Raw genomic sequence first — 56,915 nt, 5'->3', positions numbered from 1 at the left:
ATGAAGATGACGACGGCGTGCGTCACTAAAGCTGCATAGTATGACGGTACGGCAGCGTCTGCTGTCGTATTTTTTTTACAGGTTACGTATGAATTACCCGCAAATACTCTCTCCGGTGCTTAATTTCCTGCATTGCCCGACGCCGCAGGCGTGGATTGTCCAGGCCCGCGATCCGCAAAATCTTCCTCTTCTGCTTACCGATCACTTGATCTGCGAACTGAAGGCTGCGCAAACCGCGTTGCTGTTGGTGCGTAAATATGTCGCCGATAAATCGGGCGCCGACGCGCTGCTCGCCTGGCTGCAACCTTACGAGGCGTTCGCGTTTTGTCAGGGGCCGGAGCCGGATTTTGTTGCCCTGCATAGACAGATTAGCAAAAGCGCCATGCCGCAAACTGATGACCCCTGGGGCCGTCAGCTTATCGACCGTATGGTGTTATTGATTAAAGAGGAGTTGCACCATTTTTGGCAGGTACGTGAGGTCATGCAGGCCAGAAACATTCCTTATGTGAAAATCACCGCCAGCCGCTACGCGAAAGGAATGTTGAAAGCGGTACGCACGCACGAACCGCTCACCTTAATTGATAAGCTGATTTGCGGGGCGTATATCGAAGCCCGCTCCTGCGAACGTTTTGCCGCTCTGGCGCCCTGGCTGGATGAGGATTTACAGACGTTTTATCTCTCGCTTCTGCGCTCCGAAGCGCGGCATTATCAGGATTACCTGGCGCTGGCGCAGCAGATTTCCGCCGAGGACATTTCTGCGCGCGTGCGCTATTTTGGTGAGGTGGAAGCTGACCTTATCTTGTCGCCAGACCGCGAGTTTCGTTTTCATAGCGGCGTGCCAGCCGCCGGATAAAGGGTAAAATTAAAGATTAGCGTTTTTATCTTTTACGCTGTCGCCACCTGCGTGGTCATCCGCCCGACATCAAACTGCTGGCGAGCAGAAAAAGTCATTTTCATGATATTCTGTCCTGAGTAAAGCCTGCCCTGCGGCAGGCAAAAAGAACTCACTCAGTGTTATATTCCCGAAAGGTGACCTTGAACAATGCCATTTTTGCATCATCACTACGGGTTCTTGTGTTGAAATACTTACTGTTTCACGCCTTTTGACGCTTCAGAGCAGGTCTTGCCAACAAAGGTTTGTTTAATTTTGTTGATGGAGGTTGTTTTATTACCTCCTGCATCGACATCCGATTTCATGGTCATCGCAAATTCTGTATCGCTTATTTTCGTCGTTTCTACAATAGAGTGCGATTTGGCATCAGGATTATTACAGACAGTCTCATTGATCAGTTTGGTATCCGTACTTTCTACAAATGTTGTCGTGCAACCGCCTGCACTGGTAGAAAAACCCTTCACCATTTTTTTAGAATCTTCAGACATTTTAGGGGTATAACACATAAGCGTCGCTATGCCCGAATTTTTTTCATCCATTAATACTTCTTTTGTATCTGGATTGATGGTGCGCATTTCTATATTTTCCATTTTCCATTCGCCGGGCTGTATATCTAATGCATATACATTAGAGATACTAATAAACATAGCGGGGAAAACAATTGCTGATAATAGGCGTTTCATTTATAACTTCCTTGAATAATAAGTGATTCCCGGATAACAGGATGTTTCCGGGATTACTTATATCAGCAAAAATAATACCTGGCGAGGATAAATAAACGCCTGATTTTCAGAGATCCTTTAACATCCTCACTTCGCAATCGACATGTCCGGTGCAGCCGAGCGGTTCGCTAATATGTTCAAATCCTAAACGTTCGTATAGCGCAATCGCCTCGCGTAAAAAAGCCGTTGTTTCCAGATAGCAGCGTTTAAAACCCTGTTCACGTGCATGATCCAGCGCCATCAGCGCCAGCTTTTTCGCCAGCCCCTGACCACGAATCACCGGTAAAAAATACATTTTTTGCAGTTCACAAATGTCTGGTTCGCTACAGGATAACGGCGCCACGCCGCCGCCGCCCACCACACAACCGTTTTGCTCTACCACCCAGTAGGCCGCGCCCGGTTGGCTATAAACCTGATACAGTTCATCCAGATTGGGGTCGGCAACGGTATAACCTTTATCGGCGGTAAGTCCGTATTCCGCTGAAACCTGACGGATGACACGGGCAATAGCGGCATTGTCGGCGGTAGTGATTCGGCGCACCGTGAGCGTTGGCGAGGCGACATTATTCATAATATGGCTCAATTTTTAAAATTTATTTATAGATTACTTTAATACCACCGTCTTGAGTTACGCGCAAGGAGATCCTGAATCAGACAAAATAAAAGGCGGAAAAATTAAACAAAAATAGTATCGTAGTCAAATCAGTAACAATTTACTGGTTTTTATTATTAATTCTAATAGATTGTAATTCAGGGATATGATTCATGAATAACGTTATCAGTAGTAAAGATAACCATAATCACACGTTGGTGTTTACAGGCAAGGGCGGAAAGTATTTTGTTATTTGCCTTGTGAATTTCTTGTTGACGTGTATCACGTTGGGAATCTATGCGCCGTGGGCGATGGTGAAATGTCGACGTTATATTTATACTAATATGACGCTAAACAATCAGCCTTTTGCTTACAAAGCCACGGGCGGCGCATTATTTATTAGTGTGTTGTTAGTTTTTATTATTTATATTGTTAGCCTCTCTCTTATTGAACACGGTCATCCCGGTCTCGGTTTTACGCTATTCGGCTTATTAATTGCGATTATTCCTTTTATGGCGGTGAAAGGATTACAGTATCAGGCGATGATGACTTCACTGAATGGCGTACATTTTGGATTCCAGTGTTCCATGCGGCGCGCCTGGTGGTACATGTTCGCTCTTCCGGTACTCCTGATGGTGGCGCTTTATATTGTTCTTTATATTATCTCACTGGTAACCATCGCCGTCGGCGGTTTAGTGTTCAATATCGTTTTTCTCGGTTTGCTGGCTATTATTGGGATAGGGGTCATTAACGGTATTACCTACAGCAAATGGATGACCTTGTTTGGCAATGGCGCAAACTTTGGCATTCATCGTTTCTCGATTCAGGTTAATGTTAAAACGTGCATCAGAGGGTGCGTGTTGGCAATGTTGACCCTTTTCCCTTTTGCTGTCGTGATTGGTTATCTAATCGCGCCGGTGTTCACCGACATGATTCTTTTGAGTATGATGGGGAATGCGCAGGCAGGAGGGGCGCTTATTCTGCAATATTATGGCCAGATAATGGCATGTTATTTCCTCTATTTTCTCGCGATTATTGTGGTAACCAGTTACTTATATGTGGCGTTACGCAACCTGTTTTTAAACAATTTGTCACTGGCGAACGATTCGATTCGTTTTCATTCCTCTGTCACTGCACACGGTATGCTGTGGCGGTTACTGGTGGTGTTTGTGATTTCCGGCGTGACCTTAGGGCTGGCTTATCCGTGGTTGAAAATTTGGCTGGTGAGCTGGCTGGCGCAGAATACACAGGTCCAGGGCGATCTGGATTCGCTTGAGTTAACCAATGATGAGAAGCCGCTGGAAAACAGCCTGCTAATGTGGATTTCTCGTGGCATCATGCCTTACTTCCCGTTTATCTGATGTAAAAAGGCCGACGTTTACGTCGGCCCATAATTCATGTTGTCGGATGGCGGCGTGAATGCCTTATCCGGCCTACCGATCGCGCCATGTCAATAAGCGAACGTGTAGGCCTGGTAAGCGAAGCGCCATCAGGCTTTCAGATTACAGCGCGCTAATAACCGCCTGCTGCTCAATCAGCTTCGCTTTGGCTTCTGCGTAACCGTCCAGCTTCTCACGCTCTTTGGCAATCACCGCTTCCGGCGCACGGGCGACGAAACCTTCGTTGGACAGTTTGCCTTCGATACGGGCAATCTCGCCTTCGATTTTCGCCACTTCTTTCGCCAGACGCGCCAGCTCATCGTCTTTGTTGATGAGGCCTGCCATCGGGATCAGCAGTTCGGCGCCGTCGATGATTTTGGTCACGGAAACCGGACCTTTGTCATCGGCTGGCAGCACGGTGATGCTTTCCAGACGCGCCAGGGTTTGCAGGAAGCTACGGTTGTCGTTAACACGACGAACGGCTTCTTCACTACAGCCGCGCAGCAGCAGTTCCAGCGGTTTGCCCGGGGCGATGTTCATTTCCGCACGAATGTTACGTACGGCGACGATCGCCTGCTTCAGCCACTCGGTATCGGCCAACGCGGCTTCATCCACCTGTGCGGCGTTATATTCCGGGAACGGCTGTAGCATGATGGTGTCGGCGGTAATGCCACAGATAACCTTCACGCGCTGCCAGATGGTTTCGGTGATGAACGGGATGATCGGGTGCGCCAGGCGCAGCAGACCTTCCAGTACGGTGACCAGCGTATGGCGGGTGCCGCGCAGTTCGGCTTCGGTGCCACCGTTCATTACCGGCTTGGTCAGCTCCAGATACCAGTCACAGAACTGGTTCCAGGTGAACTCGTACAGAATGCCCGCGGCGATATCGAAGCGGAAGCTGTCCAGCGCGTCGCGGTACGCTTTAACGGTCTGGTTGAATTCCGCCAGGATCCAGCGGTCCGCCAGCGACAGCGTCATTTCACCGCCGTTGAAGCCGCAATCCTGCTCTTCGGTGTTCATCAGCACAAAGCGGCTGGCGTTCCACAGCTTGTTACAGAAGTTACGGTAACCTTCCAGACGCTTCATATCCCAGTTGATGTCGCGGCCGGTCGAGGCCAGCGCCGCCAGGGTAAAGCGCAGGGCGTCGGTGCCGTGCGGCTCGATGCCGTTCGGGAACTGCTTCTCGGTACGCTTGCGGATTTTCTCCGCCATCTGCGGCTGCATCATGTTGCCGGTGCGTTTTTCCAGCAGTTCCGGCAGGGAGATGCCGTCCACCATATCCAGCGGGTCGATAACGTTACCCTTGGATTTAGACATCTTCTGGCCTTCGTCGTCGCGAATCAGACCGGTCATGTAGACAGTATGGAACGGCACCTGCGGCTTGCCGTTTTCATCTTTGATGAAGTGCATGGTCATCATGATCATGCGGGCAATCCAGAAGAAGATGATATCGAAGCCGGACACCATCACGCTGGTGGGGTGGAACTGACGCAGCGCGTCGGTGTTTTCCGGCCAGCCCAGCGTAGAAAAGGTCCACAGCGCGGAGGAGAACCAGGTATCGAGAACGTCTTCGTCCTGACGAAGCTGAACGTCGGCACCGAGGTTATTTTCCTGACGCACTTCGTCTTCGGTACGGCCAACGTAGACGTTGCCGTCGTTGTCATACCATGCCGGGATACGGTGACCCCACCACAGTTGACGAGAGATACACCAGTCCTGGATATCGCGCATCCAGGAGAAATACATGTTTTCGTACTGCTTCGGTACGAACTGAATGTCGCCGTTTTCAACCGCTTCCACCGCCGGTTTCGCCAGCACGTCGGCACGGACGTACCACTGGTCGGTCAGCATCGGTTCGATAACCACGCCGCCACGGTCGCCGTAAGGGACGGTCAGATCGTGCGGTTTAATTTCTTCCAGCAGGCCGAGCGCGTCAACGGCAGCAACGATGGCCTTACGGGCAGCAAAGCGTTCCAGCTTCTGGAACTCAGCCGGAATCTCGCTGGAATAAACGTCAGACTCTTCACCTTTGGTATCGAACACTTCCGCGCTTTCGCGAATGTCGCCGTCAAAGGTCAGGATGTTGATCATCGGCAGGGCGTGACGTTTCCCGACTTCATAGTCGTTAAAGTCGTGCGCCGGGGTGATTTTTACGCAGCCGGTGCCTTTTTCCATATCGGCGTGTTCGTCGCCCACAATCGGAATGCGGCGGTTAACCAGCGGCAGAATAACGAATTTGCCAATCAGATCTTTATAACGCGGATCTTCCGGGTTCACGGCCACGCCGGTATCGCCCAGTACGGTTTCCGGACGGGTGGTGGCGACAACCAGGTAATCTTTACCGTCTGCGGTTTTCGCGCCATCGGCAAGCGGATAGCGGATGTGCCACATCGAGCCTTTGGACTCGCGGTTTTCCACTTCCAGGTCAGAGATGGCGGTGCGCAGTTTCGGGTCCCAGTTCACCAGGCGTTTGCCACGGTAAATCAGGTCTTCTTTGTACAGGCGAACAAAGACTTCTTTCACGGCATTGGAAAGGCCTTCGTCCATGGTGAAGCGCTCGCGTTCCCAGTCAACGGAGTTGCCGAGACGGCGCATCTGACGGGTAATGGTGCCGCCGGATTCCGCTTTCCACTGCCAGATTTTGTCGATAAACGCATCGCGGCCGTAGTCGTGACGGGTTTTACCTTCTTCAGCGGCAATCTTGCGCTCAACCACCATCTGGGTCGCGATCCCGGCGTGGTCGGTGCCGACCTGCCACAGAGTGTTTTTACCCTGCATACGCTGGTAACGGATCATGGTATCCATGATGGTTTGCTGGAAAGCATGTCCCATATGCAAACTGCCGGTGACGTTCGGCGGCGGGATCATGATGCAGAAGGACTCTTTGCTTTCGTCGCCGTTAGGCTTGAAATAGCCCTGCTTTTCCCAGTGCTCGTAAAGCGGCTGTTCGATATCTTGGGGGTTATATGTCTTTTCCATTATTTCCAGGTTGCCGTATTCAGGTTAAAACCAGCCACGCGGTAGGCTTTGTAGCGTTCGCGCGCCAGTTGTTTCAAAGTTTCTTCGTAAGGGACGAAGTCTACCACTTCTGTGAAAGCGGTGGCAAAATCTGCAAAGCTTGTACGCAGGCTGATTAAAATATCGCGCGGGCTGCTGTTGCGTTTTTGCGGCCAGGCAATTTCAACCGGCGCGCCGCCGCGTGGGCCTTCGCCTGCCAGATTGTGCGGGACAAAACTTTCCGCCGGTCTTGCCCACAGCGCTTCATCCAACCGAATGGCCTGCTTCTCATCTTCGCAGGCGATCAGCACGCGCTTGCCGGCGCGCCAACGTTCTGCGGCAATTTCACACACCAGTTGTTCAACGGCGCTTAAACCATTGACGGTAGTGTCATTATCCAGAAGATAGAACGTCGCATTCTTCATATATGGGGCTTCTTGTGGTGGATTTAAATGCGTTGCCATGATGCATCCCGTAGGCCGGATAAGCGCAGCGCCATCCGGCAAAACGCCTGATGGCGGCGCTAATGCGCCTTATCAGGCCTACGGGGTAATCTCAAACTTACTCTTCGCCGTTAAAGCCCGCGCGATTGAGCAGGAACTGCGACAACAGCGCTACCGGACGCCCCGTCGCGCCTTTCGCTTTGCCGGAGCGCCAGGCGGTGCCGGCGATATCCAGGTGCGCCCAGTTATACTTACGGGTAAAGCGCGACAGGAAGCAGCCCGCGGTGATGGCGCCGCCAGGACGACCACCAATGTTTGCCATATCCGCAAAGTTGGACTCCAGTTGTTCCTGGAACTCATCGCCCAGCGGCAGACGCCACGCGCGATCGCCCGCTTGCTCGGACGCGCCGATCAGCTCATGCGCCAACGGGTTATGGTTCGACATCAGACCGGTAATGTGATGGCCCAGCGCAATCACGCAGGCCCCGGTTAGCGTCGCCACGTCGATAACCGCTTCCGGTTCGAAGCGCTCAACGTAGGTCAGCACGTCGCACAAAACCAGACGGCCTTCGGCGTCGGTGTTCAGGACTTCAACGGTTTGACCAGACATGGTGGTCAGCACGTCGCCCGGACGATACGCGCGTCCGCCCGGCATGTTTTCACAGCCCGCCAGCACGCCGATAACGTTAATCGGTAGCTGAAGCTCGGCAACCATACGCATCACGCCGTAAACCGCCGCTGCGCCGCACATGTCGTACTTCATCTCGTCCATCCCTTCAGATGGCTTGATGGAGATGCCGCCGGAGTCGAAGGTCAGGCCTTTACCCACCAGCACGATCGGGCGCGCGTCTTCGGATGGATTGCCCTTGTACTCAATCACCGACATCAGCGATTCATTCTGCGAACCGTGGCCGACCGCCAGATAAGCGTTCATACCCAGTTCGCGCATTTGCTGTTCGCCGATGACGCGGGTGATGACATTTTTGCTGTAGCTGTCGGCCAACTGGCGCGCCTGTGACGCCAGGTAGGCGGCGTTACAGATATTGGGCGGCATGTTGCCGAGATCTTTCGCAGCCTTAATCCCGGCGGCAATGGCCAGACCGTGCTGAATGGCGCGTTCGCCGCTGGTGAGCTCACGGCGGGTCGGCACATTAAAGACCATCTTACGTAGCGGGCGGCGCGGCTCGCTCTTGTTGGTCTTGAGTTGATCAAAGCTATAAAGCGTCTCTTTGGCCGTTTCGACGGCCTGACGCACTTTCCAGTAGTTGTTGCGGCCTTTGACGTGCAGTTCGGTCAGGAAACAGACGGCTTCCATCGAACCGGTATCATTCAGAGTATTTATCGTTTTCTGAATAACCTGCTTATACTGACGTTCATCAAGCTCGCGCTCTTTGCCGCAACCAATGAGGAGGATTCGCTCGGAAAGAACGTTAGGAACATGGTGCAGCAACAGAGTCTGCCCCGGTTTTCCTTCCAGTTCGCCGCGACGCAGCAATGCGCTGATGTATCCGTCGCTAATTTTGTCGAGCTGTTCTGCAATCGGAGAAAGGCGACGCGGTTCAAAGACGCCCACGACAATGCAGGCACTCCGCTGTTTCTCCGGGCTACCGCTTTTTACACTGAACTCCATGCACTATGCTCCTGAATCTTAAAGACAACAGTGGTGGCTACAGCTATACTCGTCGTCTTTCAAGTTGCAGATGCGTTGGCTGCGCCTGCTCACCCCTGTCGCTTACCTGATGTAAGCTCCGGGGCTCCACAGTCTTGCCGCCTGCCTGCAACTCGAAATCCATTAGAGTATAGAAATTGAAAGCTTTCGTAACTCATATCCGCTGTTGCGGTGACTTCGTGTTAATCTTAACGTTATTACGGCATTGGCACGTCAGAACAAGTTCTGAGAGGTGAATCCGCTGAGTATAATGATCTTAGCGATGATTTCGACGACTCAAGAGAATAAATGACGTTTAAGCCATGAAACAAGCTAAATTCCAGCAAAAAAATGGGTTTTTACGGGCGTATTTAAAGTGATAATCATAAGATATCTGGTGCGGGAGACGCTCAAAAGCCAGCTGGCGATACTCTTCATCTTACTTTTGATCTTCTTTTGTCAAAAGTTAGTGAGGATTCTCGGCGCGGCGGTTGACGGCGATATTCCCGCAAATCTGGTGCTCTCGCTTCTGGGGCTGGGCGTACCGGAAATGGCGCAGCTCATCCTACCTTTAAGCCTGTTCCTGGGGCTGCTGATGACGCTGGGCAAACTGTATACCGAAAGTGAAATTACGGTCATGCACGCCTGTGGGTTGAGCAAAGCCGTGCTGGTAAAGGCCGCCATGGTACTGGCGTTATTTACCGGTATCCTTGCGGCGGTTAACGTGATGTGGGCCGGTCCCTGGTCGTCAAAACACCAGGATGAAGTGCTGGCGGAGGCGAAAGCGAACCCCGGTATGGCGGCGCTGGCGCAGGGGCAATTCCAGCAGGCGACCAACGGCAGCTCGGTGCTGTTTATCGAAAGCGTTGATGGCAGCGACTTCCACGATGTTTTCCTGGCGCAGATTCGCCCTAAGGGCAATGCTCGTCCTTCTGTGGTAGTGGCTGATTCCGGACACCTTACTCAGTTGCGCGATGGTTCCCAGGTTGTCACCTTAAACAAAGGGACACGTTTTGAAGGAACGGCGTTGCTACGCGATTTTCGCATCACCGACTTCCAGAACTATCAGGCGATTATTGGCCATCAGGCCGTGGCGCTGGACCCGAACGATACCGACCAGATGGACATGCGCACGCTGTGGAATACCGACAACGATCGCGCTCGCGCCGAGCTGCACTGGCGTATCACGTTAGTCTTTACCGTATTTATGATGGCGCTGATGGTCGTGCCGCTCAGCGTGGTGAATCCACGTCAGGGGCGCGTCTTGTCTATGTTGCCCGCCATGCTGCTTTATCTGCTGTTCTTCCTGATCCAGACCTCCATTAAATCGAATGGCGGTAAAGGCAAACTGGACCCGGTTATCTGGATGTGGGCGGTCAACCTGATCTATCTGGCGTTGGCGATTGGTTTAAACCTGTGGGATACGGTGCCGGTCCGCCGCCTGCGTGCCCGTTTTCTGCGTAAAGGAGCGGTATAATGCAGCCATTTGGTGTACTTGACCGCTATATCGGTAAAACCATTTTTACCACCATCATGATGACGTTGTTCATGCTGGTGTCGCTCTCCGGGATCATCAAGTTTGTCGATCAGCTGAAAAAAGCGGGACAGGGTAACTACGACGCGCTGGGCGCGGGTATGTACACCCTGCTCAGCGTACCTAAGGATATCCAGATCTTCTTTCCTATGGCGGCGCTGCTTGGCGCGCTGCTGGGACTGGGGATGCTGGCGCAGCGTAGCGAACTGGTGGTGATGCAGGCATCGGGTTTCACCCGTATGCAGGTGGCGCTGTCGGTGATGAAAACGGCTATCCCCCTGGTGCTGTTAACCATGGCGATCGGCGAATGGGTCGCCCCGCAGGGCGAGCAGATGGCGCGTAACTATCGTGCGCAGGCGATGTATGGCGGTTCGCTGCTTTCCACCCAGCAAGGTCTGTGGGCGAAAGACGGGAATAACTTTGTCTATATTGAACGGGTGAAGGGCGACGAGGAGCTGGCCGGCATTAGTATTTACGCTTTCAACGATCAGCGTCGTTTGCAGTCGGTGCGTTACGCCGCTTCGGCAAAATTCGATCCGGAGCATAAGGTTTGGCGTTTGTCGCAGGTGGATGAGTCCGATCTGCAAAACCCGAAACAGATCACCGGTTCGCAGACGGTGAGCGGTACCTGGAAAACGAATCTGACGCCGGATAAGTTAGGCGTGGTGGCGCTGGATCCGGATGCGCTTTCCATCAGCGGTCTGCATAACTACGTTAAATATCTGAAGTCGAGCGGACAGGACGCCGGACGTTATCAGCTCAATATGTGGAGTAAAATCTTCCAGCCGCTCTCCGTGGCGGTGATGATGCTGATGGCGCTGTCGTTTATCTTTGGACCGCTGCGTAGTGTGCCGATGGGCGTGCGCGTGGTGACGGGGATTAGCTTCGGCTTCGTCTTTTACGTTCTCGACCAGATTTTTGGCCCGCTGACGCTGGTATACGGCATTCCGCCGATTGTCGGCGCGCTGCTGCCGAGCGCGTCTTTCTTCCTGATTAGCCTGTGGCTAATGCTGCGTAAGTCGTAATCACAGTAATCGTAGGCTTGATGGCGCTGCGCTTTTCAGGCCTACTCCGGACCCGTAGGCCGGATAAGGCGTTAGCGCCGCCATCCGGCAGACCGCCTGGTATTCCTCGAATGATGTAGCGCGTAGCCTGATGCGTGGCGCTTTTGGCTACGCGTTAAGCACAGACAAGCTGTGGGAAAGAGAATAATCGCAGTAGTTCAAAAATTTATAATGTGTTGCCGTGATAAATCTGATAACCCAAATCAATCGTATTATGGTTGAGATCGTTATTTTTAATTTTATTGAGCAACATCTGCGCGGCCCTGCGCCCGATCTCAAAACGAGGGGTAATTACGCTGGCGAGGCTCGGTATCATTTGCCTGCCCATCTCCAGACCGTGGAAGCCGGCGATGGAGATCTGCTCCGGTACGGCCAGTTGACGCTCGCGGCACCACAGTAGAGCGCCCATTGCGATATCGTCGTTAGTACAAAAGACGCCATCCACGTCCGGGTGCGCAGCAAGCGCATCACGCATTAGCTGTATCCCCAGATGGATAGAGGAGATAGCGCGGGGATTGATGCGCAACGGTGCCAGCCCCCGGCGCGTCATCGCGTCGCAGTAGCCATGATAACGCTGCTCATCACGGATATCGTCTTTTGAACCCAGATAGAGGATTTTACGCCGCTGGCGTTTATCCAGCATGGTGCTGACCATATCAAAGGCGGCCTGACGGTTATCAAACCCCACCTCCATATCTAAGCGATCGCCTTGGATATCCATGAGTTCTACAATCGGAAGGGTAGCTGAGCGCAGGAATTTGACGGTTCTGAGGGTATGATATTTTTCTGAAAGAATAATGCCGTCGATATTGTAAGACAGTAAATTGATAACGGACTCTTCTTCCGAATCGCGATTGTAATTGTAATTCGCAATGAGAGTTTGGTAGTTATGACCCGACGTTACGGATTCAATCCCGGCAAGAATGTCGGCAAACAACTGGTTCTGAAAAGAGGGGATCAGCACGCCCAGAGTGTAACTTTGCGCGTTTAACAGCATAGCAGGCGCGCGATTTGGTATGTAGTTAATTTCCTCCATGATCTGCGCAATACGCTCGCCGGTTTCCCTGGCGACTTTTTTCGGTGAGCGGATGTAACGGCTCACCGTCATTTTTGTCACGCCAGCAAGCGTAGCGATATCCTGCAAAGAAATTCTGTGATTCCTCATGTTTTCTCCAGTACCGGGGGCGGGAACGTCGCCCCCATGGTTAATTGGGCTGCGGATGATGAATTAATGCAGAACCGCATTCAGCGCCAGTACGCCCAGCAACCCCATGACAGAAATCAATGTTTCCATAACGGTCCAGGTGCGTAGGGTTTCCCCGACGCTAAGATTAAAATACCCTTTAAACAGCCAAAAACCGGGATCGTTAACATGTGATGCAATAACGCTTCCCGCGCCTGTCGCCAGTACCATTAACGCCGGATCGGCGTGGGTTACGTTAATAATCGGCAATACGACGCCCGCTGTGGTTATCGCGGCCACGGTCGCGGAACCTAACGCAATACGCAGCACGGCGGCTACCGTCCAGCACATTAATAACGGAGATAGCGAGGTGCCGGTCATTAATTGCGAGATATATTGGCCCACGCCACTATCCACCAGCACTTGTTTAAACGCGCCGCCGCCCGCGATGATAAAAACAATCATCGCAATAGCGCCAATGGACTCGCCGACGATATCCATCACCTGCTCAACCGTACGTCCATTGCGTCGACCCAGCGTAAAAATGGCGATGATAATGGCAATAAACAACGCCACTGCTGGATTACCGATAAATTCGAAGAAAACCCGCACGGCATTCGTTTTTGGTAGTGTGATTTCACATACCGCTGCGATGGCCATCAGAATGACCGGGATCACGGCGGCAAAAATACTGTTCCAGAATGACGGCATCTCCTCTTCACTGAATAGGTGAGGATTAAATAATCCTTCAGGCGGCGCTTTCTCAAAGCGCGCCAGCAATTTTGAAAACAGAGGGCCGGCAACAATCACGGTCGGTATGGTAATGATTAACCCATACAGCAGGGTCGTACCGAGATTTGCCTCAAAAATTGTCGCAATAGCGGTAGGGCCGGGATGCGGCGGCAGGAAGCAGTGCGTAACGGATAAGGCGGCGACCATTGGAACCCCGACATACAGCAAGGGCAGTCCCGATGAGGCCACAATCGTAAAAACGAGCGGCAACAACAGTACGAATCCGACTTCAAAAAACATTGCCAGGCCGACGATAAGCCCGGTGATCACCAGCGCCCATTGCACGCGTTTTTTGCCGAACGTATTAATGAGCGTCGTCGCAATGCGCTGCGCGGCGCCGGTATCGGAAATTAATCTTCCCAGCATCGCGCCAAAACCGAGGATCATGGCGAGTCCGCCCAGAGTACCGCCAATTCCGTTTTGTATGGAGTGCAGGACGTCTTGCGCGCCCATCCCTTCGGCAAATCCCACCACGGCGGCAACCAGAACAAGGGCGATAAAGCCGTTAACTTTAAAGCCAATCATTAAGACCAACAGCAGCGCAACGCCTGCCGCAATAATTATTAATGGCATATTCGTCTCTCTTATTAGCGCCAAAATAGCAGCGCTTACGCGCTGCATCGTATTTCCCTGGTCAGACGGCAACCAGCATACCGCCATCGACAAACAGCAGATGTCCGTTAACAAAGTCGGAGGCTTTTGACGAGAGAAACACCGCTGCGCCAATAAGCTCCTGGGGATCGCCCCAGCGTGCGGCAGGCGTACGTTTGCATAGCCAGGAGGTGAAGGCTTCATCTTCAACCAGCGCTTTGGTCATCTCCGTTTTGAAGTATCCCGGCGCAATACCGTTGACCTGGATATTATGACGCGCCAGCTCCACGCACATGCCGCGAGTCAGCATCTTCACGGCACCCTTCGACGCGGCGTATGGCGTAATCGTGTCGCGGCCCAGCTCGCTTTGCATCGAACAGATGTTGATCACTTTTCCTGCCTGCCGCGCCACCATACGGCGCGTAACGGCCTGAGAGACGAGAAAAACCGCGGTCTGATTTACGGCGATGACGTCATTCCACTCCTGCTCGGGAAACTCAGTAAACGGATGACGGCGCTGGATACCGGCGTTATTTATCAGGACGTCAATGACGCCGATATCTTTTTCGATATGTTCAACCGCAGCTTCAATATCCTGTTTATGGGTGACATTAAAGGGAGCGGCAATAGCCTTTATCCCTTCCTGCTGAAGTTTCGTCACGGCTGTTTCGGCGCGTTCCGGGGTAATATCGTTAACAATAATGCGCGCGCCATAGCGACCAAGACCGGTTGCCAGCAAATAACCAATTCCCTGAGCGGCTCCGGTGATAAGGATATTTTTACCTGCCAGTGAAAAAAGATCGTTCATGATAGTGTCCCTTATTTTACTTTCTCAGAAAACGAGCTGAACTTTTGCCGCCTGTGTTTTGTCTCCGGCAAAGATCAGCGCCGCTTCCAGGTCGGTAAATGGATATTCCGCGCTCAGTAACGGCAGCGGATTGATAACGCGGTTGGCAAGCCAGGAAACCGCAGTATTAAATTCGGTAGTAAAACGGAAAGAGCCTTTCAGCGAGATCTCTTTGCTTATTAGCATCATCATCGGGAAGTTGGGGACTGCGCCGCCCATGCCAACCTGCACCATCACGCCTTTGGCCCGTGTGACTTCCAGACACGTTGAGATAGAGGAAGGATGCCCAGAGACTTCAAAACTGATATCGAAATACCCTTTTTCTGCTTTCCAGCCATCAAGAGAGTCATGCTGTGGGTTTACCAGCGTATCCGCGCCCATCTGCCGGGCCAGCGAGAGAGAACGGGTACTGATATCAGCACATACCACTTCCGCTGCGCCCAGCGTTTTTACCGCGCTAACAATCAGGCAGCCGATAGGGCCAACGCCGGAGATAAAGACGCGTTTGCCTTGCAGATCGCCCGCCTCATGAGCCGCATGAATGGCAACCGCCAGCGGTTCGGCAAAGGCCATGGCTTTTTCGTCTGCCTGTTCCGGCCAGGGAATGCACTGAACGGTATCGACAGCTTTAAATCGGGTAAAACCGCCATCGACATGCGGAAAATACATGGCGCTGCCAAAGAAACGCATTTCAGTACAGTGGTTTTCTTCATGCTGCAGACAGTATTTGCAATGACCGCAAGGCTTCGATGGATTAATCGCTACCGGTTGTCCTTCACGTAATAAATCTGAGTCGCTATGAACGATTTTGCCAATCACTTCATGACCTAAAATCATTGGCGCTTTTACTGTAAAATTGCCGACTTTGCCTTCCTGATAATAATGTAAGTCAGACCCACAAATGCCGCCTCGGGTAATTTGTACGAGTGTTCCTTTATTATTCCATTCAATATTTTGTTCCGTAACGGCAACAGCACGCTTACCCGCAACAACGCAGGATTGAGTTTTTACTTCCATAAATTCCTCACTGGTCAGGTAGTTACCCTGAACGCATTTAAGCGGTTTTATTTGTCATTATTTGTGACTTATGTCACGCTGGAAAATTGTTACACTACAATGTTACGCATAACGTGATGTGCCTTAGAGTTCTTCTCTATGGAAATTAAAAAACGTGAAATTGTCGAACGTAGAGGCGTAATATTGTGGTGTGGAATATGACTCAGAGGTATTTAAATGGCCGGGGAAAGCTATATTTTAATGGGTGTTTCAGGTAGTGGTAAATCTTTAATAGGCAGCAAAATTGCAACATTATTTTCTGCGAAGTTTATTGACGGCGATGATCTCCATCCGGCGAAAAACATTGATAAAATGTCTCAGGGAATACCGTTAACTGATGAAGACCGTTTACCCTGGCTGGAACGATTAAATGACGCTTCATACAGTCTTTATAAAAAAAATGAGACGGGATTTATTGTCTGCTCGTCATTAAAAAAACAGTACCGCGATATTTTACGTAAGAGTAGCCCTAACGTACATTTCCTGTGGCTGGACGGCGATTACGCCACCATTCTGCAGCGAATGCAGCGTCGTGCCGGGCATTTTATGCCGCCAGACCTGCTGCAAAGTCAGTTTGACGCGCTGGAGCGACCCTGTGCCGATGAACATGATATTGCGCGTATCGATGTTAATCATGACATCGAGCACGTGGCGGAGCAGTGCCGACTGGCTGTACAGGCTTTTCGTCAGGCACTCAACGCTTCCTGATCATTGTCAAAGCGCTGAGTCAGGCGGTCAGAAGTCAGCTTTTAGCACTACACGATAGCGGGCTTTGCCGTCGCGAACGTGCTGAATAGCCTCGTTGATTTGTGACATTGCGAACAGTTCCGTGGTGGGCGCGACTTTGCTGCGTCCGGCGAATTTCATCAGTTTGCGAAGTTCATATGGCGTTCCGGTTGCCGAGCCTGAGATACTGCGATCGCCGGCAATCAATGTAAACGCCGGTACGGGCAGCGGCTTCAATACGGCCCCAACGGTATGGAAGTTGCCGCCATACGTCAGCGCTTCGAAGTAGGGTTGCCAGTCGAGATCGACGTTAACCGTGTTAATAATGAGATCGAACTGGCCCGCCAGTGCTTTTAACGCTTCCGGATCGCGGCTGTTCACCACGTTATTGGCCCCCATCGCCAGCACTTCCTGCTCTTTCGATGGATTTGAGCTGAACGCGGTGACTTCGCAGCCCATTGCATGTAACAGCTTTATGGCGATATGCCCAAGCCCGCCAATACCGATGACGCCAACGCGGCTGGTAGCAGTAATATGGTGCATCAGTAGCGGTTTAAAGACCGTAATGCCGCCACATAACAGCGGGCCTGCGGACGCCATATCTATATTCTCCGGAAGAGGAATTACCCACTGCCAGCCCGCGCGAAGCTTCTCGGCAAAACCGCCACGATTGAGGATAGTGGGCACTGCGCCTTCCTGGCAGTTAATTTGATTGCCGCTGATACAGGCATCGCAGTGTCCGCAGCTGCGCGCCGTCCAGCCGATTCCAACGCGCTGGCCGACTTTTAGCCCCTTATCCTGTGCCGCGCTGCCGAGCGCGGCTACCCGACCGATGACCTCATGTCCGGCAACCAGAGGGTATTGAGAGAACCCCCATTCATTGTCGATCATCGACAGATCGGAATGGCAGATCCCGCAGTAGTCGACCCGTACCTCGACATCTTCCGGTTGGAGTTCTCCCGCGTCATATTCATAGAGTTCGAGTTCGCCGCCCGCCTCTTTGGCGGCATAGCTTTTTATTATCGTCATTGTGTTTCCCTTAATGTGGTGTTGAACTGAAAAGTGTAGAGCATGGAGGCAAGGGACGCCCGGCGTTAATCTGCTGGAGAAGGCGGGAAGTAGCCTAATTATTCTATTTAATACTCAACGCTGCTGAAATTTTCAGCACTTAGCGATACAGGTGTATGCTCGTGCTTGCATGGCGGCGTATGACAGGTATAATCCACAACGTTTTCCGCATACCTCTTCAGTGCCGAAGTGGCGAAATCGGTAGACGCAGTTGATTCAAAATCAACCGTAGAAATACGTGCCGGTTCGAGTCCGGCCTTCGGCACCAAAAGCATGTAAATGGACCTCAACTGAGGTCTTTTTTTATGTCTAAAATCCGCGCCACACAAGGCTTTTCACGATTTTCCCCTTAATTGAAGTCAACTCGGGTCAACCCACATCAAGTCGCTTGTGAGTATATAACTGAGTATATATGCTGATTCGATAATGTTTGTATACTCACGGCGGTACATGGAAGGAGAACCATCATGGCTCTGACTGATACTAAAGTCCGTTCGGCAAAACCTGAAGATAATGCAAACCCGCTATCTGATGGTGATGGCCTGTTTTTACTGGTACATGCTAATGGCTCCAAATATTGGCGATTTCGTTTTCGCTTTGGTGGCAAGCAGCATGTGATGGCGTTTGGCGTTTATCCCGAAGTTTCACTGGCGGATGCCAGGAAGAAAAGGGAGGAGGCCAGGAAGCTGGTTGCTGCTGGTATCGATCCTCGAGCACATAAACGTGCTGTGAAAGAAGAACAGGCGAAAGAGATTATTACTTTCGAGAAGGTCGCCCGAGATTGGCTCGCGACCAACCAGAAATGGTCGGAAGCTCACGCTGAGCGAGTGAAAAAGAGTCTGGAGGATAATGTTTTTCCGGCGATTGGGACGCGCAATATTGCTGAATTGAGCACCCGCGATTTGTTACTTCCCATTAAGGCCGTAGAGACGTCTGGACGTCTTGAAGTGGCTTCCCGTCTCCAACAACGTACTACGGCCATCATGCGTTATGCAGTACAAAGCGGTTTAATTGATTACAATCCGGCTCAGGAGATGGCAGGAGCGATTGCTTCTGGCAATCGAAAGCATCGTCCTGCGCTGGCCTTAAAGCGTATTCCAGAACTGCTTCAGAAAATAGATGGCTATACCGGAAGACCATTAACCCGTTGGGCAACCGAACTCACCCTGCTTATCTTTATTCGTTCCAGTGAACTGCGTTTTGCACGCTGGTCGGAGATAGATTTTGAAACCTCGATGTGGACGATCCCTCCTGAGAGAGAACCCATACCTGGCGTTAAGCATTCTCATCGCGGCTCAAAGATGCATACACCGCATCTGGTGCCTTTGTCTAAGCAGGCGCAGGAGATCCTGAAACAGATAAAGCAGTTCTGTGGCAAGCATGAACTGATTTTTATTGGCGATCACGATCCGCGTAAACCGATGAGTGAAAACACGGTGAACAGTGCGCTACGGGTGATGGGGTATGACACTAAAGTTGAGGTTTGTGGTCATGGCTTCCGCACGATGGCTTGTAGCTCATTGATTGAGTCAGGGTTATGGTCAAAGGATGCGGTAGAACGACAGATGAGTCATATGGAACGTAACTCAGTGCGGGCAGCGTATATCCATAAGGCGGAGTTTATCGACGAACGCAAACTGATGCTGCAATGGTGGGCGGATTTCTTGGATGCGAATCGGGAGAAAGGGATCACGCCGTTTGACTATGCGAAGATCAACCAGGGGCATGGTGAGTGAGACGAGTGCTTTTATTTCTTGATTGATGTTTAAATTAAAATGACCAACCAGCCCGATTAGGGCTGGTTGGTCGCTGTATTTTTTATATGCCTCGGAAAGAAAGGTCGGTATTCCGAAAAAAGAAAGAGGCTTAAATACAATGAAATTCATATTTATTGAAAATTCGTAAATTGCTACGCAGTGGCAGGCTCGATTTTTGATTTCATGAAAGTTACGTAAATGTAATGACATGTGTGTTTTGAGGGCAGGACATCATACAGATTACATACATAGACAAGAAGAAATGGTTTTTAATGTGAATATGAACATAACTATGCCATAAGGTGGCGAAAGGCCTATAGAGATCAAGGGGTAGCTTGTATAAAATAGGTGCATTCTTACTTTAGAGAACATGAAGTTATGAGCGCAATCACATTACGTAAAGCGTTGGGTGTACTTGCGAAGTCATCTTCGTTTTCCGTCACCACCGTGACACACCGTCAGAAGGATGAGTTCGATCAGTTAAAGGAACAACTCTTTGTTAAACAAGAGATTGAAACTGAATTGCAACGCTATCTGGATGTTGCTAAACCCGGTGAAATCATTTTTTTGTGCGGTAGTAGCGGGGATGGAAAGTCCGAAATTTTAACCCGCTGTCAGTCAGATCCGCGTTATCAGCGGCGATTTAGTTTCCACCTGGATGCCACGCATAGCTTTGCCCCTCGACAATCAGCTATTGATGCTTTGAATGATTTATTTGCTAATCATCACCAACAATCATCTCCGTTGCTCATTGGCATCAACACAGGGATGCTAGCCAATTTTGCCAGAGAAGGTGCTGAATGCCACCAGGCGATCCGGTCTGCAATTGACTCATTTTTATCAGCGCAGCAGGATGCAAGCCGTCCTTATCGTAAGGAGAATTGTTCTTTTTTTGATTTTGAACACTACCCTAAATTCCAATTTAACGAAAATAAAAACTATTCATCATTTATTAAAGCCTTATTAGATAACTTAACTCGTGATGATGATAATAATTTATTTCAGTTTATCTTTCGGCGCGATGAGTCAGTTAATCCGGATCTAAAAGAGGTCGCAAACTTTAAATTGCTTTGTATACCTGGTGTGCAGAATGTATTAATTACGCAGCTTTTTAAAGCGCGATTAATTAAAGACCAGTTTGTAACAACCCGAACGCTGCTGGACTTTCTGCATCATCTGTTGATGGGGCCTGGCTATTTGTTTGATAACCTCTTCACCGGTGCAGAAAATGATCTGATTAAAAAAGTTTCCGATTTTGATCCCGCCAGATTGCACACTTATGAACTTGATCAGTTTGTTTTGCGCTATGAATTGGGATTGGTTGATGCTGAGCTCGATGATTTTTTAGCCGCACTTGAGCCGTTACACATTAAGTTTGATCGCCAGTGCGTTAAGCCCGGTGACGCAACCTCCTTGATCCGGCTTTTCTGGCTATTGCAGCACGAGTCGTTGGGTAATGATTATCATCGGAGATTTTCCGCGTTCTTTAACGAATCGTTGTTTGAACGTTACTCAGAAATCTGGCATTTGCATAGAAATTACACAGCAGATCCGGAGCAAAAAAGATCACTGAATCGCTTTTATGCTTTTGAGCTTATCGCGGGTATCCAGCGCTATGCTAACCGCAAAGCACCTGAATTAAGTATGCAAAAAGAAGAGTTCTTTTTGGGTGAGTTTGGTGGGGTTAAAATAACCGCGCCGGTGGAGGTAAAGCCTGATTGGGATGCTATCCGTAATAAACATACGGCTCATCCAACTGGCTTCGATGTCTATTTAAAGGTGGGGCAAAATCCACTACCGCATATCCATATCGGGCTTAATTTGTTCGAATTATTGGACAAGTTGAATAATGGCTATCGTCCGAATAAATACGATAAAAATGCCATCGTGTTACTGGATGAAATTGTTGAGTTGATCGCGGAGCAGGCTAAATCCAGCAGCGAAATCAAATTTTATGATGGCAGACAACGGGTTTATCGTGCAAAGGCGGATGACGATATGATCACTATTAGCGGTATGGAGGGTTAGCAGAATGTATCCTATCGCAACCGAGTTAAAAGTGGGTAACAATCAACTGGATAGTTACCTGCCTGTACGCAATAAAAACAACGATATTAGCTGGCAATTCGTCACCGGACTGGCCCTTAGCTACGCGCTGAAACGTAAAATTGAAGCCTACGATCCTGACCAATTCCGTGAAGATTGTAAAACACATATGCAGGAGCTGCTGGATGAGCCTGCATTCTGGTCGGTGCTGGAACGGATGTATTTTTCCAGTCAGGATATTTTCCGTGTATCCCCTCTTTTTTTACTGTTTCACGCTCAGTTTGTGGGCGAAAAAATAAGTGCGGGATCTACGGCAGATAAACGTCTTGGTACGCTGTTTGCCAATTTGATGGGCGATTTCAGCCTTCGTTACCCCATACAGGACAGACTGAACTTCATTGAGCAGCAAATGCTGAATAAGCTCAATGAAAAAATAAAATTGCTGGGGAAAGGACCTTTTGCCGAAGAGCAACCCTATCTTCCATATATGGTCACGTGTTTTCAGTCCGATCTGGCGTTTTTGGCGGAGCACCCACAATACCTTTTACAAGAATTGACCAACACCCTACGTTTGTACGCCTTTAGCTGGTGCGCTCAACTGGCGCTCAATCTGGACAACTGGCAGGACGGCGAACCACAAAGCAAATCACTGTTTTTTATTCTTGATAGCGAAAAAGCCAGCTCCGAACGGGAAAAGGTGAAACGTTATGGCTATAAGCTGTTCGCCAGCCAGAGCGAAAAACTGTTCCCGATACTTTCCGCGCTGGAGGTGTTGCAGGTAAAAGGGGAGAAAAAACGCCCTCTCTGGCAGGTATATCAGGATTGTTTGAATTATTCGGGTCCCCCAAATCAAGTGTTAGATGAGATTAATGATTACATACAGAAATTTATTAGTAAGGAAGAACGAGATCTTCCTGCTCGTGACCGCGCAACAAACTTGGAAAGTGCTTTCAAACAGCTATTATCCGTTGCCGTAGAGCAATTCCAGGATAAAAAAACTAACCGCGCGGATATAAATAAGAACTACATTAAGGAGCTGGAAAACCAGATTTGCACTGACTTCATTCAGGTGCGCGGTCGGGCAGGGAAAGTGCTGGTGCTGAATCAGGATCGTCTTCTGTTGCTGACCAACCTCACCGTGGGCAAAAATGACAAACTCCGCCTGCACGAACTGTTGCGTGGTTTTGAACAGCGCGGTTTTTATCTGGATAATCAGTCGGCGCAAACGCTGGTGGCGTTTTATGAACGCATGGGAAATGTAGAGCGAATGAGTGATAGTGGAGACGCCGTGTATGTCCGTAAAACAGTATGAAACCTATCTGGCAGAAACCTTTATTGAATGGGTAGGTGGCATCATTCAGCCCGGCGAGCGCTACCAGTTCAAATCTCCCGATCCCGATAATGCCCTAAAACTCTGGGAAGCATTCGTCTCTCTGGCGAACGGCAATCGGTTGGAAATTGCGCCAGGGCAATATATTGATTGCCTCCTCTGCAATGGTGTTCAGCTTATTCCTGTACTGCACGGTGCCGAGGCTCCAGCATTCACAGAAAACTACATTTCTCATTTGCGCGATGAAGTTGCAGGGCGCAGCGGCGTTTTTGCCCAAACAGCACTGCTGATTATTCACAACAGTATGCTCGATACCCTGATTAACAGCACGAAAGACGTGGCAGCGCCGGATGCTATCTGGTACCCACAAACTTTCAGTCATCAACTGGAAAAGCTCATTACCACTGATAGTAACCGTTCGGAATTGTCCCGCTGTTTGCTGGAGGATCAACTGGCGACGGTACTGGATGAAGGCGCTACTGTCTTTGGTTTCTCGTCGCTGTATCGCTTGCTGGATGATGGCAATCTGGATTTCTCCGAGCTTCATCTGTTTAAAGATGATGAACTATTGAACTATAGCCAGAAGCAGCTACGCACCCGACTGAATGAAAACCGGAAATTATATCGCCAGATAGAAGATAGTGTTGAACGCTACAGTGGACAACTGGAGAATGTGCTGCCTGAGTTTAGTACAAAATTCATTCAGGAGCATTTTTACGATAAAGATGACTGGCGTGAGCTCGATTTCTCCGACTATAGGAAAGAGAAAGAGCAGAACAGTGAACAAAAACTGGTGCTGGAGAACGTCTCCGTCGAAAACGGCGAGGTTTGGCAACGGGCGAAAAGCGCCAGTAAGGCAGGCAAACGTGACATCAGCTTGCTGGTGCAGGTGCAGCCAGGGCAATCAAAGGCTGAGCTGGAGTTTTGTTTTCAGGGTAATGATCTTCAGGATAGCCAGATAAAGATTGCTCATAATCGCCAGTTAAAGACTGAACCCTTCTGGCGTACCAGCCGGGCGGGCGGCAAGACTTCCCGCATTATGGCGTCGGTGCCTTTTGACGGGCATCCCTGCTTCTTTAGTCTTGAGCTGACCAACCGCAATAATTCAGCCGAAGAGTATAAATTTCGCCTGTTGTTGGTCGAGCAGGGACAATTCTGGCTAAACGATATTCAGCACTGCTACCGTGTTGAGCCCGGTAAAGATCAAATAACCCTGCAACTGGAAGATAACACGCTGCGTATTGCCGAGTCTGGCAACCTGACCTGTACGTTGGATGATGAGAGCGAAGACATCGACTGCCAGCATTATGCTCAGGTGAATTTTGAGACGCTGGCAAATCAAAGTGACCTGGTTCAGTTTGCGCTCGTTTCCGGTGATTCCCGTCTGTCGTTTAACATCGAGGGACCGGGAGCAGAAGAAGGGCTAACGCTACCGTTGCTTTTTGACCAAAGTCGTTTCAATAAGTTGTTCAAAGAAGAGGGCAATGCAACCTGGAACCGACTAAAAGGGCGCATCATACTCGATAATACTGAACACAAGGTTGTCGGTGTACGCCAGCAGTTGTTGATACTGGAAGCCTCATTAATTGAGCAACGTCTGCTGGGTACGGGAAGTGACGATAGCGAGTTTGCGTTGGATGAACTTCTTGCCAGCTACCCCGATCTCCATAACGCCTATGAACAGTTATTTGCCTACTATCATCGTCGTAACACCCTACCGAGTCTGGTGTCGTGGTCAGCAGAATATCGCACACTGGTCAGCTACATTGTTACTACGTTTGAACAGGCACTCCAGCAAATCGGCCTGAGCAGAGCGCTGACAGCGCAGGAGAAACGTCTTCTGCATTTGGGGATCTGCCGCAATGATAGCCATGAGCGTCTCTCACCACTGCACCCATTAGTGCTGGCCTACCATCTACAACTGGCAGAAACTATCGTTGCGGAGTCGGAACAGAACGATTCGGCTTCATTTGCCACACTACCGCCGATCACTCTTGATCGCTTGATGGTTTCCGGGTTAATGCCGTTTGTTTACCACAGTGAGCATGAATACGCGCAACTACAGCCGGTGGAAGAAAACCGCTTTTGGATTGACGCGGTTCCCCAGCGGAAGGTCAGCCATGACTACGTTAAACGTCTGGTAAAAGACAAACTCAATGAGTTCACGGACGCTTACGCTCGATTGTTCCAGAGCGCTGAAAACAGTGCGTTGATTATCAATGCCATTAATCAAGGGAACGCCAAAGAACTGTTTCTGGGATTAGTAGAATATTTTAAACAAGAAAAAGAGCACGCTATTTCGGTGCATGTGAACTGCTACGATGAACGTTTGCTACCCAATATGTTCGATCACTTTGCCGAAAGTGGTAGCTATGAGCAGCTTAAAAACGATCTCGATCTGAACAGCGGCGTATGGCGGGCGGAAGCCGATATGCTGATTGACCTGCTGCGTAGCCGGTTAACGTTCAGCAAGTTTGTACTGCCGTCAGAAAGCGACAAGCTGGCCTATGCGCATCTGGCATTTTTCATCAATACAGCACCTGTGGATTGCCGCCAGATCCGCATTGAAGATGCGTCTAGCGGGGTATTGTGTCATGGGTTGATCGCTGGGGAAGGTGCCGAAACGCAGGGAGATGCTTACTTTACCGCGTTTGGACTGCGAGATGTGGATACTGAGTCCTACTGCGCCCTGCGTCTTGCCCGACTAATCGGCTGCCTGTGGCAACCCGCACGTCAAAGCAACAGCCAGTATCATGGACAAGGGATCGGCCTGGCCGTGAGTGGCAATTTTAAACAGCTGCTCAATTACTCTTACAATAGCGCGCTCTGGACCACCATCATTGATCCTAAAGTCACCCTCGACTTTTTTACCAGCCAGAAAGATGTGGTGCTTATCCACTATTCTGACCAGTACACCAGTTGCGCAGGCTACGATGCCGTCACCGTCACGAAACAGGTTGATTTGTTCCTGCGGTTGCTCCAGACCGGAAATCAGTCAGGGCAGCCTGCTGTTGATAGTCAGCATTTGCTGGCTGAATTTAACGCCTTTAACGGTGAATGGCTGCTGAAAATGCTGCGTTCCAGTGAAAGAGAGCGTAAAGAGAAGCACGGCATTATAGGTGCGTACAAATTTGTGCAATCTATGTTGCACCAGTCCGATATTTGCTGGATTCCGTTATCGGTGGCCGAAATGATCCGCGTGTCCGGCAATGTCGGGCTGAAAATGAAAGAGAGCGATTTATCGAGAAATTTACAGGGTTATCGTAAAGGTGCGATCTCTGATGATGTGCTCTTTGTTGGTTTCAAAGAAAACCGTCTCTATCTGTTGCCGCTGGAAGTTAAAACCGGGGCGCGGCCTGACTACAGCTATGCAGGCCAACAGGCTCGTGAGCTCAAACGTTATTTACAGCAGGATATTCTGGAGCCACAAACGCTGGCATCGCAATTGTACCGGGCGCTCTTTATTCGTCAGGTGCTGATGCAGGTGGAGAAACTGCGTCTGTATGGTGTGCTGGACAGCGACAAACTGGCTCCCTTGCTGGATCGACGTGAATGGTGGTTAACGGGAGACTATCAGTTAGGTGAATTGGCCGACTATGTGGACGGCATCGTCGTGGCGCATGTGGACAGCGCAACCTGCTTTGCTCCCTCTTATAAAGAGACGGTGGAGAATATCTTACAGATCGAAATCCCTTATTCACTGCTACCGTCGCTGATCGCTGCGCAGGGGGATGAACCACCGCTGGCGGAACGTCATCGGGTGCCGGAAAAATATCGGCTTCAGCCAGTGTGTGATGCCACTCCGTCACAACCCGAAGCCGTGGTAGGAGTCACAACGCCGACTACTGCACAGTCCATTTCGGAACCGGGGTCGTTACAGCCCGCTGTATCAGTGGTGACTCCTGATATTAGCGATACACCATTACAGATCCTGTTTGGTCATGACGTTGCGCGCCAGATCCCATTGTATTGGGAGCCAACCAACACCGCGAAGTTCATGAATACCAATACCGGTATTATTGGAACAATGGGCACCGGGAAAACCCAGTTTACTAAATCGCTGGTCACACAGTTGATGCGTAATCAGTCCTGTAACGTTGATGGCAAACCTATTGGTTTGCTGATCTTCGACTACAAATCAGACTATGTGGATGAGGCTTTCCTGGATGCTACAGGGGCTAAAAAGTATCAGCTATCTTTGTTGCCTTACAACCCCTTATCGTTATTTGGTGATATGCCGATGTTACCCAGGCATACGGCTATGGCATTTGCTGAAACGATGGGTAAAGCCTACAACCTTGGCGTAAAACAACGCATGAAGCTGGTTACACTAATAATGGAGTGCTATGACTTAGCAGGAATAGTGCCTCATGATCGAGCAACATGGAATCGTGTGGCACCGACCATTGAAGATGTGTGGCAACAGTATCTGGCTCAAGATAAAGTAGACGAAGATTCATTGTACGCTGCACTTTATAACCTGGCAGGTTTCCAGATATTTGAAACAAATCCCGAGAAAATGACCAGTTTGTATGATCTGGTTGATGGCGTCACTGTTATTGAGTTAGCTGGTTATTCACAAGAAATTCAAAATCTGGTGGTAGCCCTGACACTGGATCTGTTTTACGCGCAGATGCAAAAGCGCGGTAAACCGGTGGTGCGGGGGGATTATCGTCAGCTCACTAAAATGATTCTGGTGGACGAAGCCGATAACTTTATGCGTCAGGATTTTTCCAGTCTACGTAAGATCCTTAAAGAAGGCCGTGAGTATGGCGTTGGTGCGATCCTGTCAACGCAAGAGATCACTCACTTTAAGACCGGGGAAAATAATTATGCCTCCTATATTTTAACTTGGGTGATCCATCGTGTTTCTGAGATTAGGAATGCAGATATCAAGGCGGTGTTTAACGTTGATGATAAAGGTGATCAGGAGTCTTTGATGGGGCAGATTCGGCAGCTTGAGAAGCATTTTAGTCTGTATGTTGATGGGGACAAGCAGGTTAAGAAGATGCGTGACCGGGCGTTTTGGGAACTAGTGAAATGACAATTATTGAAGCTATCGTGAATGTATTAAAAGAGCATGGAAAGCCTTTAGCGCATAAAGATATCTATGATTGTATTATAAATAAAAATTATTATTCATTTGGCGCAAAAGATCCCGTAGCAGTAGTCAGAGGTGAAATTAGGAAGCATTGTTACGGTATCGACTTCCCAAGTGCATCACCACGAAAAATATTTATTGAAGTAAAATCCATAGGACAATCAAAACCCTTATATGATTTATGGCAAGGGCAATTATCTAATGCCAGTTCTCTAAAGATTGAAAAAACAACAAAAGACCAATTACCAGAAGAGATCATTCATAGTAAATATATCGAGCATATAGATAATATAAAAAGTCAATTACTTGATGCTATTAACTCTTCTGATCCAGCGTTCTTTGAGCGGCTAGTAGTAACTCTTTTATTGAAGATGGGATACGGATGGAATGAATCTGAGGCGGGTAAAGTTGTTGGTGGCGCAGGAGATGAAGGGATTGATGGCGTTATAAATGAAGATAAATTGGGGTTGGAGAAAATATATATCCAAGCAAAAAGATATAATAGCAAAAAAGTTCCACCCAGTGAAATTCGTGAATTTATTGGTTCCGTGAATCAAAAAGGTGCACATAAAGGTGTATTTTTCTCATCATCCTGTTTTACAGAACAAGCAAAAGATAGTGCAAAAAAAGCACAAGGCATGACTATCACATTGATTAATGGTGAACAGCTATGCGAATATCTTGTCCAAAATGGCATGGGGGTCGCAAAGGTTGGCACTTATGAGCTTTATGAAATAGATAGAAACTTTTTTGATTTCTAATACACATAGGAGGCCATTTATTTTGGCCTCCAATCTAAGAAACTAATCGATCATTGCAGCAAGTCCCGGCCTGCCAATTAATCTTAAGCCAGTTTTAAAATTGCTAAGGAATGTCGTTTTTGAGAATAAATGGATAAACTTATCATGTTTTATTCTTTCCTTTTCTTCATTATCGATACCATTGACTCTTTCTAAGTTGGTCTGTAATTTTTCGTCAAACAATTCACTGTACTCTCCTTTTAATGCCATATAGCAAATTGTTTCCATTTTAATAATATCATCAATGGTTATACTATCTTTTATTGTTTCGAAAAAATCATGTTCAGGAAATTCATTGCTTATCATTATATCTGATATTTTTACAATGCCACCTTCCGATTTATTAGCAACTTTAAATTTTCTAGAACTATGATTATTAATTATTAATGTGATTATTTTATCATTTAAAATAGATATATCTGACTCTATTCCTATGTTTCCAGCAAACTCTCTATGGCCTTCAATTAATTTAATTGCACGTTCGAAAGCTTTGTTACTTAAATCGTATTTATCTATAAACTCCGATTTTTTTATTAAAAAATCACTATCATCATTCCCCCATGTGTCACGATTTGGCAATAAATCTGATAGTTCAGATAATTGTTCTCGACTTAACTCTTTTGTACGAGTTTCAGTTTTATGCTCTTCTACATAACACTCAGATGCATTCAAAAAACATTTTAACTGCGATGTTAGCTCCGTAATACTTGACTGGAGTGCAAGGTAGTTTATAACTTTTCTATCTGGTATTATTTGATTGTTGTCTTTTCTTACGGGATAGCGAAATTCCTGAGCTGTTGGATCTAATTGAGCAATTTCAGTAATAAGGTGATCAATAGATGATATTATCTCTATGAATATAGGAGCCCTCGGTGTCTTCTCTTTTAAACAACTCCATAATGTATCTATATCATGTCCATGGATATCTCCATCAGTTATGTTAATACCACAATCACGAAGATTTGATAAATGAGATTTTAATGCCAGTTCTATACCATGGCGTACTGAATACAGTATAGGAAATATTACAATATCCAGATCCCCGGTGAGTCTCTCTGATATGACTTTATCACATAAATAATTTGCCGCATTGAAATACCCTTCGGCATAGGAATAGAAATCATGGATATTATCACCACCAACACATGCGTTTAGTCCATCACTATCTTCGGGTGAAAAAATGCTATTAAAGTTCATTTTTTAAATACCTGTATTTTGCTCGGAGAAGTATCATACTCCTCCGAATGGTATTTAATATTTTATCTATAAACGGAATTGTTACAATGATTGAACAAAATCCTTTAAACTCCGATGATTCCTCAATGCAGCAATCCCATCCTCTACATGTGCCGCCCATGCCTTAATAATATCTTTCTGTGCCATGTGCGGATAAAGCATCTTTAACACCAACTCCGTAGCTTGCAATGTTTCCCCCAGCCACGTAATTTTATCCAGCACCAACGAACCATCCAGCTTCTTACTATCCCGCTCAGGCGAATAGCGAAACTCACTCTCCACCGAGCGGAAAAATGCCAGTCGAGCCGCGACATTCGGCGTAATCCCAGTATATCCTTTTAACTTTTTAAGCTGGTCCTCAGTCTGACGACTAAGCGCCATTCGATTCGGGAGCATCAGACAGCCTCCTTAGTTAGTTCCCAGAAATAACCGGGTTTCAGCGCAGATGATTTGGTATGTGCATTAAACACAATCTCATAAGCATGAGAAATATCATCACGCAGTCGATCGACGAAATAACGCTCGTCAACTTCAGTATCGGTGGATAGCAGCACAACCTGATGGCTGGCTTCCGGGAAATAATGATTAATCAACTTATCCCGGTGCTGAGAATCCAGACGCCCTAACGGCGTATCAATAATCACCGGGAAATCACGCCCAGAGGTTTTTGCCAGCGCCTCAAGAATGGCAATCGCATAAATCTGCTTTTCACCCGCAGAAAGCAGCTTACGATTAATCACCGACCCCTTTTCATCCACCAGTTCAACATCAAATGTCTGTGGATTTATGTGCGCATTAAGCTGTAAATCCTCTTTACGGGCCAGCTTGTGGTAGGCAATTTCAAAGTTAGCAGATAACTTTTTCACTCGCGCCTGCGTTAGTACATTGCTGTAGTAATCGAGCAGGTTAATGGTCTCTTGTGCATTTTTAAATGCGCTGCTCAAACCATGCTGGCTACGGGTGATGTCATGTGCTTTCTGTACCTGACGAACACAATCCAGTTGCTGCTGTTTCGTCCGTTTAGCCTCTTCCAGCAGAGAGCGGTATTTTTGCCGCTGTTTTTCACGCTTATGATCGAGATCGCGTAATGCTGCAAAGAGATCCATTAACTGCTCGTCTTCCGGGGCGCGAGCAATATTGGCAGCGGCCTGCTCCAGTTGTTGTTCAATATCCGCTAATTGATGGCGGTACATATCAAAACGCTGCCATGCTTTTTTGCTGTCCTGCTCAATGGATTGCTGGAGCATACCGGCTTCACGTTCAGAAATATCAAACAGCAAATCACCTTTTGGTTTGGTTGCCATATATGCGTCCAAATTATTGGTAATCGCTTCGGTAGCAATGGCTCTGGTACTACTCTCACTGCTGGAACGGAACGCGATATCATTTTTGAGTTGAGTTAAAAATTGATTTAACTCTGTCTCAAAAATTTTCGCCTGCTTGATCTGCGCTTCATTGGCAATTTTTTCCAGCAACCGCGACAACGTATTAGGCGCTAATGCATAGGGCAACGATCCATCGCATTCCTGTCGTAACGCTTTTTCCAGACGCTCTTTTTCTTTTAACAGCGTTTCAACTTTCTGTTTTTCCTGTGCTTTGGTCTGGGCAAATGCGCCGCCCTGCGCATTTAACAATCCCTCATGGCGAATAATGTCCTGGGATAAAAATTCGATCCGCGAGTTGACGAAATCGGCTTCTTCCAACAATTTCTCCGCCTGACCGGCAAGTGTTTTAATCTTTGCCTCAAGCGCTTCAACCTGCTGTTGCTGGGAGCCACCCAACTGGGCAGTTTGCTGGCGTTTGACAAAAATCATCAGATCATTTTGCAGTCTGGCGATCAGATCCAGTCCCAACAAACGACGCACCGCTGTACGCAGAATATTGCCGGATTCATCTTCCGCCAGCTCTGCAATCTTCTCTCCATCAAAAAAGAAAAGATCGGCGACACCGTGAGGAATTAATTCATTCAAAAATCCCTGACACTGGTCATAACTGAGTTCACTACGCGGTTGCCCGTCCTGCTGCAAAGAGAGACGATCTTTCTTTCCTTTTTTCCAGCTACGCGTGACGGTAAATTCAGTCTCATGGCCGTTTTGGTTGTAGGTAAACGTTAGTTCTACTGCGGCCTCATCCGGACGCTCTGCCGTATACGTCCCGTTATGCACCAGCGCCCCGAGCTGCTCAATATACTCCTGCTGCTGCATTGCCGGGCCAAACGCTAAACGTCCATACAGTGCCAGCCGAATTGCTGACAAAATAGATGTTTTCCCTGCACCATTTAAACCACCAAATAGCACTATTGGGCGAGGGTTTACTTCATGCGGGCGCTTTCTGGGAGCCAGATCGATGGTGTGTGTGCCGCAAAATACGCGAAAATTATGTAATACCAGTTGCTTAATGAGCACGTTCATTTTCCTCATCGATAAGCACAGACGATTCGCCCGCATCGATAATTCTGCGCTGTAAAGTCTGAAGTTCAGCTTCCAGCTTTTCAACTTCGTCCTGATGAATATCCCGATCGTTGCGTTTTTGCAATGTTACCTGTTGCTGCTGGATCTCTTCCAGGCTGCCCCAGTCCTGCTTCAAAATTGTGCCGAGCTTGTCAAAAATCCCCTGACGACGACTTAATCCTTCCATCGAGGTTTCCAGCTCAATCAGTTTCATCACCATTTCAGGTACTACGTCGAACCCTTGCGTTATCTGCGCCAGCAAATCAGCATCGCTGGCATCAAAGCGCGACTGATCGTCAACCACCCAATTCAGATCCTGCTGATATACCTCACGGTAAATCTCCGGCAATGTGTCGTGCCAGTCTGGCTCGTTAGGATCTTTCAACCACTCCTGACGGATAGCGTGCAGCTCCGGCTGGGTAATTAACGTAATCGTGTGGCCCTGAGCGTTTAAATCACGCTCAATTTCCAGTAAGTTTTTTAACCACTGCTGGCGGTATTTGAGCCAGTAGGGGCCAGGAACATGCTTACGCTCTGCACTGCGATCTTCGCCGTCTTTAGCGTACTGATAGCTCACCTTACCGGTGCGGCGTTTATAGTTGCGATAGGTGTCTTTATTCGCCGGATCGGTGGTAAACGCCAGCAGATCACGATATTTCAGCAATGGCGACATCCACTCTTCGCCATTTTTGATCAGACTTTCCATCGCTTTATCTTTGGTGACTACGGTACAGGTCCAGCAGCCAAAGCGAGAGTTCCCGCAAGAGGGGGTACTTTCGTCGATCACTAGGGGACACTCACCCTGTGCGGAAGAGTCCATATACAGCGTCCACAGCGGACGGTTGTTTCCACCCCACGGGCTTTCCCATTCGTCGATATCTTCAGGAGCATAGCGGAACGCGCCGCGCAGCAGTTTCCAGACGTCCTCTACATCCCAGGTATCAATAGGGGTATAGATAAACGCATTTGCCAGTGTGGTATGCCGGGCCAGGCGTGAGCCATCAATTTTGTGCTTTGCGATGACCTGCGCACGGGAGGCACTTTCGCTACTACGTGAGCCGAGGACAACAATCACTTCATCAAACTGGCTGACCTTATCTTTAATAAAGTCGCTCACCGGATTGATTTTCATACGCTCGGTACACCAGCGAAAACTACGGGTTGGGGCCGGATAACCTTTCCCCAGTAAATTGACCCAGAAGGTTTCGTTAGTTTTAGGCGTTACCGCATGTTGAGTGATCGGCAGATCATTACGCTTTGCGCCTGCTTCAATCTGCAACATTGTTTTTTTAATTAAATCTACTACCACTGGCGTTTCCACCAGCGTATCGGATGACACCACAAAAACATCTTTGCTGCGCATTTCCGGGGGCAGGCCGAGCAGGGCCAGATACACCAGCGTGATCACGGCGGAAGAATCTTTCCCGCCGCTATAGCCAATTACCCACGGACGCTTATCCGCACAATAAATTCTTTGAACTTCAGCAACATATTCGGCCAGAGGGCGTCCAGCGAACTGCTCTTGATTAATAAAATCTTCGTATTCGGCTAAATCGTAGGCCTGAACTAATTTACTCATGAGACAACCATTTGAGCTTCAAGCTCCTGTTCTTCAGGAGTGAGGGGGATTGAGAGAGCGGTTTTTAGTGCATTGCAGGTGAGCTGGATCGCCGTATTGGTTTTACTCAGTTTGCCGTGCTGCATCGCACGTTTGATGAGATCCGGGTTGTTTCTGCGCCAGTTAAAAGTTTTAAGTGCAGCTATTTTCTCCGGCCATTGCTCAGGATAATCCGTTAGCAGGGTATATCCCAGTTGCCCAAGTGCCTGCAATCCAATGCCATGAGCGTGAACATAATCTTGTCGTAACTGAACCGGTGAAACCTCTTTTTTAGCCGCTAGCTGCCAATCCGGCATCACGTTAAAAATAGCTTGCCAATATTGGGTAGCTATTTGGGTGCATTCCTCAAAGTTGTTCTCTTTGGGATCTTTACCCAACAATGCGCGGGTAGCCTGCTTGATGCTGCTCAACGTAAATAACTTATTCGACCGCTGACTGATGCCTGATTTTTCCAGTTCTGTCATCCCAACAAACGGCTCTATGGACATCGCCAGATAACGTGCCAGATTTGAACTGGCATCGCGATGATCGTATAGAGACGCCAGCGACGGGCTGGGGCGAATGGCGTATTTATTCAGATCGGCGAACATCTGCTGGCTACGTTTTAAGCCTTCATCAACAAAGAACAACACCGGAATATTATCCTGGCCCAGCTCCGGGCGAGCATCCAAAGCGTCTTCAATCGCTTTACGGCGGTGCTGACCGTCGTTGATCAGAATTTGTGCATCCATTGGCACGCATAACGTCCCCAAGTTGTTGGAGTTGGGAAACTCATCAAACTGAACGTCAACGGCAATGGACGCTGTCAGAGCTGAAAACACATAATCTTTTGGATTTTCCAGCAGATAACGCACCATTTCGGGGATGCGTGATTTATTCAGTGTGCGCTGTGCGCGTAACTCGGGCGGAACGTCATTTTCATCAAAGCTGAATATTTTGGGGATGATACGCATCGGGCATGTGGCAATATAGAAAGGACGACCTGCCTGTATGCCACGTATAGCCGGAAACGAGTAGCAGTAGTCTGCATCAACACTAGCCATGCTGTAATCCGTGTAAAAATCGAATGAATTGAGTTACGTGATATTTTACGTAATGCTTGATAAAATTTATAGTTTTTTTATGTTTTACGTAATTTTTTGCGTACAGGATTCCATATCTAAGAGTGCTCGTGGCTGTTGTGCTATTATTTTAACCTCCGGGGGAGATGACGCTGATACCTCCTGTCGTTAACGGTAGAGGGATGTTCGATACGGTGATTATCTCAACATTGCCCGAGCGTGTAAGAAACTGAATCTAAATTAACTCCAGGCATCTGATCCGTTTGGTGGGGGCATGAATGAGAAACTGAATACGTAACCCCACCACGTCCACTGGTTCTGCGGCTTGTTGCGCTGGACAGATTGGTGAGACCAGGCAGTTGTTTGAAGGTTTTGGTTCTATGTCTCTATTGACTAAATGGTATTGCAGGTGCTTTTCGGTCTGAAGAAAAAGCATAAACCTATTATGTTCGAATTGGCGTTGCTGCGTGGTTACCCTGTTATGGATAGCATTGATGCGGTTATGTGCATATTGATGAAGAGGCCAAGGATGAAATTGCGCTATACAGATTGGTCGGAACTCATAAGCAGGGGCATTGTGCCCCCGTTATTGATGGAGTTTCGAGAATGGCACGTACACGCGCCCAGCGCCGCCACCATGAGCGGCGTTTGAAAGCAATCCGCAGGCATTATAATAATGCTGGAAGTTGTTCGTCGACGCATGTTGGCATGGTTTACCACACTCCCTGTTCGTGTAGTTGTTGGATGTGTGGAAATCAGCGTAAAAATCATGGGATGAACCGGCAGGAGGTTAGAGCCCGACTGCGTTACACCGATTGAGAGGGCATATGCGTTATATACAGGAGCATTGGTAACAACCTTTAACGGGAGTTACCTATGTCCAATTTTAATACCAGAAAAGATCGCGATCGGAATGGAAATCCGCTACCACATTATCGAATCAACTATCCCAGCAGTGAAGGGATTACGTATATCCATCACCGTGATCGTTGTGCCCCGCGTCAACCTCGCTGGGATGCAACAAAATCGCCAGGCTGGTGGAGGCGGCTAATGACTACACGTCCACGTCGTGCGGCAAACCGTATTAACGTGGTTCGCGTGTTGCGTGGAGCTGACCCTGATGGCCTGTCATGGCGCACAGGGAACCGGCCGCAGATCTATTTTTATTGAAAACCAACCCGCCGTCCTGGCGGGTTTATTCATATCAGAAGTCTGTATGCCGCGTGGAACGGAGTCAATTTATCCGATGCACTATCGGTATGAATGGGCGTCACGTACTGGATGTGACGCCTTGCCCCTACTCGCTAACAGCTCAAAGCGACGTAGTCTTCTATCTGCGGCTGCAACCCCCAGAGTGTCTGTAGCTTCTGATCTGTCCACGATATCAGCGATTCCGTGGATAACCGGTGTAACTCCTTCCATTCGTTGTGATCGATACCAGTTGCCAGTTCAGACCAGCACAACAGCGTTAACCGCTCTTTGATCCCTGGCCCCCTGAATTGTTGAAACAATGACTGTAATTTGTTGCTGAGGCGACGCATCCCCAGTCGCTCGCATTCGCTGAGCAGCACACCCGGCAGCATTAACGACATCAGGCCTGTGTTGATGTCCTGCGCCGTTATCATTGGTGCTGTTGTTGGAATATTGAGAATGCGCTGGAGGCGTTCAGGGATAACCAGTTCGGCAAGATCGCCTCCGGGAAGTGTACAGGACACTATTGCCAGCGTGTGCCATCGGATTATCTCGGGCTGGCACTGACCATGAATAATGGCCGGACGAGTATAATCGTTCAGGCAGGTCTGGTAGTGGTTGAGTAATGTATTCATTGTTTTTCCTTACGTTAGTTAGCAGGCAGGCAGCGGCGGCCGCCGCAGAGTGCCGGAGCACCGATGTGCCAGGGATGGATTGAAATCAGATAGTGCAGAGAATTATTTGCGGGATGGTTCAGATGCTCACGAGAGGAATGGCGTTGATGAGCCGCTGGATTCAGTAGTGCATAAACACAACGTACTCATCCATCAGATTCGTCAGTACCGTATTCTCCTCCTGCCGGTGTATCAGCCAGGTGGTAATTTGTTCGTCGTCCGCCAGTGCCAGTATATCCAGCCAGTCGTCTGCCGGAGTCCCCATCATCAAATCGTACCAGCACAGCCAGATAAGCTTCTGGCGAAGCTCACGCGACCTGACCCGCGTCAGAAGATGGCGCAGTTTGCTGGCAAGGTGGTTTTGCTTCAGCCTGACACATTCACTCAATAAAACCCCTTCCAGCCCGGCGTGGGTGAACAACAGTTCCGTGTTGATGTCGAGGCTGATTAGAAAATCACGCTGAATGCTCAGTGGGTCGGGGCGCGTTTTGCCATAAATCATTCGGTACAGGCTTTGTGGCACCACCGCAGTGACGGCTCCAGCCTCCGGGAAATACAGCGCTGAGAGTGTAAGACCGTGGCTGGACTGGACGTTCGGGTGGCACATGCCATTTTTGATGGCGATACTGGTCAGATCGCTCAACCAACGCTGATAGGAGTTGAGCAGTACATCATGACGAGCTGTGGTTTCTTTCATCGATCGATACCTTGTAAAGCAGACAGCCGCAGCAGGTAGCTTGTCCGGCGAGGTTCAGGGAACAAGGGTGCAGGAAATGGAAAACGCTACTGACGTGATTCATCAATGCGCTTCTGGAACCAGGTTTCCACCTCACTGCGTAACCAGCGGGAACTGCGACCCAGCTTTATAGGTTTTGGAAACTCGCCATCTTTAATCAGCTTGTAAAACCATTTGTCCGTTAGTTTTGAATATTTAGTAATAAATTTCATATCGACTAATTCATCGTTTACTTCGGAAGGTAATGTTGTCATGGTTAAATTCCCGGTTGAGAATGATAATCCGGAAAGGCGTTTTCATCGTTGCCTTGCTCCGTCCATAACAACCGGTGCTTACGTAAAAAAATAATAATGCTGTTATCAGCGCTGGCTGCATCCAAAAGAACGATTATCACGACTGTAGATTTTCGAGCGTTCTTTAGCAAAATAGCTCAGGCGAAACGTTAGGCTATTGTAGATGTCAACAAAGTCAGTTGAATGAGCATGCAGGTAATACAATGGATTATCAGGAAAGTGGACCAGTGTTCGATATTCAGGGAATGCAGAAAGAGATAACGCACTCAACCAGGCATCCGCAATAAGCGTCCCCAGATTGTCAGATTCATTTCGATAGTGTCCCAGCGTATTGAATGTGTCGTGATTGAATAATAAAACGATATGATAGTGTGGCTTTTTACCTGACTCATATTCCCTGACCCAGGCATAGCGTAACTCACTATAATGAACTCGAATATTCTGTTTGGCTTTACGTTTTTGATAGGCGGTTATCTTTTCTCTCAGTGATTCAACAAATCTGGACATAATATTTCCATTGTGGTCTGGGATGCTACTGATACTGTCGCCAATATCCCGATACTCAGGTAATCTGAGTATGGCTATTACAGCCAGAGTTCTTGAATGTTGGTTGATAGCATTATTCAACACCATCCACATTCTTTCCAGATAACGTTTGTTGAAAGGAGCATGTCTGTTATCAAGGTTATAACGTTGGTTCATTTCAATATCCTCACGGGTATGTTGGTAGTACATACCAGAGAGGTGTATTTGTATTTTTTTAGCATAACCCTGTCATAGTAATCGAATCTCTTCAGGTATCCATGATGAGGTGATCATCCGTCAGTTATAACGGAGTAGATATATCAGATAGGGACAGAAGACATATATTACTAAACAGACAATATTCATAAGCCAGAAAACCTTTCCCGCTCTGGCTTTGCCCGCCATTTTATCGTCAATTTTTACTCCTAAGTTATGTTTCCTGATTCAGGAGAAAATCATTCATTTTTTTCCTTTCCAAAGATAACCTGATGTTCCTTGTTTTGTGAAATGACAAGTGATAAGGAGACTGTTGAGCCCCATGTCGCAATGTAAAAAACAAGAAAAAGACACAAAATAACCTACGTATTTTTCTACGTAAAATGCGACGTAAATCTCTACGTAGAATCAATTAAAAATGTACTATCTGAATAGATAAAATTGATTGTTTTTGGAGATGATATGAATAAGTCCGGAGATGGAAAAAAGCCAAACATCAGATTAGATAACGCGCTATTCAATGTGATTAAACATAATAAAGGCGAATCTGTGTTTAGTGATGTTACAGGTAACCAAATATTTGGGTGTGAGTGGGAAGATATAAAAAATAAAATAAGCGTTTATTTTTATGGGGGAATGAGTTTAAAGATTCGTTTTCCAGTGTAATGAAATGCAAATGCGATGGTGAAAACATTGAAAAATATGTAACTGGGCTTAGGGAAATAGCATTAAAATATCTGATAAATGAAAATTTATTGTCCTGGTGTAAAGGGCAGAGAGAAATGATGTTGGTATTACATACGGTAATGCAGAGATACAAACTAATGTATTCTACACCAACAATTTCATCGTTTTGTTTTTCTACTGATGTATTTGACTGTGAAAAAGGTTGCGTAGACAAAACGGCCTTTCTACTTGCGCTGGATGAAATGAGTTTTTATATAGATCGTGAATGTGTTCAAAGCGAAATTATGGAGGCGAAAAGATCGTGGGAAGTAATCCAGGATATGGCCGAAAACCCTCTCCCATTCCCAGAGAAGACTTACTCTGCAAAATATAAAGATGATTATTTTTGGGCTATTAAGTACATAGATAAAGTTTACGGAGAAGATATCGTCCTGCATATCGATAAAATTAATAACGCCTGCATATCGGATCAGTTGAGGGTATATCACAAGTACGATATTTATTTTTCAACCAGAAAGATGAATGAGTCAGAACTAAAGCTTTTTGTTGTGCGAATGAAAAAGACCAGAAGTCAGAATAAATATCGTGAATCCGTGAAGGATAAAAAAGTGCTAAATACATATATTAGCTCCGGAGCCAAAGCGAGGCTTACGGCTATGGCTAAATATCATGGAATGAATATCAATGAGGAACTGGAACAACTCATTAATCATGCCTATACAAAATATCGGTAGCCTTACAGCTATTTTCAGACAGATATTATCCCCATGACAACACTCAACAACCCGCCACGAATCACTTCCCAGCGGGTTTTCTTTTAGCTGTCCAAGGAGATAAAAATGATTTGTCCACATTGTGGTTCAGTCAATACGCAGAAGCGAAATATTGGCCGAAAAGTCGGTGGCGGGATTGGTGCTATCGCAGGCGGCGTTGCTGGTGCGGAGGGGGCCACTCGGCGCAGCGGCAGGCTCCATTATTCCCGGCATTGGAACGATCGCCGGAGGCGTGATCGGTTTTCTGGTCGGGATGGGAAGTAGCGCTGCGCTGGGCGCAATGACTGGCGGGAACCTGGATGGTGAGGTGCTTGATGAGTATCTCTGCCATGACTGTCTGCTGACATTCAATGATTAAATATTTTCTGGCTCTGGCCCCATGCATCATTCCGCGTTGTACGGTTTAACCTCGCTTTTCCTGCTGTAGCCCTGTCGCTTCCCGCGACAGGGCCGGGCTTTATTTTCATGCTTTCACTCTGGTTCATCACGGATTGCCGGAGTGCTGCCCCATCGCTCTCCGGCGTCATGTGGACATACCCTGTCCGCCTGGCTCGCCAGAAAATGATGTAAAAACCATCAGTTTTGTCCACCAGCACCCGTAGTGACAGGGATCGGGCCACCGGGAAAAATATTTTTCGCCGTGTCCATACCCTGTCCGCGCCCCTCTTTATCATAACCACATATTTTTCATGGCATTAAAACGGAGCCTTCTATGCCTCAGACTGAACGCCGTCATGAACGGCTTGCCGACAGGCTGACGCAAATCATTCGCCGTCTGTTTGCCGGGGAGAATCTCAATATGCGCCACCTTGCAGAAGAGTTTGGTGTTTCCGTTCGTACCCTGCGCCGGGATCTCCGCGAACGCCTGACCGGATTGGATCTGGAATATAACGACGGTCATTGCCGCCTGGTGACTGCCGACAGTGCAGGTCAACGCGAAAGAAGCGGACTAACACTTGCCCGGCAAAGCGATATGGAAGCGCTGTTTCCGGGGCTGGATCTTCGTCTGGCAGGTGCGCTGCTGGATGAAACTGAACATAGCCCCTGCTGCATCTGGCCCCCGGTGGCACTGACTGCGGGTTCATTTACCGGGATTTTCAGCCATCTCGTCACCGCGATTAACCGACGCAACCGTATCTCCCTGCTGGCGAAAGGGCAGCGCTGCGAGTGCCTCGCGCCTTACCGTCTTATCTGTCTGGAACGTAACTGGTATCTGACGGGCGAGTTATGGAATGACATTGCCGTGTTCCCACTGGCCGAGATCCAGAATGTGGCGGTGCTGGCGGACACCTATACACGTAATGAAACCATCAGCCGTCTTACCCGTCATCCCAACTTTATTAATGCCTTACCGCATTACCGGTTTATCCGGGATCTGCTCGCCACCTTTAAATCCGGCCCGTTCCCGAACGGTGCCGACGAATAAATGCTGATGATTCAGCACAACACCACCGGATGGAGTTCACTGCCGGTTTATCTGAACGAAAAGGAGTACATCATGAAAATCCAGAAAATTACGCTTCGCCTCTGTCATGCCGGGCGTCGCTGCCCGGACTGCGGTTCATCGGACGATATCATTCCGTGGGGAGACGGCTGGATGTGCCGCGACTGCGGCTGTGAGTGGGGAAAAAATAACGGTTACTGATTCAGGGAGCGATGTCATGGGATTCTGGGATACAGCGGGTCGGCTTGCGCTCAGCGCGGCAAAAGAGGGGCTGAACACCGTCAGGGATATGAAAGAAACGCACGATCAACTGGAAGGGAAAAGCAGCTCGCAACTGGAGCAGATCGCCGATAGCCGAAAGGTGGGAGAGATGGAAAGGCGGCTTGCCCGCAAGATCCTGCGCGATCGCGGTGAGAGATAACTGTCTGCATTGTCCGGGGCCTTTTACGGCCCCGTTTTTATTGAAGGAAATAAACAAAGTGAAGATGAAAAACAGAATCACACAAGGGTTATTGGTCGCATCGCTGATGACGGCAAGCGCCGGGGCATGGGCTGCGGGTGCGGGTGCGGCAAAAACCGCCGTAGATGCACTGAACTGCACGGACGACAGTTGCCCATATCCAACCGACCTTTATAAATCCGATCCGGTTTATGCCCACGATATTGAAAGCAATTTAAGCGCGGCGGGAATGGCAAATCTGATTGGCCCTTCTGGCAAGCTGGCCGGGCCGGAAGATCCGTTGTCACCCGTACAGATTGGGGGCAAGACCTGGCTGAAGAGTATGGTGTGCGAGGCGGGTAATTGTGGTTATCACTATTTCAACTTTCTGTATCAACCTGATAGTCATCGGTTACTGGGGTACTATTTCGATGGTAAAGGGGTCTGGGTGGGTAAGCCTGATAACGAAGAGGCCAGTATCCTGACGGACGGTGAGATAAAAACCGGCCCCGGTGAAACAGGTACTGCGCCGGTTGCCACTGCACCCGCTTCCGCGCCTGCATCACCGGATGCGCCGCCAGCCAACACCATCTGGACGTTCAGCAATAAAGGCACGACGCTCTGGCAGGCCTGTGGCGGACAGAACAGCGCCTGTGCGATTGTGGGAAATTCAAAATGGTACGTTGCGGTGCTGAACCGTCGTTCGGCTACCGGCTGCGCTTTTGGTGACTTTTATGTCGCTGACCGGAGTTCAGCGTCGTGGCACCGGTACGACACCGGCACCTGTAGCGCCGATGCCTACATCCAGGAGGGCAGTATCAGCCACGGTCAGTATTCATCGGTCGATATTCTTATCAACGGGTCGCTGGTGAAGCAGTTCCCTATTGGTTACTGGTCAGCACAGAAATCGTTCTCCGGTGGCAACCGACCTTCCTGGTCGAAAGCGAAACAAAAAAATCAGCACTAACCCCTTCTGTTATCACGCTTCCCCGGCCCCTGTCGCTACTAGCACAGGGGCTTTTTTATCTTTATACCTTCAGGAGTATTTATCATGACCCGATTATCCACGCTTTACGGTGCGGCAACCTCCATCCGCCGCGATCGCCCACTTACCCTCGACGAACTGATGCGCGTCGCGCCGGGCAAATCACGCAAAAGGAGGTGCAGGAAATCGTGCTGCTTAACAGTCACGATGGCACCAGCAGCTACCGCATGATGCCGGGAATGTACCTTCAGGTATGCAGCAATGGTCTGGTGTGCAGTCAGTCTTTTGGCGACATCCGCGTTCCGCATAAAGGCGATATCGTCGGGCAGGTGATTGAGGGGGCATATGAAGTGCTCGGCGTGTTCGACCACATTGAACAGGGCAAAGAGGCGATGCAGGCTGTCACGCTTTCATCGGAGAACCAGAACGCTTACGCCCGCGCCGCGCTGGCGTACCGCTATGGAGAAGAGCATCCCCCCGTCACCGAAGCGCAGGTGCTGAGCGCCCGCCGCTGGGAGGATAAGAAAGATGATCTGTGGACCACTTTTCAGCGGGTGCAAGAGAACCTGATGAAAGGTGGGCTGAATGGCCTATCGGCACAGGGTAAACGCAGTCACACCCGCGCCATTAAAGGTATCGACGGCGATATCAAACTTAATCGCGCCCTGTGGGTGCTGGCTGAACAAATGCAGCAGGCGCTGAGCTGAAGAGGAGGACAAATGAATACTGCAATACCACTGATACCGGCATCCGCGCCCGATGCGCCACCTGCCTTAACGCCGTATGCACAGCGCACTATCAGAAGGGCCGTGAATCTGCTGGATAAATACCTGCGCCAGCCCGGCGTGGCCTTTACTTCCGCAGCCTCCGTTCGCGACTGGCTGCGTCTGCAACTCTCGCCTCTGGAGCGGGAGGTATTTATGGTGCTGTTTCTGAATAATCAACACCAGTTACTGGCGCATGAGACGCTGTTCACCGGCGGTATCCGCCATACGGAAGTTCATCCACGGGAAGTCCTGCGCGCCGCCATGCACCATAATGCTGCGGCAGTGGTGCTGGCTCATAATCACCCGTCCGGGGATGCCGAACCCAGTCAGGCCGATCGGCTGATCACCACACGGCTGGTAAACACACTGGAACTGGTCGATATCCGCGTTCTTGACCATTTCGTTGTCGGCCACCGGGATGTCCTGTCCTTTGCCGCACGGGGCTGGCTGTGAAAATCATCAGAAAATGCCAGACGATGGCGCTTTGTTCATCCCCATTCTGAAGGAAAACCACAATGACCCGGAATCAACCCTCCGTGCCTGTCCAGGGCCTGCGGAGCGATATCGTGCCCTCGTTTGGTGCGCGGTTAGTGCAGGAAGGGTGTCGCCTGCACTTTCTGGCCGATCGCGCCAGTCTCTGTGGTGATTTCACTGCGGAACAACTACACACGCTGGATATCACCTTTCCGCAGTTTGTGAAGCAACTGGAATCGGCGCTAAAAAACGGGGCGCTCGATCCGCGCCAGCCGCACCGCCACAGCATCACCCTCAATGGCCTGACCTGCGAAGCCGACACCGACGGTAGCCACGGCTACGTTTACCTCACTATCTACCCGACCGAATAAACGAGGATATTCCAATGCAAAACGTTTTATCACTGCCTTTACCGGCAGCGGCCCCGTCACGCCTGTCGCCCGTCGAAGTCTGGCAAAAACTGCTGTCGTACCTGCTGCAACGCCACTACGGCCTTGAACTTAACGACACACCATTCTGCGACGATATTGTTATTCAGGAACATATCAACGCAGGCGTTACGCTTGCTGATGCCGTGAACTTTCTGGTGGAAAAGTACGAACTGGTTCGTATCGATCGCCGAGGATTTAGCGGGCAGGAACCATCACCTTATCTCCGGGCTATAGACATTTTGCGGGCGCGACAGGCAACGGGCCTGTTGCGATGTCGCCGTAATCTCTCGGCACACTTAATCTTGCGAACAGCCTTCCCGTATTCCATTCCCGATCTTTCTTCCCTGCTAACTCCCGGCATAATGCGCCTGCCATCCCCGGCGGGCGTGTTTGCTTTTATACGGACGAAAATTATGCAAACAAAAGCTGAATTATTAACTGACCATAACGAGCTGATTTGCTCGACAAATATAGAGCGGATCGTCACAGGCCGTAATGCTGCACTGAAGCAGATTGAAGCCGTGATCCACCAGCTTGAGGAGATTTCCTGCCTGACATCCAGTATTGGCGGCAACACGGCGGAGCACTGGGCGATGCGGCAAGGGCGGGCTTTTGACTGCTGGTTGATGCAGTCGATGGATAAATCCTTGCCGGTAATCGCCCGCAATATCGATCGCAGCATCTGGCGTGACCTGATGCTGAAATCGGGGATGTTGTCGTTGATGGATGCTGAGGCTCGCAACCAGTGGGCAAAGGATCTGGATGAAGGCGATCTTCCGGCCATCAGTAAAGCCAATATCCTGAGTACCTTTGAGCAGTTACACCACAATAAGCAGGAGGTTTTTGAACGCGGCATTATCAATGTGTTCAAAGGACTAAGCTGGGACTATAAAACCAATAATCCCTGCTACTTCGGTAAGAGGATTATCGTTAATAGCCTGGTGAAGTACGACAAATGGGGTTTCAGCCTGAACTGGGGCTGGCGGCGTGACCAGCTCGCCGATCTGGAGCGGATGCTGTACCTGCTTGACGGGAAGACTATTCCCGATAACCGGCATGATGTCTCCATCCGGTTTATGGACTTCGTGCGTGACAATCCGCATCAGCAAGTTTTCGAAGACGAACTTTTCACTATTCGTTACTTTCAGAAGGGGAGCGGGCACATTACGTTCAAACGGTTGGATCTGGTAGAGAAGATGAATGATATCGTGGCAAAGCACTTTCCGGGGATGTTGCCTGCGAAATAAGATGTGATGTTTTTATAGGCACCTCTATGCTAATCTTAATAGGAGTTATTAAGTATTATTAAACGAGGTAATCCCTATGGCTTCTTCCGCTAAACAGACCATCAGCGCCCAGATTCCAGTTGAGTTGGCTGCTGCTGTTGAAAATCTGGCAATTGAGTTAGATCGTTCTAAGAGCTGGATTATTAAGGAAGCATTGACCAGTATGCTGGCCGAAAGAGAACGGCGTCATCAGAGTATCCAGGCCGGTTTTGCCGATGTGGATGCTGGTCGTGTGGTGAGTCATTCGGATATGGTAGATTTTGCCAACCGTTTAAAGGAAACCTGACAGGCAAAGATGTTGCTATCCGAGATAGTCGCCTCTCATTGCCATTTGCTTAAATATTCCCCATACTAGATGCATGTGTTTATTACACGTGTAATTTTAGGAGGCTCTATGCCGGGTATGAGTGTACGACATAAAAAAACAGTCAGTGTCACGCTGGAACCTGCATTGCTTCAGCAAGCCCGTGATGCAGGTATTAATCTGTCAGCGGTGCTTACCGCCGCGCTGAAAGAGGAAATCAGTGCCACAGGCGTTGAACGCTGGAAAGCAGAAAATAGAGCGGGTTTGCAGGAGCTCAATCGTATTACTGATGAGCACGGCCTTTTATCGGACGATTACAGGACGTTTTAATCATGCAATACATGGTTTATCGCAATAAAGGAAACAGCAAGGCTTATCCTTATTTACTTGATGTGCAAAGCGATATTATTGATGAACTGCATACTCGCATGGTTATCCCATTGTTTCCTGTGAGCAGATTGATAAATAACCCAGTTAAGCGCCTCACGCCCACTCTGAATGTGGAAGGTAATGACTATCTGGTGATGACTCACGAAATGGCGAGTATCAGGCTTTCGCAGATTGGTGATGAGGTGATGGACGTTCGTTCCCACAGGCAAACCATCAAAAATGCTCTCGATTTTATCTTTGACGGGTTCTGAATGGCTTGCAGGTCAAATGGAGAGTTGTTCACCGTTCTGGTAATACTCCTCAACCGCTACATCAAGTGTCACCCGCCAGGCATCCCGGCTTAAGGTCTCGACGCGGGGGATGGGGCGTTTATCGCCGTCATGCACCAGACTGCTGTAGCCGTGGCCGGGAAGCTCATACACGCCGCGTGTGCGTTCGCGCAGTTCACCGCCATTGCGTCGTACCTGAAAATCGTGCTCCAGCCGGGTGTAACAGGCGGGCGTCAGGTAGGCGCGCAGCGAGCGGAGGTTGCGGGAATAGTCCTCCTCGCCGTTGTCCGGCCAGCGGTTTAGCTGCTGGAAAATATAAAAGGTGAAGGCGTAGACGCTGGCGGGAGGCACTTCCCACCACGGGCGGGTGCTGCCGCTGCGCAGGTCCGGCGGGAACCAGAGGGTGAGCTTTTGCGGTGCGCGGTACCAGCCGTATCCGACGCCCGCCAGACAGAGGCACAGCAGAATAATCACCGCCCGCGGCGTCAGGATATGGTTATCTCGCTCGGCCAGCGCATGGCGAAAGCGGCTCATCGCGGACTCCTGCGCACTACCCATAAGGTGCTGTGCTGAACCAGTTGCGCATCGCGAATATGATGGTGCTCCAGCCAGGCAAGGATCGCCTGCGGCAGCCAGCTATCGGGCTTACCGCGTTTGGCGCGCGCCAGAACTCGCCCGCCACCCTGAATGAACAACGCCGCACCTGCCAGCGCTGAACCGGGGGATCAACGGCCAGTAGTGGGTTATCAGGGCCAGCACAATGCCGAACGCGCAGCCGACGCCAAGACCGAGAGCCAGCACCAGAAACAGTTCGCTGGTGGTCAGACCGCGCCAGACCACCGGCTCGCGGTTGAGGCGGTCGGGGAGAAAGGGGATGGTCGTCATATTACAGGACGTCCGAAGCCTGGTTGAGCAGCCAGATGATGACCACCAGAAGAATACTGCCGACGCCCGCCATCGAGCCCAAATCTTTCCACTGCTTGCGCCCGCTCTGGATCTCGGAGTAGGTGGCAATGCAGTTGTTCGCCACCACCAGAAAACCGACGGCGCAGATGGCCAGCGCCAGCAGCACCACGATGTCAAAACCGTAGTTTTGCAGCGTCTCCATAATGCCCTGACCTTGGCCGCGTGATGGATCCTCCATCGTTGGCAGGTCGGCGAAGGCGTTGAATGCAGCGAATAATAGTAACAACAGCCAGCGCATGAAAACTCCTTAGCTCAGTACCAGCCAGAAACTGACCAGCACCAGTAACAGTGAACGGGCCGCCACCGCGCCAAAACTCTGCCAGCTCAGGCGCTGGCGGTAGACTCCCTGCCAGGCGACCATTAGTGTCCAGGCACACCACAGCAGCATGACGCTGGTAAACAGGCCGAGTATGAGCAGGCTGACGGTCTCCGGTTTGCTCAGGCTGGCGGCCTGAAAGGCGGCGAGTTGCGAGTCAGTCATCGGGGTTCTCTCGCTGGTAGCTGGCGCTGAGTGGCTGGACGGAGCGTGGCTGCGCTCTTGCCGGGGCAAGGTAGCGGCGAATGCCCTGCTGAATGGTTGAGATATCCTGCTGCGCCTGTAAGTAGTCGAAGAAGTGGCGTGACTGTGGATCGGTGCTGGCGTTGCTCCGGGCTAGTTCCAGCGAGGTTTTTACGCCTTCGAGTTGTTTCAGCGCGAGAGCGAGTTGGGTGGATTCAGGGGTAGCAAAGGCCTGAGATCCTATGAGCAAAGTCAGTAACAGAAATGATGAGCGGCTGAACATGACTACTCTCCCCAGAAGTTTGTTCAGGGCAGGGTAGAAGAGAGGTTGACTATGGGTCAGCGAAGAACTGGTTACGTTTAGTAAAAAATTTAGCAGTGACTTGGTATATAACGTCATTGCTGAGAATGGGAAATATGTACCATGATGTTCGTTAATAGGGCAAAGCGTTCAGGCCTTGGAATAGTGGGCTCCCCTATGAGCGAGGGCACAAAACTTTTCTCATCTATTAAAAAATATCGCTAATAACATTATTTATTAATAATGGACGAATTATTGCTCATGAATAAGTAGGGCATTAATTAGAACTGGTAATGTAAATGCCCTTACTTTTTTTTGTGAGCAACCCTTTCTGAAAGCAGGTGCTAAAAGCGCTGGAAACGATTGATTTCCATTGAGACAATGAAAGCGACAGCTGAATATCATTGTATTTATTAAATAACTCAGTAGCCAATTCAACAGTGATAATTTCCGTACCTTTGGGATGGTAGATTATTCTTGATTGTACGAATGCCAGCGCCGCACGATATAAAATTCTCCCATGAGGTAATTCAAGGCTATCTTTAGCTACCCCTCTCTTTTTTTCAGCATATCGTCGAGCCCCAAAGGCAGCTAAGGAAATTGGAAGTTGGTTAATCGGAATTGAATTGTTTTTCATTAAAATAGTTGTGTCATATTTTATTATGCCCTCAATCGTATCTGGATTGAGTTTTTCGTAAAATGTATTGGTATCTCCGTGGCAGAATATGCATTCAGATTTGAGACCAATTGTATATGGAACAAATGTATCACAGTTATCGCAGTGTTCTAATTTTAGAGGCGTTGTTTCACTAGAGTCACCTGGAAAATTGCCATTCAGGTTGTAAGAGTAAAAAACAAACTGAGATTTTTTATCCCAGTAAAAAATTGGAGACTTAAAGTTAGAAGCAAGATAATCAAGCCATAATGATTCGTATCCATTTAAATCATTCAATTCAACAAGCCATACTCCCCATGCTTTGTGCCAGCTCAAATTAATACTTTCTATATCGAATTGTTTGAAACCAAGATGGGTACGCATGATATTACACACTAGGGAAGTGAGATGATATTCGTTAAGCTTGTCCCTATTTTCTTCTATGGCCAGTACTTGCTCTTGAAATTTACCCGCAGACTTACCACCCATTGCTCTTGGATTATAAATTGCAATAACTAATGTTGTGGCACGAGAATATGCACAAAAAAGCTCAGCATCCACCATGCTGTCGGCATCCAGAATTATAATAATTGGGGATTCCAGCCCGCGATAGCGAGATACTGATTCTGTTCTAATGTCATATTCTATAAGAATTGTTTCAAATAATAGAGGTAAATTATATTTATATAAAGCGACAATATCTTTTTTCATTACTCCTTCATGCATGAGCTTTTCTAGTAGCTCTGTTAAAGACCAATCAGTGCTGAAAACAACTTCCTTTAACGTTTCTGGTTCTTTCTCTCTCATAGAATATAACTGATAAGAAGTTGGCCTAACTGATAACAACCTTTCAGTTATCATTTTGGGAGTTCGAAGAGCTATAGTTAGTAAAAACGGAGATTCAATTTTCAGTAAATCACAAAGTTGAAGTAAATCAATACCAGACTCAAATGGAAAGAGCTGTGTTTCATCACAAAAGGCGATAATTTTTTTCCCTGCAAACCACTCAACAAGATATCTACACCATTCAGGACGTAGAGCTTGGCACTCATCTATAATAAGCACATCATAATTATCAATCATACCTCTCGCGATAGCCATTCTTATATCATCTAAACATCCTGTTTTAAACCAATCATCATTCAGTTGTTCAGTGGTGATGCCTAGTTGGTGACGTGCAATTACGCATAAACGATGCCATGTTGAAACAGTACATTTAGCTTGATCAGAATCCAACTGCCTTGTTAGGTACTCAGCCAGTAAACTGTTAAAAGTTAATACAAGAACGCGCATTCCACGACTTACCATTTCTCGGGCAATCGCAATACCAATCAAAGTCTTTCCCGTACCCGGCCATCCGGTGACAAGCATTCGTGTGCGGTCGCATGCTGTAATTACCACTTCACTCTGCTCATTTGTTAAAGGTAGCCAAATTTTATTATCAAAAAATACTCTAGTCCCCCATTTTGGGGTTCCATCATACTGTGGGCAAAGCATACTTATTAATTTCTGTGTTTTTGCATCAGACATTACTGGTACATTAAGAGAATCTTTCCAGTAATTCATGATATCAATAACTCTCTGTCCCAACGACGGAATTTGCCCCTTATCAATTGCTATCGACTTATTTGGCGTCACACTAATATCAACTAATGCTGCACTGAAAATTTGATTAGTAAAGTCACTATCGGGAAAGACCAAACCATACCCAATTCGTAATCGTAGTTCTTTATTTCCCCCTAGCCACCTTGCCAGTCCATGGACATTATGGCGCGTCTGTTGAATTGGAGAAGTTATATTGCCGGTTGATAAATGTACAAATGTAACTCCATCTACCCTATATTTGCCACTTTTGACTTCTAGAGCAAGTACTCCCAATTCCTTGTGGATTATTAAAAAGTCAATTTCACCAGTAGGTGCGAAATGAGGATCTATTTCTTTTATTGCTGAGCACAGCCAAGGCAAGCTATGTATCACGGTAAAATCATTAGAAAGCTGACTCTCAATTAACTTATAAAGCACCACCTCTCCATAACTTTCAGTTGCCTGAGGTCCAAATGAAGGGATCATCTTTGCCACTTAGCTGGTTTCCTTCTCATTTACTGTCTTGGTGGCCTTATATCATTTTATACATAAAAAATCTGTAGTGCACTTAACAGTACCGGGGAAAGATCAGATTTCTACTTTTGCTCGAAATCTACGTATGCTGTTTTATGAAAAAGAAGTGGTCACTGGCCTAATCATACGTTTAGAGTTGACTCGCACATGAGCAATGTTTGCATCTGGCACTAGGCCGTTGTTCAGATCATGATGGCTTTATGAGGAGGCTTGTTGATGGATAGAACATCACTAAGGCAACTGAAAGACGATGCCATGCAGTGATACTTGCTGATCGAAACGGGAGGCGTAAAATTGAGTGGTTTATAACCAGCGTTTAAAACTCCCTGCCGTCATCCATACCGTTATCCCAAGCCCTAAGGCGGCGGGCAGTAAAACCAGCATCGCGGGGATAAACAGCGGCTGCGCCAGATAAAATACCCACAGCGTTGCGGCGACTGAATTGCCAGACCTGATGATATGGCGATGGAGAAAAATGGATTCAAGCCCGGAGCCAAACCGTCTCAGATCCCGCCGCACCAGACCTTCCGTTAGCCCTGTTAATGCACACAGGCAGAGCAGGGGGAGCATAGTGGTAAGCCATGTCAGGCGCTGCATAAAACTCACCAGCATATAAGCCAGGGCGGTTAACGGTTTCTGCAGGAACCTGTTAGCCAAAAGCGCGTGTGTTGTCCCGTTCTCCAGCAACCTCACCATTTCATTCCTCAGCGGATGCGGTTGTAATGTGCTAACCAGTTCCGCCTGTTCCCACCTCATCACCTGAAAAACATGCCTGCTGCCTTCCTGAGGCCACCAGAAATATAGCCCTGCCAGTTCCAGTACCACCCTCAACACCAGCGCGCCGATAACCAGCCCGATAAACCTTCCGGCCAGCGACAGCAGCCAGCCGACCGGTCCTTGTGGCGGACGTGAAGGAGGTGGCCGCTGCTCGCTCATTCCGCCCGCCCCTGCTGGCGTGCCTGCATCCATGCTGCCAGTTGTGCCACAGACTCCGGTAGAGGGCAGTGCTTATCCGCTACGGGCAGCGGCAGACGAATTTTCCACAGCTGGCCGCCTTCAAGCAGGGCAAAGGTCTGGCCTTTGGGAAGCTGGATCAGCGCGGCGGTATCGATTAGCGGCACATTACTGGTGATCACCTGCTCGCGGGTGTTGCTGGTAAAGCTGTTGATGCCGCCAGGCGTGTCGGTGACGCCGGAGCTGACCTGGCGGCTGCGCACTTCGACCTGTGGCAGTTGCTTTGTCAGCAGTTCAGCGGTGGCGGTTTCGCGCACCCGCAGCATAATCAGGTTGTTGAAGTTACCCACCACTTGGCCTGTCTTCGGTGCGCTGCCGATGCGGGCCTGAATATCACTCAGCGTCTGGGTGTAGGCGGTGACCTGGATGCCCGCGCCGCCGCCTTTGTTGACCAGCGGAATAAACTCCTCTCCCATCAGTTCGTTAAACTCATCGCAGTGCAGGTTGATAGGCAGCGGTTTTTCGCTATTGCCAGGCAGCCCATCATTCAGGCCAAACTTGTAGAGATGCTCGGTGACGCTCACCAGATCGGCAAACATCGAGTTGCCGACGGCGGCAGCGACTACCACATCGGAGAGTGCGTCCAGCCCGACATAGACCACTGCTTTCTGGCGGATCGCCTGCTGCCAGTCGAGGATCGGGCGTGCATCATCAAGATCGTGGTAGTCCGGGGCGAGCAGGGCGGCGAGCGTGCCAGTGGTCAGCTTTTCCAGCAGCGGCAGCAGTGAGGCGACAATCTTGTCGAAGTAGGTTTTGTCATAGCGCACCGCCGAGAGCAGGCCGTCGAGGATCGGATCGTAAAATTTCTCTGCATTGAGGTACTGCTCCAGCGCCACCACGTGAGGATCGCGGCCCAGCATAGGGCGTGGCGTGTTTTTGTCGTTAACGCGCTCCGCCAGTTGCGCCACCACTTCCCACGCCCGCGCGTTGTGCCGCGGCAGCACGATGCGGGCATAGTCGATAAACAGGGCGTCGATATTGACGACATGGCGGGAAATCAGCTGGTAGTCCGGGCGCTACCAGGGCGCGGGCGATGATGTTGACAAAACGCCAGGCGAACTCGCGAAAGGCCGCCGAGTTGCCTGCGCCGGAAAGCTGTCCGGTGAGGCGCGACGCCACTTCCGAAATGCGGCCAAAGCGGCCGATGGCGTTGTAGCGGGCGGAGATCTCCGGGTACGCCAGATGGAACAGGATAAAGCGATCGCCGCGTCCGGCGTGCTGCGTTTCTGTCCACAGACGCTTCAGCAGATCCGCGTCGCCTTTTGGATCAAAAACGATCACCACCTCACCACGGCGGATATCCTGGGTGGCAAGCAGTTCCGCCAGCCGGGTTTTACCGACGCGGGTGGTGCCGAGCACCAGCGTGTGGCCGGGGCGCTCGCTGAGCGGCAGGGTGACGTCGTACTCTTTCAGTTCTACCCCGTGCAACCACGGATTGCCGCCGACGGGCGGCAGCGGGCGCAGCGGGTTCAGCCAGCGATCGGCGCTGAGCAGGCGGGCAAGGCCGGGCAGAGTGTGTTCGCTGCGTTTTTCGATGTGTCTTGCCAGGCGGTAACACCATCCCGGGAGCAGCCAGCGTGCGGCTTCCGGTTGCAGGCAGTCGTACAGTCTCTGGGTGTGGATGGGCTGCCAGCGAAGCCTTTACCGAGAAACAGCCGCTGGCGGCTGACCGGGATTTTCCTGCTGGTCAGCGCATAGCGCGGCAGGCGCAGCAGGTTGCGGTGATAGCGCACGATTTTCCAGCCCTGCCAGCCGCGTCGCATGGCCAGCAGCATCAGGGCGCAGGCCATCAGGCGTGCCTGCCACGGCGTCAGCATCAGCAGTGGGGCTTGCGTCAGGCAGATTAATGCGCCACAACTGGCGGTGACGGTGCTGTAAAACTCCACGGGCGGTCGCAGCAGCGCCTCCAGCGCGTAGCGGCTCATGGCGGTGTGGCCTGTGGCAGATGGCGACTGACCAGCTTACGGTAGCGTGCAGCGGGCGCGCCGCCTGCGGGACGGTGATATCGGGCGGCGGCATTAAGCCAGCTTCCGGGGCGTTCATCGTAGCGTTGACGCAGCAGTTGCGCGATAAGCGACAAGTTTTGCAGGGGATGCAGGGCGTCGCAGGGAGAAGCAAAATACGCCCGGTGCCAGCCGATATTGATCTGCCCGAGCCCCACGTCAATGCGCTTCGGGCTGGTACGGCGGATGGCGGCCAGCAGCGCCTCACAGGCCTGCTCCCGGCTGGCGTAGCGGTAGCCGGTACCTTTGATATTGAGCGTCCACGGCCACGGGCGATGTTTGCCGCTCAGGTTCGCCCCGCTTTCGGTTTGTGTGACGGCCCACAGTAGTTCCGGCGGCACGCGGAAATGTTCTGCGGCGCGCAGGTACGCTTCCGGCAGAGGCTGTGCCAGCGCGAGGCAGGGCAGCCGCAGGATCAGGGCAGGACCTCGCGCCATTGCTCCCCCTTACGTTCCAGCGCCACCGGGATTTTGCTCTGGCCCAACAGCAGCCAGCGGCCCGCGTCGTGGTTAAGCGTGATGCTGTGTTCACTCACCAGTTTTGCGTCAATGCCATGCGCCATCGCCCAGCGGCGCACCCGGTTATCATCGCCTTCGCTTCCGACGAGCCAGATATCCAGTGGGCGCTGCTGTGCCAGCAGAGTACGCAGCAGGCTGTCGCAGGGAGGGCAGTCCTCCTGGACGAACAGCGAAACGCGGGAAGTGCTGGCGGAGGTGGTTTTCAGCGGCGTCAGGCCAGGATACAGACGCTGCCAGGCTGCGTCATACGCGCGCTGGAAGGCGAGTTCTTTCTCCAGCCGCCGGTATTCCTGCCTGACCAGCAGTTCGGCGAAGCGCTGGCGTTCATGATCGCTTTCAGCCTCCACGCCCAGGGTGGTCAGCGGATCGAGCCCCGGCGACCAGACGCCGCGCGCCTGTTGTTTCAGCGTGAGATAGCGCTGCCACTCCTCTGGCGTGACGCCCCAGACGGTGGCCTGCTGCTGAGTGGTCAGCGGTCTGAGAGTAGAGCCCGCGTTCTGGCTGGTCTGCACCTCAAGCGGTTGCGCCCACGCGCTGGCGGTGAACAGTAACAGGAGAATCAGGCGTTTCATCGCTTACTCCGGCATCTTCAGCGTCAGCTGGCGTTTGCCGTGACGGAATATGGCCCGGCGCTCATCAATCCGCTCCAGTCGCCAGCCGTGCCACTGTTCTTCCCTGCGCAGCCATACCACCTGATGGAGGTAAACAGCATCCGGCGGCACTATCACCGCCAGGCGGATATCACCGCGCTGTAGGGTCCCGGCGAGAAAAAACGGGGCCGTTAATGGCCCCAAAGGGCGGAGAGACACGGGATGACGGTAAGCCACCGTCGGGGGGAGGGAATTGTCACTGGCAAAACAAATTTTGCGACGGTTTTCGTCGGTGGTCATCCGCCATGCCGGGCCCGCCAGGAGTTGCAGGGCGGCCTTCAGGCGCAGCGGACCGGTGTTGTACTGGCTCAGCTGTAACGGGAGGCCATAAAGCTGCGCCCGGCGCGCATCGGCGAGACACAAGGACCAGCCGCTGTCGCGCAGCAGGTACTGCAGCGCTTCCCCGACCGTTGGATGAAAACTAGGCGGAACGGACAGGGTGGTAAGCTGCTCCAGAAGTGGCTGTTGCGGTGACGTGTTGACCAGCAGATAGCGGTCGTAGCGAACGACTTCTGGCGTTGCAGGGGAGGCGGCGGCCACGCCGTTGAAAATAAACAGGAGCAGAGCTGTCAGCAGTCGTTTCATCGCATCCTCCACAGTGCTTTTACAGGAGCGTGCAGGATGGAAGGGGAAGGGACTACCGACAATTGTTTTATGTTTTTTTAAATTAGGTGATTGTTGTTAAAATAGTAAAGTAAATAAGCGAATAATAATAGCTTTAAGATTTGGCTACCTTTCATTTTTTTGTAGAATCATATTGTGTAACTTCCTTATTAAAAATAAATGATTTAGTTTTGAGTTTAACTATATCTTAGTGGGGTAATGTTATTTATATAATTGGTTGGTTTTTTATTTACCTACTGTTGCGGATTTTTTATTTTATGCTCTATAAGGTTTGATATATTCGAGGTAAATCACTTTTTAGCGTGGAGGATTGCTTTAAAATAACCTATAAATATTAGAAGGGTAAAGGTCATGAATAAGGTTTACGATGTTAATAGAATCATTAATATAGCCAAGGATACCAATGAGTTTTGTTGTTTCTTTGGTGAATATATAAAAAGAAAAGATGTCAATGTTAATATAGCTCTGGATGTTTTAAGAATATCTTCTATTTATTTAAATAGATACTCATTTCAGATCGAGGAAGAATATAATAATACGTTTAAATTATGCGTTAATGAATTGATGAATGTGTTTCCTGAATATATTGATTTAATATCTGAATTTGAACGCCAATGTAAAATAATGCATGATGTCAATAACGCTTTCTTTAAGTCTGCGAAATGTAATAATATTTGGCGTAAAGATATTAAGAGAACACACTCATTAACACTTAATCTTATCCTGTTTTGTGAAATGTTTTTATCTTCA

53 protein-coding genes, 1 tRNA gene and 5 pseudogenes (1 of these 59 running past the window's edge) are annotated in these 56,915 nt (G+C 49.4%); 29 read left to right on the top strand and 30 right to left on the bottom strand.

The features are described from left to right. Together rraB and miaE are read left to right on the top strand one after the other, a co-directional pair. On the top strand, positions 1-29 hold the end of the coding sequence (rraB, locus tag ACLJRE_RS11890; RefSeq protein WP_000002940.1) for a ribonuclease E inhibitor RraB. It extends 388 nt beyond the left edge of the window; 29 of the gene's 417 nt are visible here — the last part of the coding sequence; its start codon lies beyond the left edge, outside the window; it ends in the stop codon at positions 27-29. Positions 30-40: 11 nt separating this feature from the next. Further along, positions 41-853, top strand: a complete 813-nt coding sequence (gene miaE / locus ACLJRE_RS11885; protein WP_410957397.1) for a tRNA isopentenyl-2-thiomethyl-A-37 hydroxylase MiaE — start codon at positions 41-43, stop codon at positions 851-853. A gap of 233 nt (positions 854-1,086) precedes the next feature. On the opposite strand, the gene ACLJRE_RS11880 is transcribed toward miaE, so the two are convergent. Then, positions 1,087-1,575 (bottom strand): DUF3617 domain-containing protein, encoded by a 489-nt coding sequence (locus ACLJRE_RS11880; protein ID WP_000826191.1) that lies wholly within the window; start codon positions 1,573-1,575, stop codon positions 1,087-1,089. A gap of 106 nt (positions 1,576-1,681) precedes the next feature. Then, positions 1,682-2,185 (bottom strand): GNAT family N-acetyltransferase, encoded by a 504-nt coding sequence (locus ACLJRE_RS11875; protein ID WP_001519079.1) that lies wholly within the window; start codon positions 2,183-2,185, stop codon positions 1,682-1,684. A gap of 194 nt (positions 2,186-2,379) precedes the next feature. Between ACLJRE_RS11875 and ACLJRE_RS11870 the strand changes: the two genes are divergently transcribed. Further along, entirely contained in the window at positions 2,380-3,567 is a 1,188-nt protein-coding gene (locus ACLJRE_RS11870; RefSeq protein WP_001066974.1) for a YjgN family protein, read from the top strand. A gap of 141 nt (positions 3,568-3,708) precedes the next feature. Here the strand turns inward: ACLJRE_RS11870 and ACLJRE_RS11865 are convergent, their stop codons facing one another. The 3 genes from ACLJRE_RS11865 to pepA form a co-directional block, all read right to left on the bottom strand. After that, positions 3,709-6,564 (bottom strand): valine--tRNA ligase, encoded by a 2,856-nt coding sequence (locus ACLJRE_RS11865; RefSeq protein WP_000416333.1) that lies wholly within the window; start codon positions 6,562-6,564, stop codon positions 3,709-3,711. After that, positions 6,564-7,007, bottom strand: a complete 444-nt coding sequence (gene holC, locus ACLJRE_RS11860; RefSeq protein WP_001523689.1) for a DNA polymerase III subunit chi — start codon at positions 7,005-7,007, stop codon at positions 6,564-6,566. The genes ACLJRE_RS11865 and holC overlap by 1 nt, the downstream gene beginning before the upstream one ends. A 136-nt stretch (positions 7,008-7,143) precedes the next feature. Continuing rightward, positions 7,144-8,655, bottom strand: coding sequence for a leucyl aminopeptidase (pepA, locus tag ACLJRE_RS11855; protein WP_000397158.1), 1,512 nt, complete (start codon positions 8,653-8,655; stop codon positions 7,144-7,146). 280 nt (positions 8,656-8,935) lie between these two features. On the opposite strand from pepA, the gene ACLJRE_RS11850 reads away from it, so the two are divergent. The 3 genes from ACLJRE_RS11850 (at position 8,936) to lptG (ending at position 11,232) form a co-directional block, all read left to right on the top strand. Further along, the gene (locus ACLJRE_RS11850) at positions 8,936-8,986 is read left to right on the top strand and encodes a hypothetical protein (protein ID WP_212724070.1); all 51 of its coding nucleotides are present in this window, start codon (positions 8,936-8,938) and stop codon (positions 8,984-8,986) included. Between the two features lie 63 nt (positions 8,987-9,049). Continuing rightward, positions 9,050-10,150, top strand: coding sequence for an LPS export ABC transporter permease LptF (gene lptF, locus ACLJRE_RS11845; protein ID WP_000584132.1), 1,101 nt, complete (start codon positions 9,050-9,052; stop codon positions 10,148-10,150). Beyond that, positions 10,150-11,232 (top strand): LPS export ABC transporter permease LptG, encoded by a 1,083-nt coding sequence (gene lptG, locus ACLJRE_RS11840; RefSeq protein ID WP_001182242.1) that lies wholly within the window; start codon positions 10,150-10,152, stop codon positions 11,230-11,232. Before lptF ends, lptG begins: the two co-directional genes overlap by 1 nt. A gap of 205 nt (positions 11,233-11,437) precedes the next feature. Here lptG and ACLJRE_RS11835 read toward each other — a convergent pair whose 3' ends face one another. The 4 genes from ACLJRE_RS11835 to idnD all read right to left on the bottom strand — a co-directional run bounded on the left by ACLJRE_RS11835 (position 11,438) and on the right by idnD (position 15,701). Then, positions 11,438-12,436 carry a LacI family DNA-binding transcriptional regulator gene (locus tag ACLJRE_RS11835; protein WP_001244060.1) on the bottom strand — a complete coding sequence of 333 codons (999 nt, stop codon included), beginning with the start codon at positions 12,434-12,436 and terminating at the stop codon, positions 11,438-11,440. A 63-nt stretch (positions 12,437-12,499) separates the two neighbouring features. Beyond that, on the bottom strand, positions 12,500-13,819 hold the full coding sequence (gene idnT, locus ACLJRE_RS11830; protein WP_001128356.1) for a gnt-II system L-idonate transporter: 1,320 nt from the start codon (positions 13,817-13,819) through the stop codon (positions 12,500-12,502). A gap of 61 nt (positions 13,820-13,880) precedes the next feature. Beyond that, positions 13,881-14,645 (bottom strand): gluconate 5-dehydrogenase, encoded by a 765-nt coding sequence (gene idnO, locus ACLJRE_RS11825; RefSeq protein ID WP_000998688.1) that lies wholly within the window; start codon positions 14,643-14,645, stop codon positions 13,881-13,883. A gap of 24 nt (positions 14,646-14,669) precedes the next feature. Continuing rightward, positions 14,670-15,701 carry an L-idonate 5-dehydrogenase gene (gene idnD, locus ACLJRE_RS11820; RefSeq protein ID WP_023212811.1) on the bottom strand — a complete coding sequence of 344 codons (1,032 nt, stop codon included), beginning with the start codon at positions 15,699-15,701 and terminating at the stop codon, positions 14,670-14,672. Between the two features lie 216 nt (positions 15,702-15,917). Here idnD and idnK point away from each other — a divergent pair, with 216 nt between their 5' ends. Next, positions 15,918-16,448 (top strand): gluconokinase, encoded by a 531-nt coding sequence (idnK, locus tag ACLJRE_RS11815; protein WP_023212810.1) that lies wholly within the window; start codon positions 15,918-15,920, stop codon positions 16,446-16,448. Between the two features lie 27 nt (positions 16,449-16,475). Here idnK and ACLJRE_RS11810 read toward each other — a convergent pair whose 3' ends face one another. Next, the gene (locus tag ACLJRE_RS11810; RefSeq protein WP_000152563.1) at positions 16,476-17,495 is read right to left on the bottom strand and encodes an NAD(P)-dependent alcohol dehydrogenase; all 1,020 of its coding nucleotides are present in this window, start codon (positions 17,493-17,495) and stop codon (positions 16,476-16,478) included. Between the two features lie 222 nt (positions 17,496-17,717). Here ACLJRE_RS11810 and ACLJRE_RS11805 point away from each other — a divergent pair. The 6 genes from ACLJRE_RS11805 to ACLJRE_RS11780 all read left to right on the top strand — a co-directional run bounded on the left by ACLJRE_RS11805 (position 17,718) and on the right by ACLJRE_RS11780 (position 28,529). Beyond that, positions 17,718-17,802 (top strand) — tRNA-Leu (locus tag ACLJRE_RS11805). A gap of 199 nt (positions 17,803-18,001) precedes the next feature. Further along, positions 18,002-19,270: a tyrosine-type recombinase/integrase gene (locus ACLJRE_RS11800; RefSeq protein ID WP_023212809.1), complete on the top strand. Its 1,269-nt coding sequence runs from the start codon at positions 18,002-18,004 to the stop codon at positions 19,268-19,270. Positions 19,271-19,669: 399 nt separating this feature from the next. Continuing rightward, positions 19,670-21,319, top strand: a complete 1,650-nt coding sequence (gene dptF, locus ACLJRE_RS11795) for a DNA phosphorothioation-dependent restriction protein DptF (RefSeq protein ID WP_023212808.1) — start codon at positions 19,670-19,672, stop codon at positions 21,317-21,319. A 4-nt stretch (positions 21,320-21,323) separates the two neighbouring features. Next, complete coding sequence (dptG, locus tag ACLJRE_RS11790; protein ID WP_023212807.1) at positions 21,324-22,649, top strand: DNA phosphorothioation-dependent restriction protein DptG; 1,326 nt, start codon at positions 21,324-21,326, stop codon at positions 22,647-22,649. Continuing rightward, positions 22,630-27,711 carry a DNA phosphorothioation-dependent restriction protein DptH gene (gene dptH / locus ACLJRE_RS11785; protein WP_023212806.1) on the top strand — a complete coding sequence of 1,694 codons (5,082 nt, stop codon included), beginning with the start codon at positions 22,630-22,632 and terminating at the stop codon, positions 27,709-27,711. Before dptG ends, dptH begins: the two co-directional genes overlap by 20 nt. Beyond that, the gene (locus tag ACLJRE_RS11780; protein ID WP_023212805.1) at positions 27,708-28,529 is read left to right on the top strand and encodes a restriction endonuclease; all 822 of its coding nucleotides are present in this window, start codon (positions 27,708-27,710) and stop codon (positions 28,527-28,529) included. Before dptH ends, ACLJRE_RS11780 begins: the two co-directional genes overlap by 4 nt. Positions 28,530-28,571: 42 nt before the next feature. On the opposite strand, the gene ACLJRE_RS11775 is transcribed toward ACLJRE_RS11780, so the two are convergent. The 9 genes from ACLJRE_RS11775 to ACLJRE_RS11735 form a co-directional block, all read right to left on the bottom strand. Next, positions 28,572-29,765, bottom strand: coding sequence for a hypothetical protein (locus tag ACLJRE_RS11775; RefSeq protein WP_023212804.1), 1,194 nt, complete (start codon positions 29,763-29,765; stop codon positions 28,572-28,574). Between the two features lie 81 nt (positions 29,766-29,846). Then, positions 29,847-30,200 carry a DNA sulfur modification protein DndE gene (gene dndE / locus ACLJRE_RS11770; protein ID WP_023212803.1) on the bottom strand — a complete coding sequence of 118 codons (354 nt, stop codon included), beginning with the start codon at positions 30,198-30,200 and terminating at the stop codon, positions 29,847-29,849. Then, the gene (dndD, locus tag ACLJRE_RS11765; protein WP_024147028.1) at positions 30,200-32,209 is read right to left on the bottom strand and encodes a DNA sulfur modification protein DndD; all 2,010 of its coding nucleotides are present in this window, start codon (positions 32,207-32,209) and stop codon (positions 30,200-30,202) included. Before dndD ends, dndE begins: the two co-directional genes overlap by 1 nt. Beyond that, positions 32,199-33,833: a DNA phosphorothioation system sulfurtransferase DndC gene (dndC, locus tag ACLJRE_RS11760; RefSeq protein WP_023212801.1), complete on the bottom strand. Its 1,635-nt coding sequence runs from the start codon at positions 33,831-33,833 to the stop codon at positions 32,199-32,201. Before dndC ends, dndD begins: the two co-directional genes overlap by 11 nt. Further along, complete coding sequence (dndB, locus tag ACLJRE_RS11755) at positions 33,830-34,915, bottom strand: DNA sulfur modification protein DndB (RefSeq protein WP_023212800.1); 1,086 nt, start codon at positions 34,913-34,915, stop codon at positions 33,830-33,832. The genes dndC and dndB overlap by 4 nt, the downstream gene beginning before the upstream one ends. A 1,322-nt stretch (positions 34,916-36,237) precedes the next feature. Beyond that, the gene (locus tag ACLJRE_RS11750) at positions 36,238-36,759 is read right to left on the bottom strand and encodes a hypothetical protein (protein ID WP_023212798.1); all 522 of its coding nucleotides are present in this window, start codon (positions 36,757-36,759) and stop codon (positions 36,238-36,240) included. 160 nt (positions 36,760-36,919) lie between these two features. Then, positions 36,920-37,495: a hypothetical protein gene (locus ACLJRE_RS11745; protein ID WP_023212797.1), complete on the bottom strand. Its 576-nt coding sequence runs from the start codon at positions 37,493-37,495 to the stop codon at positions 36,920-36,922. Positions 37,496-37,581: 86 nt separating this feature from the next. Beyond that, positions 37,582-37,788, bottom strand: a complete 207-nt coding sequence (locus tag ACLJRE_RS11740; protein WP_001620335.1) for a helix-turn-helix transcriptional regulator — start codon at positions 37,786-37,788, stop codon at positions 37,582-37,584. Positions 37,789-37,893: 105 nt separating this feature from the next. Further along, positions 37,894-38,529, bottom strand: coding sequence for an inovirus Gp2 family protein (locus ACLJRE_RS11735; RefSeq protein WP_023212796.1), 636 nt, complete (start codon positions 38,527-38,529; stop codon positions 37,894-37,896). A 501-nt stretch (positions 38,530-39,030) separates the two neighbouring features. On the opposite strand from ACLJRE_RS11735, the gene ACLJRE_RS11730 reads away from it, so the two are divergent. The 15 genes and pseudogenes from ACLJRE_RS11730 to ACLJRE_RS11660 all read left to right on the top strand — a co-directional run bounded on the left by ACLJRE_RS11730 (position 39,031) and on the right by ACLJRE_RS11660 (position 46,799). Beyond that, positions 39,031-39,234 (top strand): hypothetical protein, encoded by a 204-nt coding sequence (locus tag ACLJRE_RS11730; protein WP_023212795.1) that lies wholly within the window; start codon positions 39,031-39,033, stop codon positions 39,232-39,234. After that, the gene (locus ACLJRE_RS11725) at positions 39,234-39,989 is read left to right on the top strand and encodes a hypothetical protein (RefSeq protein WP_023212794.1); all 756 of its coding nucleotides are present in this window, start codon (positions 39,234-39,236) and stop codon (positions 39,987-39,989) included. The genes ACLJRE_RS11730 and ACLJRE_RS11725 overlap by 1 nt, the downstream gene beginning before the upstream one ends. A gap of 151 nt (positions 39,990-40,140) precedes the next feature. Further along, positions 40,141-40,386 carry a hypothetical protein gene (locus tag ACLJRE_RS11720; protein ID WP_001719480.1) on the top strand — a complete coding sequence of 82 codons (246 nt, stop codon included), beginning with the start codon at positions 40,141-40,143 and terminating at the stop codon, positions 40,384-40,386. A gap of 354 nt (positions 40,387-40,740) precedes the next feature. After that, positions 40,741-41,454: a helix-turn-helix transcriptional regulator gene (locus ACLJRE_RS11715; RefSeq protein ID WP_001620327.1), complete on the top strand. Its 714-nt coding sequence runs from the start codon at positions 40,741-40,743 to the stop codon at positions 41,452-41,454. Then, positions 41,455-41,673 (top strand): hypothetical protein, encoded by a 219-nt coding sequence (locus ACLJRE_RS11710; RefSeq protein ID WP_000928654.1) that lies wholly within the window; start codon positions 41,455-41,457, stop codon positions 41,671-41,673. It abuts the gene before it with no gap. A 16-nt stretch (positions 41,674-41,689) separates the two neighbouring features. Further along, positions 41,690-41,893, top strand: coding sequence for a hypothetical protein (locus ACLJRE_RS11705; protein WP_000508162.1), 204 nt, complete (start codon positions 41,690-41,692; stop codon positions 41,891-41,893). A gap of 64 nt (positions 41,894-41,957) precedes the next feature. Then, positions 41,958-42,878 carry a hypothetical protein gene (locus tag ACLJRE_RS11700; RefSeq protein WP_023212792.1) on the top strand — a complete coding sequence of 307 codons (921 nt, stop codon included), beginning with the start codon at positions 41,958-41,960 and terminating at the stop codon, positions 42,876-42,878. Positions 42,879-43,042: 164 nt separating this feature from the next. Next, positions 43,043-43,603: pseudogene (locus ACLJRE_RS11695) on the top strand (DUF932 domain-containing protein); the annotation flags it as partial. A 12-nt stretch (positions 43,604-43,615) separates the two neighbouring features. Then, complete coding sequence (gene radC / locus ACLJRE_RS11690; protein ID WP_023212790.1) at positions 43,616-44,116, top strand: RadC family protein; 501 nt, start codon at positions 43,616-43,618, stop codon at positions 44,114-44,116. Between the two features lie 62 nt (positions 44,117-44,178). Continuing rightward, complete coding sequence (locus ACLJRE_RS11685; RefSeq protein ID WP_023212789.1) at positions 44,179-44,508, top strand: type IV toxin-antitoxin system YeeU family antitoxin; 330 nt, start codon at positions 44,179-44,181, stop codon at positions 44,506-44,508. Between the two features lie 14 nt (positions 44,509-44,522). Continuing rightward, positions 44,523-44,837: pseudogene (locus tag ACLJRE_RS11680) on the top strand (TA system toxin CbtA family protein); the annotation flags it as partial. A 144-nt stretch (positions 44,838-44,981) separates the two neighbouring features. Beyond that, positions 44,982-45,815 (top strand): DUF4942 domain-containing protein, encoded by an 834-nt coding sequence (locus ACLJRE_RS11675; RefSeq protein ID WP_023212788.1) that lies wholly within the window; start codon positions 44,982-44,984, stop codon positions 45,813-45,815. A 76-nt stretch (positions 45,816-45,891) separates the two neighbouring features. Further along, entirely contained in the window at positions 45,892-46,140 is a 249-nt protein-coding gene (locus tag ACLJRE_RS11670; protein WP_023212787.1) for a CopG family ribbon-helix-helix protein, read from the top strand. A gap of 108 nt (positions 46,141-46,248) precedes the next feature. Next, positions 46,249-46,488: a type II toxin-antitoxin system CcdA family antitoxin gene (locus ACLJRE_RS11665; protein ID WP_001118105.1), complete on the top strand. Its 240-nt coding sequence runs from the start codon at positions 46,249-46,251 to the stop codon at positions 46,486-46,488. Positions 46,489-46,490: 2 nt separating this feature from the next. After that, on the top strand, positions 46,491-46,799 hold the full coding sequence (locus tag ACLJRE_RS11660) for a CcdB family protein (RefSeq protein WP_023212786.1): 309 nt from the start codon (positions 46,491-46,493) through the stop codon (positions 46,797-46,799). Positions 46,800-46,811: 12 nt separating this feature from the next. On the opposite strand, the gene ACLJRE_RS11655 is transcribed toward ACLJRE_RS11660, so the two are convergent. From ACLJRE_RS11655 to ACLJRE_RS11605, 11 genes and pseudogenes are all read right to left on the bottom strand, one after another. Continuing rightward, positions 46,812-47,375: a PFL_4703 family integrating conjugative element protein gene (locus ACLJRE_RS11655; RefSeq protein WP_254910998.1), complete on the bottom strand. Its 564-nt coding sequence runs from the start codon at positions 47,373-47,375 to the stop codon at positions 46,812-46,814. After that, positions 47,348-47,702 (bottom strand): annotated as a pseudogene (locus ACLJRE_RS11650) (TIGR03750 family conjugal transfer protein). Before ACLJRE_RS11650 ends, ACLJRE_RS11655 begins: the two are co-directional and overlap by 28 nt. A gap of 1 nt (position 47,703) precedes the next feature. Further along, positions 47,704-48,021, bottom strand: a complete 318-nt coding sequence (locus ACLJRE_RS11645) for a TIGR03745 family integrating conjugative element membrane protein (RefSeq protein ID WP_023212783.1) — start codon at positions 48,019-48,021, stop codon at positions 47,704-47,706. Between the two features lie 9 nt (positions 48,022-48,030). Next, the gene (locus tag ACLJRE_RS11640; RefSeq protein WP_023212782.1) at positions 48,031-48,264 is read right to left on the bottom strand and encodes a TIGR03758 family integrating conjugative element protein; all 234 of its coding nucleotides are present in this window, start codon (positions 48,262-48,264) and stop codon (positions 48,031-48,033) included. After that, positions 48,257-48,565, bottom strand: coding sequence for an RAQPRD family integrative conjugative element protein (locus ACLJRE_RS11635; protein WP_023212781.1), 309 nt, complete (start codon positions 48,563-48,565; stop codon positions 48,257-48,259). Before ACLJRE_RS11635 ends, ACLJRE_RS11640 begins: the two co-directional genes overlap by 8 nt. Positions 48,566-48,860: 295 nt before the next feature. Then, entirely contained in the window at positions 48,861-51,308 is a 2,448-nt protein-coding gene (locus ACLJRE_RS11630; protein ID WP_052942568.1) for a nuclease-related domain-containing DEAD/DEAH box helicase, read from the bottom strand. 351 nt (positions 51,309-51,659) lie between these two features. Next, complete coding sequence (locus tag ACLJRE_RS11625) at positions 51,660-52,292, bottom strand: DUF4400 domain-containing protein (protein ID WP_023212779.1); 633 nt, start codon at positions 52,290-52,292, stop codon at positions 51,660-51,662. Next, positions 52,289-54,295: pseudogene (traD, locus tag ACLJRE_RS11620) on the bottom strand (type IV conjugative transfer system coupling protein TraD). The gene ACLJRE_RS11625 and the pseudogene traD overlap by 4 nt, the downstream one beginning before the upstream one ends. Further along, on the bottom strand, positions 54,292-54,810 hold the full coding sequence (locus ACLJRE_RS11615) for a transglycosylase SLT domain-containing protein (protein WP_023212775.1): 519 nt from the start codon (positions 54,808-54,810) through the stop codon (positions 54,292-54,294). The pseudogene traD and the gene ACLJRE_RS11615 overlap by 4 nt, the downstream one beginning before the upstream one ends. Further along, a complete protein-coding gene (locus tag ACLJRE_RS11610; protein ID WP_023212774.1) occupies positions 54,789-55,463 on the bottom strand; it encodes a TIGR03759 family integrating conjugative element protein in 675 nt (224 codons plus the stop codon). Before ACLJRE_RS11610 ends, ACLJRE_RS11615 begins: the two co-directional genes overlap by 22 nt. Before the next feature lie 3 nt (positions 55,464-55,466). Further along, positions 55,467-56,126, bottom strand: coding sequence for a type IV pilus protein (locus ACLJRE_RS11605; protein ID WP_023212773.1), 660 nt, complete (start codon positions 56,124-56,126; stop codon positions 55,467-55,469). A gap of 390 nt (positions 56,127-56,516) precedes the next feature. Here ACLJRE_RS11605 and ACLJRE_RS11600 point away from each other — a divergent pair. Beyond that, positions 56,517-56,915 (top strand): annotated as a pseudogene (locus ACLJRE_RS11600) (hypothetical protein); the annotation flags it as partial.

Origin of the sequence: Salmonella sp. SAL04157 (assembly GCF_046551635.1) — a bacterium.
Taxonomy (GTDB): domain Bacteria; phylum Pseudomonadota; class Gammaproteobacteria; order Enterobacterales; family Enterobacteriaceae; genus Salmonella; species Salmonella enterica.
Note: the sequence above shows the minus strand (reverse complement) of the source record. Positions and strands in the feature narration are given on the sequence as shown.

What these genes read in the sequence shown, in the direction of transcription:
- miaE (WP_410957397.1), top strand. Translation starts at nt 41, where the DNA reads ATGACGGTACGGCAGCGTCTGCTGTCGTATTTTTTTTACAGGTTACGT.
- ACLJRE_RS11880 (WP_000826191.1), bottom strand. Translation starts at nt 1,575, where the DNA reads ATGAAACGCCTATTATCAGCAATTGTTTTCCCCGCTATGTTTATTAGT.
- ACLJRE_RS11875 (WP_001519079.1), bottom strand. Translation starts at nt 2,185, where the DNA reads ATGAATAATGTCGCCTCGCCAACGCTCACGGTGCGCCGAATCACTACC.
- ACLJRE_RS11870 (WP_001066974.1), top strand. Translation starts at nt 2,380, where the DNA reads ATGAATAACGTTATCAGTAGTAAAGATAACCATAATCACACGTTGGTG.
- ACLJRE_RS11865 (WP_000416333.1), bottom strand. Translation starts at nt 6,564, where the DNA reads ATGGAAAAGACATATAACCCCCAAGATATCGAACAGCCGCTTTACGAG.
- holC (WP_001523689.1), bottom strand. Translation starts at nt 7,007, where the DNA reads ATGAAGAATGCGACGTTCTATCTTCTGGATAATGACACTACCGTCAAT.
- pepA (WP_000397158.1), bottom strand. Translation starts at nt 8,655, where the DNA reads ATGGAGTTCAGTGTAAAAAGCGGTAGCCCGGAGAAACAGCGGAGTGCC.
- lptG (WP_001182242.1), top strand. Translation starts at nt 10,150, where the DNA reads ATGCAGCCATTTGGTGTACTTGACCGCTATATCGGTAAAACCATTTTT.
- ACLJRE_RS11835 (WP_001244060.1), bottom strand. Translation starts at nt 12,436, where the DNA reads ATGAGGAATCACAGAATTTCTTTGCAGGATATCGCTACGCTTGCTGGC.
- idnT (WP_001128356.1), bottom strand. Translation starts at nt 13,819, where the DNA reads ATGCCATTAATAATTATTGCGGCAGGCGTTGCGCTGCTGTTGGTCTTA.
- idnO (WP_000998688.1), bottom strand. Translation starts at nt 14,645, where the DNA reads ATGAACGATCTTTTTTCACTGGCAGGTAAAAATATCCTTATCACCGGA.
- idnD (WP_023212811.1), bottom strand. Translation starts at nt 15,701, where the DNA reads ATGGAAGTAAAAACTCAATCCTGCGTTGTTGCGGGTAAGCGTGCTGTT.
- idnK (WP_023212810.1), top strand. Translation starts at nt 15,918, where the DNA reads ATGGCCGGGGAAAGCTATATTTTAATGGGTGTTTCAGGTAGTGGTAAA.
- ACLJRE_RS11810 (WP_000152563.1), bottom strand. Translation starts at nt 17,495, where the DNA reads ATGACGATAATAAAAAGCTATGCCGCCAAAGAGGCGGGCGGCGAACTC.
- ACLJRE_RS11800 (WP_023212809.1), top strand. Translation starts at nt 18,002, where the DNA reads ATGGCTCTGACTGATACTAAAGTCCGTTCGGCAAAACCTGAAGATAAT.
- dptF (WP_023212808.1), top strand. Translation starts at nt 19,670, where the DNA reads ATGAGCGCAATCACATTACGTAAAGCGTTGGGTGTACTTGCGAAGTCA.
- dptG (WP_023212807.1), top strand. Translation starts at nt 21,324, where the DNA reads ATGTATCCTATCGCAACCGAGTTAAAAGTGGGTAACAATCAACTGGAT.
- dptH (WP_023212806.1), top strand. Translation starts at nt 22,630, where the DNA reads ATGTCCGTAAAACAGTATGAAACCTATCTGGCAGAAACCTTTATTGAA.
- ACLJRE_RS11780 (WP_023212805.1), top strand. Translation starts at nt 27,708, where the DNA reads ATGACAATTATTGAAGCTATCGTGAATGTATTAAAAGAGCATGGAAAG.
- ACLJRE_RS11775 (WP_023212804.1), bottom strand. Translation starts at nt 29,765, where the DNA reads ATGAACTTTAATAGCATTTTTTCACCCGAAGATAGTGATGGACTAAAC.
- dndE (WP_023212803.1), bottom strand. Translation starts at nt 30,200, where the DNA reads ATGCTCCCGAATCGAATGGCGCTTAGTCGTCAGACTGAGGACCAGCTT.
- dndC (WP_023212801.1), bottom strand. Translation starts at nt 33,833, where the DNA reads ATGAGTAAATTAGTTCAGGCCTACGATTTAGCCGAATACGAAGATTTT.
- dndB (WP_023212800.1), bottom strand. Translation starts at nt 34,915, where the DNA reads ATGGCTAGTGTTGATGCAGACTACTGCTACTCGTTTCCGGCTATACGT.
- ACLJRE_RS11750 (WP_023212798.1), bottom strand. Translation starts at nt 36,759, where the DNA reads ATGAATACATTACTCAACCACTACCAGACCTGCCTGAACGATTATACT.
- ACLJRE_RS11745 (WP_023212797.1), bottom strand. Translation starts at nt 37,495, where the DNA reads ATGAAAGAAACCACAGCTCGTCATGATGTACTGCTCAACTCCTATCAG.
- ACLJRE_RS11740 (WP_001620335.1), bottom strand. Translation starts at nt 37,788, where the DNA reads ATGACAACATTACCTTCCGAAGTAAACGATGAATTAGTCGATATGAAA.
- ACLJRE_RS11735 (WP_023212796.1), bottom strand. Translation starts at nt 38,529, where the DNA reads ATGAACCAACGTTATAACCTTGATAACAGACATGCTCCTTTCAACAAA.
- ACLJRE_RS11730 (WP_023212795.1), top strand. Translation starts at nt 39,031, where the DNA reads ATGAATAAGTCCGGAGATGGAAAAAAGCCAAACATCAGATTAGATAAC.
- ACLJRE_RS11725 (WP_023212794.1), top strand. Translation starts at nt 39,234, where the DNA reads ATGAAATGCAAATGCGATGGTGAAAACATTGAAAAATATGTAACTGGG.
- ACLJRE_RS11715 (WP_001620327.1), top strand. Translation starts at nt 40,741, where the DNA reads ATGCCTCAGACTGAACGCCGTCATGAACGGCTTGCCGACAGGCTGACG.
- ACLJRE_RS11710 (WP_000928654.1), top strand. Translation starts at nt 41,455, where the DNA reads ATGCTGATGATTCAGCACAACACCACCGGATGGAGTTCACTGCCGGTT.
- ACLJRE_RS11705 (WP_000508162.1), top strand. Translation starts at nt 41,690, where the DNA reads ATGGGATTCTGGGATACAGCGGGTCGGCTTGCGCTCAGCGCGGCAAAA.
- ACLJRE_RS11700 (WP_023212792.1), top strand. Translation starts at nt 41,958, where the DNA reads ATGAAAAACAGAATCACACAAGGGTTATTGGTCGCATCGCTGATGACG.
- radC (WP_023212790.1), top strand. Translation starts at nt 43,616, where the DNA reads ATGAATACTGCAATACCACTGATACCGGCATCCGCGCCCGATGCGCCA.
- ACLJRE_RS11685 (WP_023212789.1), top strand. Translation starts at nt 44,179, where the DNA reads ATGACCCGGAATCAACCCTCCGTGCCTGTCCAGGGCCTGCGGAGCGAT.
- ACLJRE_RS11675 (WP_023212788.1), top strand. Translation starts at nt 44,982, where the DNA reads ATGCAAACAAAAGCTGAATTATTAACTGACCATAACGAGCTGATTTGC.
- ACLJRE_RS11670 (WP_023212787.1), top strand. Translation starts at nt 45,892, where the DNA reads ATGGCTTCTTCCGCTAAACAGACCATCAGCGCCCAGATTCCAGTTGAG.
- ACLJRE_RS11665 (WP_001118105.1), top strand. Translation starts at nt 46,249, where the DNA reads ATGCCGGGTATGAGTGTACGACATAAAAAAACAGTCAGTGTCACGCTG.
- ACLJRE_RS11660 (WP_023212786.1), top strand. Translation starts at nt 46,491, where the DNA reads ATGCAATACATGGTTTATCGCAATAAAGGAAACAGCAAGGCTTATCCT.
- ACLJRE_RS11655 (WP_254910998.1), bottom strand. Translation starts at nt 47,375, where the DNA reads ATGGGTAGTGCGCAGGAGTCCGCGATGAGCCGCTTTCGCCATGCGCTG.
- ACLJRE_RS11645 (WP_023212783.1), bottom strand. Translation starts at nt 48,021, where the DNA reads ATGCGCTGGCTGTTGTTACTATTATTCGCTGCATTCAACGCCTTCGCC.
- ACLJRE_RS11640 (WP_023212782.1), bottom strand. Translation starts at nt 48,264, where the DNA reads ATGACTGACTCGCAACTCGCCGCCTTTCAGGCCGCCAGCCTGAGCAAA.
- ACLJRE_RS11635 (WP_023212781.1), bottom strand. Translation starts at nt 48,565, where the DNA reads ATGTTCAGCCGCTCATCATTTCTGTTACTGACTTTGCTCATAGGATCT.
- ACLJRE_RS11630 (WP_052942568.1), bottom strand. Translation starts at nt 51,308, where the DNA reads ATGATCCCTTCATTTGGACCTCAGGCAACTGAAAGTTATGGAGAGGTG.
- ACLJRE_RS11625 (WP_023212779.1), bottom strand. Translation starts at nt 52,292, where the DNA reads ATGAGCGAGCAGCGGCCACCTCCTTCACGTCCGCCACAAGGACCGGTC.
- ACLJRE_RS11615 (WP_023212775.1), bottom strand. Translation starts at nt 54,810, where the DNA reads ATGGCGCGAGGTCCTGCCCTGATCCTGCGGCTGCCCTGCCTCGCGCTG.
- ACLJRE_RS11610 (WP_023212774.1), bottom strand. Translation starts at nt 55,463, where the DNA reads ATGAAACGCCTGATTCTCCTGTTACTGTTCACCGCCAGCGCGTGGGCG.
- ACLJRE_RS11605 (WP_023212773.1), bottom strand. Translation starts at nt 56,126, where the DNA reads ATGAAACGACTGCTGACAGCTCTGCTCCTGTTTATTTTCAACGGCGTG.